Origin of the sequence: Alteromonas naphthalenivorans (assembly GCF_000213655.1) — a bacterium.
Lineage (GTDB): Bacteria > Pseudomonadota > Gammaproteobacteria > Enterobacterales > Alteromonadaceae > Alteromonas > Alteromonas naphthalenivorans.
This window is the reverse complement of record NC_015554.1, coordinates 4,786,738-4,844,408: the sequence shown is the minus strand read 5'-3', so window position 1 is coordinate 4,844,408 and position 57,671 is coordinate 4,786,738. Positions and strand designations below refer to the sequence as shown.

Here is a 57,671-nt window from a genome sequence, read left to right as displayed (position 1 = left end):
GATTAGCCCTAATTGGTAAAGATTTTAAGGGTTTAGCGCTTAAAGGTTTAGTTACGATAGCCTCTACACCTCGATTCATCGCTGGCCCTTGCTGGCCTGGTATTGCAGGTGATTTATTGGCCATGTTCGAAAGTCAGTTAGAGAGTAACTACAATAGAACGCTAGAGCGCTTTTTGGCTATTCAAGCGATGGGAAGCGATACGGCTCGCCAAGATATCAAAGCCATTCGCGGGCATATCAGTGAATACCCAGAACCTGACCAGCACGCACTGAAACAAGGCTTGAGAATTCTTTCTACAGAAGATTTACGCCAAGACATTGGCCGTATAACGGTGCCAACTCTTCGATTATATGGTCGCTTAGATAGTCTAGTGCCTACCAGTGGCATAGATCGTATTTGCGAGTTGCATCCTCAAGCTGATACGGTGGTGTTACCCCACGCAGCACATGCGCCTTTTATTTCTCACCCTCAACAAAGCGCCGATATTTTGTTTAGCTTTGCATCAAGTGTATATCAACAAAAAGCATCGTGACCCGATGCTTTTTTATGTTGTGTTTAGGTGTTGTATAGCGGCTGCAAGTATATACGCGGTATTGTCGAGCCAGTGAAAGACTAGGCGAGAGTGAAGAATATTGCTCGTTTTCACAGCCAGTTAAGTCTTATGAGCGGTACAGACCTTTTCATTTAGTGCAATTTGGTTAATAATTGCACATGAGAGTGTAGAGGTAGTGTATGTCTGGTATATCAGGTGTAAATAGTAACAATATAAATTCCGCGATTTTGTCCGGACAATTTGGTTTGCAGAATGCCAATAATGGTATTACGCAGGCTGCGTCTAATATTGCCCAGCAAACCACGAACGCAGAGCGAGATCCGCAAGCAGTTTTAGCCAATCCTGTCACCCAAAGCTTACAGAATGTACGCAATATACTTCCCTCTTCCCAAGATGATGTCACCACTAATCTGTTGTCATTGAAAATCAACAGTATCAATGCTCAGGCTTCCGCCAAGGTGCTTGATGTGGCAAATGACACCATAGGCACCATAATCGATACGTTAGCGTAGTAGTGTAGGAGTGTAATGTGAACATTGTTACCCCTATCCTCACGGCCATAGCGTACCCTACTGCAAACGTTAATACTGAGTCTGCAAGAAGAGACAATGCATTACGTGAAACTATCCCTCAGTCGGGAGATGCAGAGAAAGGGGCATCGCAAAAAGGCCTAGGTTCGGACAGTGACAAAGCTCGAAATCCGGGACAAACGCCTGCGCCTGTTACCTACGATCGCCCCCAAGTCCAAACTGAACTGCAAAGCGCGTTTGAAAGCGTGTTTGGCGAACAAAAAGACAATGGCTCTGATGAAAGCGCGGGTAAACAAAATGCCCAAGATCAACAGGAATCAAGCCAACAGGAATCAAGCCAACAGGAATCAAGCCAACAGCAAGCCTCACAGCCTGAACAGCAAACAGAAGAACAGCAAGAGATAAGTAACTTAGAGGCACGTGATCAAGAGGTCCGTACTCACGAGCAGGCGCATGCCGCTGCGGGTGGACAATATGCAGGGTCGCCGCAATATGAATATACCACTGGGCCAGATAACAAGCGTTATGTTACCGATGGTGAAGTGTCGATTGATATTTCTGAACTAAATAGCCCTGAAGAAACCCTTCGTAAAATGCAGCAAGTCCGTGCTGCTGCACTTGCTCCAGCTGAGCCTTCGGCGCAAGATTTAGAAGTGGCAGCAGAAGCTACTCAAAAATCGTTTGAAGCTCGCAGCGAAATCGCTGAAGACAACGCTACAACATCATCGGTATCGCCTAGCGCATCAGATATCACGCCCCCTGATATTGATGAAATTACCGATAATGCAGGTGTTGAACGCCCTACAAGGGCACTAGACGAAGCTGTTTTACAAGCGCAAACGGTTGAACAAGATGCTGTAAGCCCAGGACCACCAAGCGCCGCAAGGCAAGAATCACAAAACGCCGCAAGCCAAAAAATACAAAGCGCCGCGAGCCAAAAAATACAAAGTACTAGTGAAGCTTCAAATGAGATTGGTGGTGATTTTGATACGCGCTCATTAGCATTTGGTGACCAAGCCTTACAAGATGAAGCCAATAGCGGCAGTGATCAAGAAAGCCAAGCCAATTCAGCCCGTATTGGCCGCATCCAAAATTTCTACACACAAGCCTATACACCAGTACGTGAAGGTTTTTCCGCTAGCGCCTAGGGTTTGGTGCCTATCACTTAATACTCATAGCGCTTGTTTAGCCCCGTTTACCGCCCACGACCAACAACATGTGTTCTTAATAGCGCCACTTTCATAAATACAAACTTCCAATAGACTGATACAAAAAAGCCAGCATGTATGCTGGCTTTAAAATTATAATCGCGCGAGTAAACAATGGCGTTAGGCGTTATTTCTTTGCTTTAGCGAACGCATCGGCAAAGGCGTTACCCATAGCGCTGTTTTGCTGTTGGCTTTGTCCGCCACCACGCTTGTTGGGCTTATCTGCGCGAGGATTACCACGCTGAGACCCATTAGCTCGTGGATTCCCATTAGACTTTGCGTTAGCAGCGCCATTGCTATTATTGATTTTGCCTGCTTGATTCGACGAGGTTGGGGTATCTTCTAAACGCATAGTAAACGATATACGCTTACGTGGTACGTCTACCTCAAGTACCTTAACTTTTACGATGTCGCCTGCTTTCACTACATCCCGTGGGTCTGAAATGAACTTGTTGGTTAGCGCTGAAATATGCACTAAACCATCTTGGTGTACACCAACATCCACGAATGCGCCAAAGTTAGCAACGTTGCTCACCACGCCTTCTAAAATCATACCTGGAGTAAGATCTTTAATGGTCTCTACCCCTTCTTTAAAGGTGGCAGTTTTAAATTCAGGGCGAGGATCGCGGCCGGGCTTATCAAGCTCGCTCAAAATATCTTTTACCGTGGGTAAGCCGAAAGCATCACTGGTAAATGTATCAGGCGATAAGGTTTTTAGTAGCTCTGTGTTACCGATAAGATCGTTAACCGCTACTGCGGCCGTATCCACAATTTTATCAACCACAGGATAAGCTTCGGGGTGAACCGCAGACGCATCTAGCGGGTTACTTCCATTTACAATACGTAAGAATCCAGCGGCTTGTTCAAAGGCTTTTGGCCCCAAACGTTCGACTTTCATTAGCGCTTTTCTATTGTCGAAGGCACCATTAGTGTCTCTAAATTGCACAATGTTATTTGCCAGCGTCTTGTTTAACCCAGACACATAACTAAGTAGCGCGGGTGAGGCCGTATTTAAATCTACACCCACAGCATTTACACAGTCTTCAATAACGCGGTCGAGAGATTTACCTAACTGGCTTTGGCTCACATCATGCTGATACTGGCCTACACCAATGGCTTTAGGTTCAATTTTTACAAGCTCGGCTAGCGGGTCTTGCAAACGACGAGCTATGGAAACTGCACCACGTATGGAAACGTCCAAATCAGGTAGCTCGTTTGAGGCTAATTCAGAGGCTGAATAAACCGAGGCGCCGGCTTCGCTTACCACAATTTTTTGTGCACCTAGCTCTGGGTTATTTTTAAGCATTTCCCCTACAAGCTTATCGGTTTCACGGGAGCCTGTACCATTACCTATACTAATAAGCTCAACTTTATGTTGCTTACATACGGTGGTGAGGGTACGCAGTGATTTATCCCACTGATTCTGAGGTGCATGGGGAAAAATGGTATTTTTAGCGACAACTTTGCCCGTTTTATCAACGATGGCGACTTTTACTCCCGTACGCAGACCAGGATCAAGACCCATGGTGGTCTTAGCGCCAGCAGGAGCGGCCATTAGCAAATCGTTAAGGTTCTTAGCAAACACCTCAATCGCTTCTTCTTCAGCGCGTTCACGAAGGCTACTGAATAACTCAGTTTCCATGTGTAAGGCGATTTTAATTTTCCACGCCCACTGCACTACTTGCGTTAAGAAATCATCGGCAGGACGTTGACGGTGCATAATATTGTAGTGGCTAGCAATAAGGTGTTCACAGTGAGAAGGCGCACTGGCATCATCTTGCTGCGGGTCGGCATCAAGTTGAATATTCAACATGCCTTCGTTACGACCACGAAACATAGCAAGGGCGCGATGTGAGGGTGCATTTTTGTATTTTTCGCTGTGTTCAAAATAGTCTTTGTACTTAACCGCTTCTTGCGCTTTACCGTTTGCTACTGTGCTTTTAATATGTGCGTTTTCAACAAGGTAGTTACGAATTTTACCAAGCAGTGCCGCATCTTCAGCAAACCGTTCCATTAAAATAAAGCGAGCGCCTTCAAGCGCGGCTTTAGTATCAGCCACGCCTTTTTCGGCATTAACATATTCAGCAGCTAATTCGTCGATAGATTGGTCAGGGTTAGCAAATAAGGTATCTGCTAAGCCTTCAAGGCCTGCTTCAATGGCTATTTGACCTTTGGTGCGTCTACGAGGCTTAAAGGGTAAGTATAAGTCTTCCAATGTGGTCTTACTGTCAGCGCCGGTTATATTGCGCTTCAACTCATCAGACAGTTTTCCTTGTTCATCAATAGATTTTAAGATGACTTGGCGTCTGTCTTCTAGTTCACGAAGGTAAGTAAGACGTTGCTGAAGCGTACGTAACTGAGTGTCGTCTAGCCCTTGAGTGGCTTCTTTACGGTAACGTGCAATAAACGGCACCGTTGAACCTTCATCAAGAAGCTTAACCGCAGCACTGACTTGGGAAGTTTGTACGGCAAGTTCTTCGGAAATTTTGTTAATAATCATAATACGCTCTAGGCAATAGCAAATAAGGATGTAGTGGCTAGCATTAGCCTTTTTACACCGCTTTCATTTTAGTTGGAATAACTGGCGGCAATTATACCACCGCGACGGGTCAGGAGAAGCCTGATTGTATGGTCAGTATTCATGGAAAACGTTTTAACTTTATTACAGTTTATCGGTTGGATCGTACCAGATACGGTTTATCCACCATTCTTTAACGTCTGTTTCAGTTTTTACCGTAATGTCATCATCTTCTTCTTTCCCTACCAAGGCTCGTGCCATAGGAGAGTCGATAGAAATGTAATCTCGACGGCCAAATATTTCATCGTAACCCACAAGGCGAAGTTCTAGTACCTGCCCTTGCTCATTTTCAATTTCTACCCAAGCACCAAAATAAACTTTATTTTCTTGTTCGGGGCTGTAATCCACTACTTTCAGGTTTTCTAAGCACTTACGTATGTAGCGTACTCGCCTGTCGATTTCACGTAATTTTTTCTTATTATATTGGTATTATTACCCCTACCCGAAATGTACTATTTTGCATTTACCAATAGTGTGAAACGGTGGCGTTCTTGAGTTTCTTGAAAATCAAGGGGGTATACTTGAACCTACTTTTTTACTATCAACTCTTTCCGAGAATCTATTAACTGAAATTGAATATCAAATCAGAGTATTAATATGTTGGGCTTGCTTTATAAGAAAGTATCAAGTGTCCTATTCTAAGTCTTTAGCCCCAACTTCTTGTGATCTTGTAAAGAGGGCTAGATATTTTCCTTTTTGAACCTCTCCTTTATCATAATACTCTTTGATTAGTATGTAAGGGTTGTAAATCAAAACATATTGAAACTCGCCCAAAGGACCAGATTCAACTTCAATAAAACCCAACTCAGCAAGTTTTGACATTCTGCCATTCCAGGTCGTAACCGCTCGTTGACTTGCGAACCCTGATTCTGTGGCTAGTTGGATTGAACTTTTGATTTCAATGAATGACTCATCGAACACTCGGCACCATAGGGCTAAATATGTGTTAAATACCGGCTTTCCCTTGTCTGCAAGGTCATCCATTATTTGAGCTAGCAATGGAAACGTTCTTGGCAAGGTAGTGAAGCCATTATTTTTTGTTCTATCCCACAAACGAGATTCGTCAACTTTACCCCACACCTGGTCTCTAAGAGCCATCTTTTGCTTTTTAACTTTAGTGGACCTTGCTGCCTTTTGTTTTATGTTCATTAGCTGTACCTCTAATTCAAATGTTGTTGCTGGCTTGGGCGTTTAGGTTTGGAAGCTAAACTATTGCTACTACAATCGTATCGAGCTTTGGACACTCAACTTGCAGGTTTGCAATCAAGCCAGCGAATTGTAAAAGTTGCTAATGTGGAATAGTTTTGGACACTTTCCGCAATTACCGACATATCAGATTGTGGCTTTGGACACCAACATATGACGGTCTTTTTGCTCGAACAACCTTCTACACCCTCAGTATCATACTAAAAACCTTGTTAATCAATGATTTAAATGTTTGCAAGGGCCATTTCAAGACTTACTCACAGTTCAATTTATAATAGTCAGATGTAATAAATATTACATTTCAACATCTTAATTGCAATTAAATTTCCATTTAAATTGTTGTGAGATTTATTAGTATTTACTTATCAATCACTTAAATGAATTTGTGTGCTCATATGTGCTCAATGTGCTACTGGTGCTTCAGTGTGCTCGATGGTGCTCATGGGGTTGTTAGGGGGGAATCGCATCCTGTGATGGGGAGATTTTTGTTAAGATTTTAAACTTAGCAGGCTTAATTGTGAAACTAACATATTCCTTAGCGCAGTGGAGAAGTCATATAAGCAAGTACGGTAAAACCTTTATCTTGATGTGCATTTAAAATTTTGTGCAGGCATTTCAACTTTTCACTAAAAAAAATTTTTTTCATATAAAAAAGCGAACAATATAGGAATTAATGATTCATTAATTTGATTTAGGTGTTTGCGTAGGGCAGTATCGATCTGAAAACAGGCCAAATTGATATTGCTCTTATGCCATACGTCATCAAAAAGCTAGTCGAATATAGGGCAGATAAATCTGGCAGATCCTTAACTTTGCCTGCACTCTTTACCGAGTCGGGTTTGCTCCTATCCCATCTAAGATTTCTGTTCGCACGATATACTAAATCCCTTAGTTGGCGTGAAAAAAGTGTTCAGGCAATTAAGTTGCTACTTGAATATATCAACGCGAATCAAGAAAGCTTTTCAACATCTACTGAATTACTTCGTTCTTTCTCTTTAAGTTTGTCTGTTGGAACAATTGATACTTTGGGTGATGACCCATCAGGCTTATATTGGAAACCTAAGCGAGTTGAAATAGTTAACGCGCTTTTAGGTCACATAAACGCGTATTGTGATCACTTAGGTTTCCTCAATGGTACTGAGCTACCCACCATAAGTCCCTTTAGAAAAGCAAGTACAGCCGAACAGCGTCTGCTATGGTGCAGCTACTATCGGCGTCAAGCCAACCTTTTTCTAAATCACCTATCTTCTCCACAATCGCAACCAGAAATGTTTTCCGTTAGAGAAATACGATCCAATAACCCCCATATGTTTGCGATTGAATCTTCGAAACGATTTCCAGATGAGCAACTAAACCGATTACTCGAGTCTGGCTTACGACTTAAAAGAAAGGTTCAAGACGGAAGCCGCATTAAGGCTGTTGATGAGCCCGATTACTGCGCTCACCTTATCGTTCTTCTTATGCATTATGGAGGACTTCGATTGTCAGAATGCTTTCATATTTACGTAGAAGATGTGTCAATTGATACCACGGATAACTCGGCAATAGTATCGGTTTTCCATCCAAGCGACGGCCATGCTCCTGAAATGCAATTCAATAACAGAGCTCATTATCTAAATGTAAAATACGGGCTCCAACCTAGAAATCTGTACCCAAAATCTAAAACTATACATTCTGGTTGGAAAACTCCATTGTTAACATCGAAGAATCGCTCCTTTACTGTGCTTTTTTTCCCTCATCAAGCTGCAATCCTCTTTCTTCTAACATTGCAAAAATATTTAGCATCTGGTCAGCGTCCTAGTACCTCTGAACATCCTTACTTGTTTTGTAATCGTCGAGGGGGGCCAGAGACCAGAAAGAACTTTAAGGACAAATATGACCGTGCGTTAGAGCGGATCAGTCTGACTCCTTCAAAAGTATCAGGACTATCTCCACACGCTCACAGACATAGCTACGGATATAGACTAAAAAACGCTGGGCTGACTAATACAACAATTCAAAAAAGTATGCATCACAAAAGCCCGGTGAGCAGCAACACCTATACCCAGCCAAATGAAGACGATGTTCGAAAATTAATGAGGAACATTGCAAATGAGTAGAAGTTCTAAATTTTATAGCTTTGAAGAAGCTAAAGTCGCCGCAAAGAGACTCTGCATCTCCAGCCTGATAGACTATAATCTCAGGTACAAAAGCGATCCACTTCTTCCTAGTAGCCCAGCAACGAGATATAAAGATGAATGGCGAGGGTGGGATAATTATTTGGGAAAGCCCAGTACTTATTTCTACTCGACTTATGCAGAAGCTCAGAAGAGTGCAAAAAATCTAGGTATAAAATCCAAGACAGCGTACGCCTATATACGAAAAGAAGATCCTCTTTTACCATCACGACCAGATACTATTTACCCGAATGAGTGGGGTGGATGGAAGCAATTTTTAGGTGCTAATTGGACCTTATACCCGACTCATGAAGAGGCTCGACAAGCTACTGTTAAACTAGGAATCCAGGGTCGCGTTGATTACATAAACAGGTATAAACAAGATCCTAGATTACCCTCATCTCCAGAGTCAAAATATAAGAATAATTGGCAAGGCTGGGAATACTTCACAGGTGTTGCAAAGCGCAATAAAGAACCACTAGAGCCACCTCAAAAAAAATATATCGCTGGCTCCGAAGCACCATATCCAAACTTAGGTGAAGCCCAGCAAGCGACGCAGCGTTTATCAATAAATACACATATAGAATATCGAGAGCTTTATAAAGTAGACCCCCGACTACCTAGTGCACCAGATGAAAGATATAGAAGTGACTGGATATCATGGTCCCACTTTTTGCGAAATGAGTTACCTTTATATACCTTCAAAGAAGCGCGCAAAGTAATCGCTGAATTGGGTTTAAAACGTGCCAGTGGATACATGCTAGAAAAGGAAAGAAATCCTAGGTTGCCGAGCAATCCTAGAAAATATTTCGCTTCCGAATGGGTATCGTGGAAAGACTTTTTAGGCCAGCAAATGCTCGGCTTAAGTGAAGCAAAAAAAGTGGTGAGAAAGCTGAATATCACTACGTTTACAGAATACCAGCATCGGTATAAAGAGGTAGACAATTTACCGTCATCCCCTTATAAATTTTATAATGAAGAATGGCTTGGGTGGAGCGACTTCGTTGGCTTTCCTGAAAAGCGACTGTACACAGCTTACAAGGATGCTAAGAATGCTGCTGCAAGACTGGGGATCGCCAATAGCATGGAGTATGTGTCGCGATATCAAGAAGATCCGCGGCTACCGCAATGTCCACTTAAGCAATATCCATCAGATTGGCGAGGGTGGAAACAGTTTTTATTGCCCTACATGATAAGCACACTTGATGAACTCAAACGCGCGTGCAAAATCCTCCAAATCCGCAATTCAAAACATTATCGTGAAATCAGGTCAGAATTCCCTTTTTTACCCTCAAAGCCAGATAAAAAGTTTGCTGATGAGTGGGTAAGCTGGTTTCAACTGCTAGACATACCTACGCCATATGATTTTAAAACAGCTAGAGAAATAACTCATAATTACAAGATTACAACGATAAATGCATACAAACAGTTGTGCATTAGGCTAGCCGACCCTCGCCTACCCAGAACGCCCCATGAAGTATACAAAGAACAAGGCTGGATTCATTGGTATGACTACTTCGGGACCCCTGCACCATACAAAGTGAGGTATTTTGATCCTGAACTAACAGGCTGGGGAGAATATATTTGTGAATTCCTAAAGTCTGCCCGCGCAGGTGATACTAAGGAAAAGGATCTATGTGAATTTGTTCGAGAATATATTGTCCCGCAAAAACTCCCTTATTCGCCTCTCGATTTTCTTGTGGTAAAAGATCCTCCAGTAAATGCTTTTGTTGATTTACTTAACACCACATCGGTCACAAGGAAAAAGAAGTGGCTGGCCTCTGTAACGGAGTTCTTAAAATGGATCCTAGAAACTTACTTGACGATAGAAGATCCTGATACCGGAGAAATTAGCCGGGTTGGGAACGCCAGAAATCCATTCCGCTATGTTAATTTCGACAGCGAAATTGCTCCCCCTATCTATCGTGGCGAGACTGATAAACTAGCATTACCCTATGAATATACAAAGCGATCAAGAGATTGGATTTTTCCTCCCGATGCGCACCTTGCGAACACCAGCTATGCGGAACTTGTGCACTTGCATAACTTTGCGGGCGATTGGGAGTATCTTTCTGAAGAAGATGAAATAGACGCCTCAGATGCCGATTGTATTACTAAGGAGGTCAATGGAAAAAAGTATTTATGGAATCCTTGTCATTGGACATATACCTACGCACTCATGCAACTCCCCGCCAGAGGACGACAAATTGTATACTGTGACTCAGGTGAAGCTGATTTTGAAATCGCTCAATTTGAGGATAAAAAGCTACACTGGGTGATCAATGAAGGTCCCCTTAAAGGTCAAACTAATCGTCAGGCAATGGTAAGTCAATCGAGTCGAGGGGAGTTCGGTGTCTATTACACGTCAAATAAGACGCACCTTCACGGTAAAGGCTACTCAATACCATATATTCCTACAGAATTAGCTTACTGGCTAATTAAACTTCGAAATTGGCAGCAGAAATTTAACCCTATCAAAAAAGCCACACTTTGGCTCGATTGTAAACGAACATATTTGAATGATAATCAAAGAAAAAATAAAGGAGCAAACTGCTTTTTGTTCAGAGAGTTTAAAGGTTTCGAACCTGGTCATTTTAGTGGGCGATTAGCAAACCGGTTAGCCGCGGCGCTTTTCTTCTCGGGTAAAGCAGAAGTATCGAATGCCCAATTCAAAGAAACTAGTTACCGCCAATGGGTAGAAGATAGTGTTTGTCCAGAGAGGGAGTTTATTAACATAAGTCACTTTGACTCTCTGTACACTCCACATGCTATGAGGGTTAGCTTGATTAACTCCTATGTAAATGAATTTGGATTGCCTATAGAAGTTGTAATGAAGTTAGCTGGTCACTCCTCTATCATCATGACGGTTGTTTATTTAAAAAGTGACAAATCGGGGTTAAATCTTCATAAAAAAATGAGCAAGGGGGAAAAAATCGCCCTTCAGAATTCGAGTGAAACCATACAACGTCAAATAGAAAATCAACGTATTGAGGAGTGTATAGGGCAGTTAACTGCTAAAGACCCTAATTTTCTAAGCTCCCTAAATAATAACCGACCAAGTAGTAGTTACCTGTTTAAGGATTATGGTATATGCCCTGTCGGTGGAGCCTTTTGTCACGAAGGGGGGAGTTTTTCAGGTCCAAAAAGTAATGTCAGACTACCTGTAACTGCTGGTCACTTGGGTGAGCAAAACTGCATCGCTTGTAGGTTTTTTATAACAGGACCTGCATTCATTGGTGGACTTGCAGCATTAGGCAACGAAGTAAGCTATTGTGTTCATGAACAATCGCAAAAACATTCCTCTCTCTTGGAACTACTTGATAGCAAGGTAGAAAAAATCGATATGCTATCTCATGAAATTTATGAAAATATGAAGAACGGAGAGCCCACTGATAAAGCCGAAGAACAGAAATCTAAACTGCAATCTGATCGACGTAAGTTGAACTCAGAAATCGAAAGTAGAGCGAAAAAACTCGACCTGTTAATGAATGACCTCAATATGATTTACCATCACCTTGAGAATTGTCAAAAGTTGATTAACGCACCTTCTCCAAAGCAAACTACTAAATCTTACCAATTGATTAAATCGGCAGACTTTGAAGTAAAACTCGAAGCTATCGAAGCTTCATTATTTCATCAGTTATGCGAAGTCTGTGAAAACGCAGAAATATACCAGAGCTGCTTACCAAGTACAGCGGTTACCAAGCGCTCACAAATGTTAGATAAAATGATGAAAAACAACAATGTTAGCCCGACTTTTTTTGAGCTTAATGAGGAAGAACAGTTAAAAATCGGAAATCAAATGGTTGAGCTGATGTTGGTTAAACTAAGTTCCTGGGAGAAGCTCGACAGGCTAATGGAGGGCGCCTTATCCTTTGATGATCTCACAATTGAAAATTGCCATCTTCGTAAGGAAATTAGCGATATTTTCTCAGTATCAGTTAAGCAGCTAGGATCAAATGAATAAAAAGAATGCAATACCAAATGAGGTTCTAGCTTGTCTAAAAGAAGGAAAATCTAAGCGTGTAAAGAGCTCCTTAGATGCAATATACAAAGCATGCGAAGATCAAGTGAAAGCTGGTACGTTAGATTTTAGTTACAGTAATATAGCTCTTACCGGAAAGCCATTCGGTGTTCCAGCAGCGCAAAGCATTAGAAACAAAACGGGAGAAGTTTATCGCACGTTGATAGCAGCATTTGCGAAACAGAATGAAGCTGCAAGAAGATCTACAATGAGAGGGCATAATTGTTCATGGATAGACGAGATTGAAGATCCTGTATTGAGATTACAAGTTAAAATGCTCGATGCTGAAAGGAGGAAAGCAGAAGAGCTTGCGAGAGAAGTTGTGCCTGTTAGTCAGGTGATTGAAGTATATGATGGCGTCGCAACATCGTACGCAAACGGAAAGCTCAACCTCCAGGAAAGAGAAGCATTGGAATATCTGATGTCTAATGAATTTTTAAGACGCTTTAATCTTGCAGTTGGGAAAAGTGGTAGTGTTGTAGACTCGGCAACCGGTAAAACATTTTTCCCTGTGGCAACCTTTGATGCGCTGGCCAAAGCAATTGAAAATCTTTGAGCCTAGTTAGCCAGAATTCGTATTGTGGAGATATTAAGTGAAAACTAAGCTAATTACGCGAGCTGGGTACCAGAGACTTGTTCAGGAACACGACCATTTATGGTTTGAAAAACGTCCTGAAATAACAAAAATTGTGACCTGGGCTGCAGGTTTAGGAGATCGTTCAGAAAATGCTGATTACACCTTTAACAAACGATTGCTTCGCCAAATTGATAGGCGCGTGCGGTACTTACGTAAATTACTACCTGAACTTAAAATTGTTGACTACTCGGCTGAGCAAGAAGGCAAGGTATTTTTCGGTGCATGGGTTGAGATAGAAAACTATGAAGGTGAGGTAAAGCGTTTTAGGATTGTTGGTCCAGAAGAAATTTACGATGATCAGAAGAAGTATATTTCGATTGACTCACCAATGGCCAGGGCTTTGCTCGGAAAGCAAATTGACGAAGATTTTGGGGTTACGACACCGGATGGCTTCAAGCTGTGGTACATAAACTCAATAAAATATGAAAAAAAGTGAATCGTGCCCTCTTCGCATTGTATTGACTAGTAAGTCTTCGAAAGCTCCTTTGCAAAAATTATAGCGGCCCTTTTCAATACCTCCCTCTCTTCGGAGACATCTTTAAGCCTCGACTCCAGTTGCTTCAGAATGTATTTATTTTTATTAGCTGCTACAGCAATATTGGCCTCTCGAACCCATCGTCTCACGGTACTATAAGAGGTCCCTGTTTGAACAGCGGCCTCATGCGAGCTTACACCTTCACTAGAAATCAAAGCTAATACCAAGTTTTTCACTTCTAGAGGGTATATCTTAGGCATTTGAAATCTCGTAATAATTTGATAGGTAGACTTCTTGGTGCTGCCACCTATTAGTTACTTAGTATTCCTAAGTATACGTGATATCCTAAAACTTAGACAATCTAAGTACACGAAACAAGTTAAATGAAAAATCTTTGGCATTTAAGAATCCTCTGCCTCAGCGCCTCAGGGAAGCTAGACAAAGAGCTGATATATCTCAAAAAAATTTGGGAATTAGAATTGGTATGGAGCCGAGCTCTGCGAGTGGGCGAATGAACCACTATGAAAAGGGGCGGCACATTCCTGATCTACAAACTCTAAAGCATTTAGCTGAAGAGTTAGATGTCCCCCTCAATTACTTTTTCTGTGAAACAGAAGAAATGGCCAAACTTGTCAAAATTTTTTACCAGATGGATAAGGAACGGCAATCAGAGCTTCTAAGAATCCTTGAACAAAAAGTTTCTCAGCTAGACAAATCAAAGTAACCCACCCTCCCGCCAATAGTTACCTTGGTTTCTGTTAAACAACAGCTAGCGTAATACTTGTTTGGCAGTTGAAGAGTATTGGCGTACGAGCATAGTAGATAACAATTAAGGGTGATGCGCTTATCATCTCCATTCAGGCTATGCTAACATCCTAAATGGGAATAACTCTGTGCCTATTTAACCTCTAAATATTACGTGGATGACTTGTGCAACAGGATAGCTAATTTCATTTAAATAACTAAATTGACGAAATTTTTTTAGTTTTTATATTTAATTAATACTAAATGTAAAATTAACGGTTGGTAAGGCGAAACTAATTATGCAAGCTTTAACAAAAATAGGATTTGGTAATTTCAAAGCTTTTAAAGAATATCAGAGCGCTGATCTTTCTCCTATTTCTTTATTCTTCGGTTATAATAATTCAGGAAAAAGCTCGATACTTAGAGCCATAAAGTTTTTATCTGATAGCTACAAAAATCAAGGGTGCAAACAGTATACACCTTCGAAGTTAGACTATACCAGCCAGTCAATTCGGGGAGCTTCACATCAGGAGTTAGCCCATTCAAAAAAGTCTGGTATCGAATTCTTCCTGGGTTGGGGTAGCGAATATTCGATTAAAATAAAACTAATTCAACGTGGATTAGATCCTGAAACTATTGAAGAAATATCGATAAGATTAGCCAGTGAAGAATATGAATTCTTACCATCTTTAAAAGAAGATGCATCCACTGACACATTCTTACTTAAAGGTTCTGAAGAAATTAAGCTAAAACTTGATGGTTTGTATTTAAAATGTTCCGACATTGACTTCAATATTATAAATAAATTATTAGGCCATTTTTCCGAATCAGTTTTTCACCTAAACTCTACGCGTGCATTTCCACCGAGAGAATTTGAAGTAGGAATCGGCATTCCACTTGCTATTTCACCTGATGGCACTGGAACTGCAGAAACTATATGGAATCTATCGGAAATGAAATCAGAATCATATTTAGATATAAATGATTGGCTCATTTCGATTTGTGGTCGTGAAATTGATACAGAATATCCTCCTATTAGCATAAAAAATGGTAAAAAGACGGTTAGGCTGGAAACTATCCCCTCAATTAAAAATGAAGAAAATACTGATATCAATAGAGTTTCAGTTTTGGACTCAGGAGAAGGAATTGCCCAGGCTCTACCAGTTATCACACTGTGTGCACAAGCCGCAAATAACGAATTGGGTAAATTTCCAATTGTTGTTTTAGAACAACCAGAACTCCATCTTCACCCTGATGCAACAGTTGAATTAGCGGAATTTATTTGTCGCTGTGCTCAAAAAAATAAGAATGCTAGGTTCATAATTGAAACTCACTCAGAAAGTTTCTTACTTGCCATACAAAAGTCTCTCGTTTCAAAAAATCTTTTAAATAAGGATTTATCTTGCAATTGGGTTTACAAGCGAGAACATTCTAGCTCTATTTCGAAAGTAATATTTGACGACGACGGTTACATCGTCGAAAACTGGCCGGATGATGTTTTTGGGGAGATATTCAAGCAGACTAGGGATCTAATTGAAGCGAGGGAGCGTAATGCGGTTGAATCTTCATAAAAGCATTTTCGATGAAAAATACCATGTTGAGCTAAATCAGATATTGGCTGAAGTGCATATTCTCATGCATCGCGATCACCTAATACCATCTAAGCCGATCACCTAATACTATCCATCGCGATCACTCAATACCATCGATGCAGATCACTTTTTGGTCAAAATGGTATTGAGTGATCGGCTTGAATGGTATCGTTCAATTTATACTCATTTTTGTCTATCCAGTAGGTGTTTTTAACCGTTATCCTTTTCATTTTTGATGATGAGAATAACCATGCCAACGGCACCTATTTCAATGCGTAAACTTAAAGAGATTTTAAGACTAAAATACGACTGTAAACTCAGTCATCGAAAGATAGCAAACAGCTTATCTATTTCACCTTCAATTGTTTCTAAATATGCCTGTAAATCAGCAGAGTTAGGTATCACTTGCTGGCCACTTGATGAAAAATGGGATGATCATTCTCTGCAACGAGCATTCTTCAAAACAAAGCCCCGACTAAAAGGCTTTAGTATTCCTGACTGGTTGTTAGTTCAGCAGGAGCTGCGACCCAAAACCATGACGCTATTGCTGCTTTGGCAAGAATACAAAGAGCGACACGAGGAAGGATTTTACAGTTACACCCACTTCTGCCGACAGTACAAGGCATGGCTTAAATGTCAAAAACCGTCCATGCGACAAAACCATAAAGCAGGTGAAAAACTGTTTGTTGATTACTGCGGCCCAACTATGAATATTGTTGATGCTAGTACAGGTGAATACCGTACAGCTCAAGTGTTTGTCGCAGTTATGGGCGCATCTAATTATACGTATGCGGAGGCAACGTATAGCCAAAAGCTAGAAGATTGGGTGATGAGTCATGCTCGTTGTTTTGAGTTTCTTGGTGGTGTGCCAGAGCTGGTAATCCCTGACAACTTAAAAAGTGCGGTAACTAAACCTTGTCGATATGAGCCTGATTTAAATCCAACCTACCAACAATTGGCGACACACTACAATACGGTCATTGTGCCTGCTAGACCTTATAAGCCCAAGGATAAAGCCAAAGCAGAAGTGGGTGTGCAAATTGTCGAACGCTGGATAATGGCACGGCTTCGCAATGAAAGCTTCTTTAGCTTGCGCCAATTAAACCTAAAGATACAAAAACTGCTTGTCGACTTAAACCAGCGGAAAATGAAGAAGCACCCTGGTTCAAGGCTCAGTCAGTTTGAATCCATTGATAAACCTGCTCTCAAACCACTACCCACACAGGCTTACAGTTACACCTTAGTCAAACAAGTAAGCGTGCATATTGATTATCATGTCGAAGTTGAAAAACACTACTACTCAGTACCTCATACCTTGATCAAACAAAAGCTTGAAGCCCATGCCACAGGTCAACTGGTGACACTTTACCATCAGGGTGTTCAAGTAGCCGTTCATCCAAGATCACACCGAGAAGGTGCACACACTACGCTTGATCTACATATGCCAATAGCTCATCAAAAGCAGCAGCAATGGACACCACAACGGTTCGAGCGTTGGGCAGCTAAGTTCGGTGGTTCAACGGAGCAGTTTGTTATGCAATTGATGCAAGCTAAAAAGCATCCAGAACAAAGCTACCGTGCTTGTATGGGGTTATTAAGCCTAGGTAAGAAGTTTACTGACCAACGTCTTGAAGCAGCCTGTCATCGCGCATTAGCCACAGGTGTTACTCGCGTAAAACAAGTAAAAAACAATTTTAGAAAAGGGCTTGGATAAGCAACCCTTGCCACAAGCTCAAGGTGATTTACTACAAGATATTGATCATAAAAATATCCGCGGCAACAACTATTACCATTAATCAAAACTAACAAACCAAAGGAAATCTTATGCAAAATATCAATCAACAAGTCAATAACCAGTTAAGTAACTTAAAGCTAAGCGGTATACGTGATGCACTATTGCAGCAATATGAGCAACCCAATCTATACGTAGAACAAAGTTTCGAAGAGCGGCTAAGTTTATTGCTTGAGCATGAAATAACACAGCGTGACCAGCGTAAAATTGATCGCTTAACTCGTCAAGCAAAGTTCAGAGTTGGCGGCACACTGGCTCAACTAAACTATGGCGCAGCACGACAACTCGATAAAACTCAGATCCGTTCATTAGCACAAGGTGAATGGCTTCGCCTTCATCAAAACATCTTGATCACGGGCGCAACGGGGTGTGGCAAAACTTACCTCGCTTGCGCGCTTGGTCAAAACCACTGCCAACAAGGGAGTAGCGTTTATTATTTTAGGCTTAAAGAGCTATTAGAAAAGATGTTCTTAGCGCAAGCCGATGGTAGTTATCGAAAACTGATCAACAAGCTTAGCTCTGCCAATTTACTGATCCTAGATGATTGGGGATTAGAGCCATTAACAGCTCAACAACGCAGTGATTTACTGGAATTAATTGATGCGAGATATGACACAAAATCGACCTTAATTGCCAGCCAATTACCGATAGAAAATTGGTATGAAATGATCGGAGAATCGACACATGCTGATGCGATCCTAGATCGGCTTGTTCACGGAGCAATAAAGTTGGAATTAAAAGGCGAATCGATGCGAAAAAACTAAATTCCTTGACTGATGGCGATCACTCAAGTTAGATTTTACTAAGGTCTACTGGCAGACAAAAAAGTGATCGGCTTGAATAGTATTGACCGATCGGCTTCATGGTATTACGCACTGAAGGATATAGAAAAAGAATTTCGGTTCATATCGAAGATGTAAAGAGCTTCGAAAACTGGGTTAAGAATAGACCAAAGCTGGAACAGGAAAAGTGGGATTTACTAATCAGAGCGTCGGCTAAACTACATCTTTCGGCTAATCCAACGTGTATATTTCAAATTAATAATGATGTTAAATTCTCGGATTGGGATGCGACACCTCCACAAGCTAGAACTTGCGATGTCGATCTGCTTGTAAATATGCCCACGACCGTAGCTTTAGAGAACTCTAGAAACGATAAAAATTTTTTGCTGTCATTATGTAAACCTAGTCTTAGAGAACGTTTAATTGAACTAGAAGCACAAGAGCGACTAGTTTTTGATGGACCGGGTGGAATAAACGAGTTAATCAATAACATGAACGGTAAATACGTTTCACATCCGGCTAAGAGGTTCAAGTATTGGCTGCTATTTGACGGGGACGCAACTATACCAAATGAAATCGCAGAAACCGCTGAACAATTGATAGCTCTGTGTAAAGCAAACAAATTTAACAACTTTCACTGCTTGAGTAGAAGAGCGATTGAGAATTACCTTCCTATTTCGAAAGATACAGATATAGAGCAGTTATATTCGCTTTTCAACGTTGAAAATACTGAATTTAAAGAGCAGCTAATTTGTTTTAGCAATCTTACAGAAAACCAGAGATATTACTACCACATGAAGGAAGGCTTGAAAAAGAGCAATTGTAAAAATTCAGGGTTATATGATGATTTTGATAGAAATACTAAAAAAACTATAGGCCGAGGATTTAAAGTAAGAATTGATTCTCTCTTCTACTGCGGAAATAACCCTAAAAGTGAAGATTTTGAACCTGTATATAGACTTCATGAAAAAGAAGGCACGCCGGATGAGATGCTCGAGTACCTAAAGCAATTAGACTTTAACACTAGGAAAATGCAATGACTTTTCAAGCAGTCCAAGATCCGAGAGTTTCCTACCTTGAACAAATAATGAAAGATATCCAAGCGGGCGTTATAAAAGTTCCAAGGTTTCAAAGACGAGAAGTTTGGCCTTGGAGTGCTCAAAGGGATTTACTTTGCAGTATATATGAAGGCTTACCAATTGGCGCAATTTTATTGTGGCAAACAAGGTTGCCAAATATAAGATCTAGAGCCACTATAGGGCCTTTTAATGTTCCATAGCAAGATTATAGCCCCAACCATTCCTATATTTTGGACGGGTTACAGAGATTAACTACCATCTACTCAATCGTCTATCATCCAAGAACTGATTTATCAAATTCTGGTTTTGATCAGCTCAATGATTATACTGTTTATTACGATTTGGAAGCCGACGAAATAGAGGATAAGTTTATTTTAGAAACTCAATGTGAGCGTTTGGGAATTAATACTGATAATCAAAGATACTTTCCAATTCGCTTTATCTTCAATTCAAAAGAAGTTATGAGATTTCAAAGGTCAATTGGTGATCAAAATGAAAAATGGATCGATGAAATTGATGAATTGGTGAGTGCGTTCAAAAATTATAAAATACCAATTGTACCTTTGGCTTCTGATGATCAACAGTTAGCTACGAAGAGCTTTGAAAGGGTCAATACAAGAGGGGAGGACATGTCTGAAACTCATATGCTTAACGCGTTAAGTTACACAGACAAATTTGAATTGCTCGAGCGACTCGAAGTAAACTCAGAAAAATATCTTGCTGATGATCCCTTATGGAAAGATGGTTTAGATGATGAATTTATTCTAATGGCTATGAAATTGTCCGTCGGTAAGGGGCCATATTTTAAAAGAACCGACGAGCTTGCTAAATTAATAGATCAAAAGCAGGTTGAGAAAGTGTTCAGAGCTATTAAGGCGATGATTGACTTCAGTATAAGCAATCTGTTTATAGAAAGCCCAAACGCATTCCCTTATAAACTTCAAATGCTTGGCATAACGTATGCGTTTATGTCTAGGCGGAGTTTGAGTGTAGAGCAATTAAAGGCATGGTGTAACCTTACATCATACTATGGTGTATTTGGTTTAACTGGACGTGTTTCTGAAAATGCATTGAATGATTTTATTCATTTCGTTGATTCGGGAAGATACGAGTGGAGTTCAAATCTTCCTACTAAGCTTTTGCCTATCCCTGAAGAAGTAAATTACAGATCTTCGAGAACAAAAGCTCTGTTGTTTGCGATGGCTGAAAAAATGGATGTCCAACCTGACTCGTTTTATCATAAACACGTTGCAAGGAAAAAAGGCCGGTCTGTTATTGTTGCTGATGAGTTTAAAGAATTAAAAAAAAGGTTGGGTTATTTATTTATGACCAATGAGAAAAGCTTTTCTTTGGAAAATTTACCTAATTCTGATTTAGAAAAGCATTTCTTAAACGAAGATCTAACGGCTTTGTTTAAGGAGAAGAAGTTTAATGAATTCGCTCTCAAGCGAGAGGAACTTATATTTGCATGGGAAATATTAAATTTTGTTGAGCCGTCAAAGAGGCTATTGAATATTGAAGTGAAAAGCTAACTGTTTATATGTACAGTTGTTGATGATTGATGTAGACTTAACGATCGATAGCGGGAAGCGGATAAGAATCATGAACTCACCAAATTATTTTTATGAATTTTTTGCAGGAGGAGGCATGGCGAGAGCTGGGCTTGATTCCGGATGGAAATGCCTATTTGCCAATGATTTCGACTACAAAAAGGTTAACACTTATAAAAAGAATTGGGGAAACGAAACCATAGTACAGTCCGATATAAAGACTTTGCAATGCTCAGATCTCAAGGGGGCAGCAGATCTCGTTTGGGCGTCCTTCCCATGCCAAGATTTATCCTTGGCAGGTGGTGGTGCAGGCTTGCGTGGTGAAAGATCTGGTACTTTTTGGCCATTTTGGGACTTAATGAAGTCACTAGTTAAGGAAAAAAGACCACCAAAAATTATTGCTTTGGAGAATGTTTGCGGCGCTTTGACATCTCATGATGGTTCTGATTTTTCAGCTATTTGTTCGGCGTTAAGTGAATCTGATTATAGTTTTGGAGCATTGGTAGTTGATGCAGCCCTATTTCTACCTCATTCCAGGCCTAGGTTATTCATAATTGCTGTCCACAAGGATTGTGAAATTCCAGATAATCTAACGCTTTCTCACAGTCAAAAATCCTTTCATACTAAACAATTAATCAAGGCTCACGACTTACTTTCTGAGCGCGAAAAGTCTAATTGGATTTGGTGGTCTGTGCCACTACCGACTATTAATGTTTCAAAATTCATTGATATTATCGAAGAGGATTCAAAGGTAGATAAATGGGATTCTCCAGAAAAAACAAGTGAGCTTCTGCAAATGATGAGTGATGTAAATCTCCAAAAAGTAGAAGATGCGAAACGTTCTGGTATCAGAAAAGTTGGAACCTTGTATAAGAGAACTCGTAAAGACTCTGAAGGGAATAAGGTACAACGCTCAGAAGTTCGGTTTGATGATATCGCCGGCTGTTTAAGAACTCCTTCAGGAGGATCCAGTAGACAATCAATCTTGATAGTTGAAGGTGAGAATATAAGGTCAAGATTAATTTCTATTAGAGAAACAGCAAGATTGATGGGATTGCCAGATAGCTATGTTTTGCCTGAAAATTACAATGAAGGTTATCATTTAACAGGCGATGGTGTAGCTGTTCCTGTTGTAAGGCATTTAGCGAATGCTTTATTTGAAAAAATACTTAGTTTTAATAAGTTAAATAGAATGGATGCTGCATGAGTGTTATCCCTTGTAAACAAAACAAAGAACTAAAAGATAAGATTGAGGAGTATGCAGATACTTTAAAAACTGAGGCTCATAAGCTGGGGTCACATGGGTTAAGCGAATCTGAGTTCTACAATAGTGGACTGTTTAGGGGAGCGATTGAAAGAGTGAGAGGTCAGTTTTCTGCCACAATGCGAGAAAAAAGGGAACTGGTACAGCACATCTTAAACCATCTTCAAGATAACGATTTTATAGATGAATGGGAGTCCGTAGGCAGCAAAAATCGTCACGATTATACAGTCAAACTAAAAAGTGGCAGACATGCAGTCATCGAGTTGAAAGGGTGCTTGGATGGTAATAATACTAATATTTTCGATAGGCCAAATATTGCGGACGAATTTATAATTTGGAGTGTTTGCACTAATCCTGGTGCGAATCCTCGTAGAAATGCTTGGTCAGGAATTCATACTCGTTTAAGTGCAGAAGTGATAGAACGTCAACAACAGGTAGATGGCTTAGTAATTTGGGACATGTCCTGTGGAACTTTAGGTCGAGACTGCCCTAAGATGAAGTCTGGTAAAGTAACAGAGATAGGACCGTTTAAACTTCCACCCCCATGTATATATTTATTCCCTTCAACTATTCCCAGCGCAAGAAATAACCCAGAGCCACGTGTGCATCAAATTGATGACATAGAAATTCTTCAAGCATTCCATAATTGTTTTTACGGAAAGAACGAAGAGTTAAATAGGGTGACGTTTAAAGTCAAAAATCAGGCTAATGACACAGTTCGACTTACTTCGGTCGAGAGAAATGGAGTTGTTGTTCAAGAATCAAGCTATACGGCAATAAAAAGGTCCTGAAATATTAAAATCTTGATACTGGACTGCATTTGCCGGAACCAAGCTCGTACATAGTATGCCGTTTTAGTACTAGTACTTTTAGTAACAGGCGTATGAACAGTCTGTTATGGTTTTTAGTATGATTCCAATGGTAATAAGTGAAAATCTGCGTTTTCACTCCGATCACCTAAACTAGCAGCCCACGTTACCTTTCGGGTGGTCTCAGGCCGTTCTACCCGCCACAAGTGGTCAAGTTCCTGTTTTAACTTTAAATATCCTTTTCGTGTTATCAGTGGTGTTTTCACAATTATTTAGCTAAATTGAAATCTTATGGCTAGTGTATGTGGGTGAATTAATAGAACGCAATAAACAAATGCGTCGAAATCTCCCATTTAAACCACTTTGTGTAAATATTGAACATAAACCTTTAGGTTGTTGTCGCAGTATAAATAATAACCGGCTAATGAGCGGGAACTCGAATGGAAGATGATGCACGAAAGGTGGAAAAAAAGCTTGTAGACAGGCGCAGAGCTGTAACTAACAGTTCAATGGGCGGCACTATTGCAGGCTTCATGTTGTTTTTAACTGGCGCGTTATTGGTGCTATACGGCTTGCTTGATATTGTCGTACGTATGGACAGCCTAATAACCGCAGGGTATCTCGTGATTGGCTTATTGATGTATAAGGTTGGGCAATATCTGTTAAATCACTTTGCGGTATTTAAAGTGCAGCGTGAACGGCGTCGCGCGCCACCACGTCATACTTAAATAAGTTGTCGATAGGCCGCACAATAAGCGAGTTATCGAATGGCCAACTGTCTAATACACCTTGTGCGTAAGGTGTGCATTTGCTGTATCTGCAGTGATGTCTATGGTGCAGCCTTCACTTCTATCCGTTTTTCCCAGTACTACAGTCAGTTAACGCATTAAAAAAGCCGACACTTAAACAAGTATCGGCTTTTAATAGCAACGGCAAACGCAATTGCGTAGCCGCTACTCGGCGTTAAAGCGCGGCGTGATATTACTCAGCAGCTTCTTCTTCAACGATTTCTAGCAATTCAACGTCGAAAATTAGCGTTGAGTTAGGTGTAATTGAACCGGTAGCACGTTCGCCATAGGCTAAGTCAGAAGGGATATGGAAGCGGTACTTCGCGCCTTCTTTCATAAGTTGCACGCCTTCAGTCCAACCAGGAATAACTTGGTTAAGTGGGAATTGAGCTGGCTCACCACGCTTGTATGAGGAATCGAATTCAGTACCGTCTAGTAATGTGCCACGGTAGTGAACTTTAACGATGTCTTCAGCCGCTGGGCTTGCGCCTTCACCTTCTTCTAACACTTCATACTGAAGGCCAGTCTCGGTGGTGGTTACGCCATCTTTTTTAGCGTTCTCTTCTAAATACGCCGCGCCGGCTTCAATATTGTCTTGTGCGGCCTTTTGCGCCATTTCTTGTTGCTTAGCACGAAGTACTTCTTCGCCTTGCTGAGCAATTTGCTGAATTTCTTGTGGGGTAAATTTCAATGTATCGTTAAGGCCATCTTCAAAGCCTTCTTTCAACGCCGCTTCATCTAGCGGAAAGCCCAGTTGCTCTTGCTGTTGTGCGCGGTTGCTCACGAACAAGCCCATACTTGCACCCATAGCGTACGCTTGTTTTTGTACGTCTGTCATTGATTCTGTCGAAACATCGGCGGTTTCAGCGATGTCAGTGCCGGTAGTAGCGGCCTCATCAGAGGTATTTGGCTGACAGGCAAAAAGGCCTAGGGCAGCAATAGTAGATAAGGCAACAAGCGACTTCTGCATAAAACGTCTCCATAAATTTTTATCATCATGCGTCTATGTTTAAACTGCTGCATCCAGGGCAGTCTGCACGATAGTGAAAGATGCGTGATCCATGCTATGTTAAACCTAGCATTCACAAAGCGAAACCTATTTGATTATGTTTAGGGCTCAAATGTTCCCCAGATTATTGTTACTCACCTTATTAATAAGTGGATCTATAGGATGTAGCTTCCCCGAGACCACACCAATTAAACAATGGCGGCACGTTGAAGAAGGGGCCTATGCAGCTGATATATCGCCGGATGGCACTATTTCCGTTGTATCAGGTATCAACAATGGCATCAATGTATGGCGAATTGGCGAAGACACTCCTTTATATCAATGGAGCCATCAAGGGGAAGGCAATAATTTAGTCGTTTCGTTACATATATCAGCCGACAATACTCATGTAGTCACTGCTGACAGAGAAGCGTTTGCGCTGTGGAGCATTGAAACCGGCGACCCAATTGGCTTTTGGCGTATTGACGAAGCGTCGATTCGAGATGTCGCCATCTCGAATAACGGTAATGGCATCTTGGTGGCTCGTTCGAATGGTAAGGTCATGTTTTTTGAGCCTAAAACGCAGCGCAGGTTAGAGTTTTTAGGGCATCAAGAAAAAGTGAACTCTATTGATATCTCCCCGAATGGCAAGTTTGCGCTCACCGGTGGCAACGACTATATCGCGTATTTGTGGAGCACAGATACAGGGCAAATAATCCATACCTTCACGCACCCTTCCCGGGTAACTAAAGTGGCGTTAGACGACAAGGGCCGTTTTGCCTTTACTGCCGATAGCCAAAGCAAATCACAAGTGTGGAACGTGCAAACTGGCGAGGCCATTAGTGGGCTGAGTTTTATTGCGAGACAAAAGATCTTCACTGATGCTGTATTTTCTGATGATGGTAAGTATTTGCTAACAGGCTCACCATCACGCCAAGTGTATTTGTGGGATTTGAAAAGTGGTAAGGAAGTAGATGCTTGGCAGGTTGCTTCACGAGACACTGTTTCACCGCCAACTGCAGTTGTTTATGGCGTTGGCTTTATGTCCAATGGTAATATTGTGACAGAAAGTAGCAGTGGTCTTGCCGAAGTATGGCAGCGCAGTAAATAGAGTAGATTATGACAGATAAAAATAGCGGTACTGACAGTGTCGCATTTCGGGTAGAACTCGATAGTACGAACAACAGTATTGAAGAGCTCCAAACGAAAATAGCGTTTCAAGAGCATACTATTGAAGCCTTAAACGAAGCGCTGTCTTCGCAGCAGCAACAACTAGATGAGCTTACCTATAAGTTACGCCACGTTATCGACAAGGTTAAGTCAATTGAGCCTTCGAACATGGCCAAAGACTCAGAAGAAACACCGCCTCCCCATTATTAATAACCCGAACCCTAGCTTTTAATAAACCGAACCCTAGCTTTCGAAACATTAGCGAGTCTTGATGTAACGAAAAGGCTTGTTGTATTAGGGCGTAGAGCGCTAGGGCATAGAAAGCTAGCGCGTATCAGGTGACGTGCTTTGACTGTCTGATTCAGTGGTGTTGGTTGAATCAGGCAATGCGGGTTCAGATAAGGTTTCCAACTCTACCGACTCTTCAATGTCGCCGCTGATTGCTTTAATAAAAGCGTTTTTGATAATGGCGCCCAGTGCACTAAATACATCGGTATCTGGGCTACTCAAATCCCCTTCAATCGGAATACGAGTAGCGACTTGACCTTCACTTTGGTTCTCAAATATCTCAGTAATAAAAGCCGATAATAGCTCTACGGTACCTTCAAGAAATCCATCGCCATCTCGTTCAATATCGCCCTTCCATGAAAATACTTCCACATGGTGCAAAATGGGTTTTATGTAACCCTTTACTTTTCCATCATCGGCAGCGACTTCGGCAGCCAGCGTAAGTGAGCCAGCCTCTAGGTCGAATGGCGCGTAGGTATCCAGCAGGTTCTTAAAGTTAATTAGTGCCACATTATCGGCTTGAAGATTGAGATCGAAAGTGGGATTTTGTGTGGCAGGGTTAAGCTTTGCTTTAAGGTTCAGTGTACCCTGCTGGGCAGTTTGTGCGCTCACTGTAGCGTTAGCCACCCGATTGTCAGATAACGCATCGCTATTCACTAGATTCGTGACTTCACCTTGAATATCGTGCAGCGAGATATCAATAACAGGAGAGGTTTCAGGGTTATAAAAACCAATTTTCCCATCTGAAACACTGAGTTTATCGATACTTAATGGGAATAGTTGATTTGCAATGTTGAGCCAATCTTCGTTTTTACCGGCTTGACTGTTATCACTGGTGGCACCATCGACAAAATTAATTTCAGGACGAGTAAGGTTTACAGTACCGCTTGCGGCCCCTTTGATAAGTTGGCTCCAGTTTAATGTAAACTCAACCTTATCGGCGCGAAACAATGGCTTGTCTACTTGGCCGTTAGACTTGTACAACAACACATGCTCTAAACTATAAGCACCGCGCCATAGCATTAAATCTACGTCACCTACTCGGCCGCTGTATTCACCCGGCTGACTGAGTGTTTTATTGATATACCACTGAGCCGCATAAGGCATGCTCATACGAATGATAATGAGCAACCCAAGTACAATGGCGAGCGAAATAAATAAGTAACGATTTGCGGTTTTCATAAATACTCCTTTCAAAGAGTATTTCAAGATTTATGCCGCCCAAAGTCAGCCTAATGTAAATGTGGTGAGGTTGAATAACTCTTTTTTATCAGTGAGTTAATGTGGTGGAAGATGGCGCTTTTTAACACTGCATAATGTAAAGATACGCCGAATGTGGGCGGGATCTTCACAGAATGCGTAATAGTTACTGCTTATGAGTAGTACACTGGCGCTAATGGTAATAGCGTGAACAGTGTAATCAGAAGTGACACAAACGTGATGGATTCAACCGCGAACTAGTGAGGTTTGAAAATGCCAATCACGTTTTCGTTTTCGCGGGTGGCGGCATTCACTTGTTCTTCGGTTTGCGCTTCATTGTAACCACAAGCCACGCACTCTAGCTTTTCTACGTTATTTTCGTAATATAGCGAGATAGTGTCTAACGCTTGGCATTTTGGGCAGGTAGCGCCTGCAACGAAGCGGCGTTTAATCGATTTTTGCATTGCAGCTCTCTTAACGTAATTTACTCAGTATTATACCGTGAAAAGCCATTTCCTGATCAGATTTTGATAGGAATTTGCTATTATACGCGACCTAAATTGTTCCCGCGAAGGTTATGAATGATAAAGCTTACCAACGTATCGCTAATGCGTGGCAGAAAAGTACTGCTAGAAAGTGCATCGGCGCAGGTATTTCCAGGCCATAAAGTCGCCCTTATAGGGAGCAATGGCTGTGGTAAATCGACCCTGTTTTCCTTACTGCGTAACGAAATGTCAGTAGATGCAGGCGACTGTGTAGTACCTGCTGATTGGCGTATAGTGAGTGTTGCACAAGAAACCCCTGCCACCGACAGACGTGCAATAGAGTACGTTATTGATGGTGATAAAAATCTTCGCCGTTTACAAGCACAGCTTCACCAAGCTGAGCAAGATGAAGACGGCGTATTGATTGGTAAAATTCATGGCCAACTAGAGCAAGCTGGCGCTTACGATGTAGAAGCAAGAGCCGCGACTATTCTATCAGGGCTGGGCTTTACCAACGTTCAGCTTACCGCACCGGTTACTGATTTCTCTGGTGGTTGGCGTATGCGTCTTAACTTGGCGCAAGCACTGCTATGCCCCTCTGACCTATTGTTGCTAGATGAGCCCACAAACCACTTAGATTTAGATGCCGTTATTTGGCTAGAAAAGTGGCTGCAGCGCTACGAAGGTACCTTGCTGCTCATTTCTCACGATAAAGCGTTCATTGATAACACGGTAGCGCAAATTATTAGTGTTGAGCAGCAACAGCTAATTACCTATACCGGTAACTATTCTGCCTTTGAAAGGCAGCGTGCCGAACGACTTCGTTTACAAAATATAGAGTTTGAAAAGCAGCAGCAAAAAGTGGCGCATTTAACCTCTTTTATTACCCGCTTTAAGGCCAAAGCGAGTAAAGCCAAGCAAGCGCAAAGCCGCATTAAGCAACTTGAAAAAATGGAAACGCTGTTGCCAGCTCATGCGGCTAGCCCATTCAGTTTTGAGTTCGTACCGCCTGCTGCACTGCCTAACCCCCTGGTGCAAATGGAGCACGTACAGTTAGGTTATGATGACCATATTGTATTGCAGCAAGTGAAGCTTAACTTGGTGCCAGGAAGCCGTATTGGTCTATTGGGGCGAAACGGCCAAGGTAAATCTACTCTTATCAAGTTGTTAGCTGGTGTACATGCCCCGAAACAAGGCGTTTTCGATACTGCTAAAGGCCTCAAGATTGGTTACTTTGCTCAGCATCAATTAGAAACTCTCGATCCTAACGCCACGCCTATTTTGCACTTACAGCGCATAGACGAAAAAGCTACCGAACAGCAATTGCGAGATTATTTAGGCGGTTTTGGCTTTAACGGCGATGAAGCGCTTTCAGCTGTTGCGCCTATGTCTGGTGGCGAAAAAGCGCGGTTAGTGTTAGCGCTTATTGTGTATCAAAAGCCAAACTTGTTATTGCTCGATGAGCCTACCAACCACCTTGATTTAGAAATGCGTCATGCGTTGAATATTGCGCTACAAGGCTTTGAGGGTGCCATGGTGTTGGTATCGCACGATAGATTTTTACTCTCATCGGTATGCGAAGACTTTTACTTAGTAGATAGCGGCGAAGTGGCGGCGTTCACTGGCGACTTAGACGACTACCGCGACTGGATTTTAAAGCAACAAGCCGCCGAAAAAGCCAAAGCGAACAGCGATGCGAAAGCGTTAAATGAAGACGCAAGCGCTGTTAGCGAGCGTAAAATCGATCGTAAAGAAGAAAAGCGCCGAGAAGCAGAGTTTAGAAAGCAAGTCGCACCACTGAAAAAAGCCTTAGAGAAGCACGAAAAGGCCATGGACAAATGTTCAGACGAGTTGAAAACCCTTGAAGCATCGTTATCAGATACAAGTTTGTATAACGATGATAAGAAAGCCGAGCTGATGCAACTGTTAGATAAACAGGCAAAGCTCACTCAGGAGCTTGAAGAAGAAGAGATGCAATGGCTCGATGCACAAGAGCAAATGGAGGCGCAGCGCGCAAGCTATGAAGCACAATAATGCGATTGTAAATGCAGAAGATTTTTGGCAATACGCAGGTAGTCGCTATGGCAAAGGCGACGTAGCGCCACTTGCCATTTTGTTGCAAGACCGCCATGGTGTGAACGTAAACATACTATTGTTGATATGCTGGTGTATTGAACATGGCTTCATTATTAATTTGCCTCAGTTAAACGCGGTGATAAACGCCGTTGAAGCATCAGAGCACGCTCTTAAGCAACATCGACTTGAGCGAAAGCAAGCGAAGCCAGAAGACAAACAAGATGCAAACTACCCGCAGGCCTTAGCGAAATACAATCAGCTAAAAGATGACGAGCTGGAATTAGAAAAAGCGCAACAAGCTATTATTGTAGAAACGGTTAATAGCCTTGGTTTAGCGTCCTTGCCCTCAGGCGCCTCTAGTATGTCAGGTGTGTTCAATGCCTCTATCGCTGCACTTATTAATGGGTATAAGCTACGAGAAAAACAGGAAGCCCGTGAATTAATTAGCCAGTTACTTAAGCAATTGTCGTAGAAAAAAATAAGAAAACATCATGAGCAAAATCGCGTTATCGCATGGAAAGATTATAAAAAGCAGCTTTCGGGTACCAAGTTGGGCAAAGAACCGTCATGTTCAAACTATATGGCCACGCTTCATTCAAAAACGCTTACCGCTAAAATACAGCATGGAACGCCTAACATTGCCAGATGACGATTTTGTGGACGTTGCATGGGGGCCAAAGCCCGCAGAGCCTTCGGGCATTATTGTGATGTTCCATGGCCTTGAAGGCAGCATTCGTTCACATTACGCCAATGATATGATGGCCAATTTATCGGTAAATGGCTGGCAAGTGGTGATGATGCACTATCGTGGCTGTAGCGGTGTTCCGAACCTAAAGCCAAGAGGCTACCATTCTGGCGAGACTGGCGATCCGAGCTTTTTTCTTGATTGGCTAAACCAAAAATTCCCCCAACTCCCTAAAGTTGCTGTGGGCTTTTCGCTTGGTGGTAACATGCTGTTAAAGCTGCTTGGTGAGAACCCCGCGCAAAAATGGCTGAATGCGGCTATTGCTATATCGTCACCGTTGAAGCTGTCTGAGTGTGCCAAATCAATTAACCACGGTTTCTCGCGGGTGTATCAGAAATACCTCTTAAACAGCATAAAAACCACACTACGAAAGAAAATGTCGTTTATCGACTATCGTAAACTTATCCAATTAACGAGTGATGATGTTGATGGCATTACCAGTTTTGCGCAATTTGATGAAAAAGTCACAGCGCCCTTGCATGGTTTCGAAGACGCGAACGACTATTACGAGAAGTGCAGTGCGTACCACTTCTTGAGCGCTATTCATTGCTCTACGCTTGTATTACACAGTATTGATGACCCCTTTATGAACCATTTAGTGGTGCCTAAAGAAGAAGAATTAGCACGCAATGTTACCCTTGAACTCAGTGAGCGTGGTGGCCATGTTGGCTTTATGCAAGGTTCGGTGTTTAGCCCTAAAGTGTGGCTTCATGAAAGGGTAAAAAGGTACGTTAGCGATGTACTGCCCATTAACCCCACCACGCCCTACGTGTAAGTTTCCTATCTTGTTTGCACGTTAGCTGGCTTTATCTCATGCTTAATCGTTAGCGTGAGCTCACTTTTTTCTGGAGGCAGAGATGATAATTCCAATCGACGCGGTTGATACCGAAACCCTACATAGTTTAGTGGAAGCATTTGTGCTGCGAGAAGGCACAGAATACGGCGCTGAAGACGTCACTATGGAAACCAAAGTGACACAGGTATTAGATGCGCTTAAAAGTGGTGAGGCCGTGCTAGTGTATTCAGAGCTTCACGAGAGCGTGGATATCAGACCAAAAGGCGATGTGACATCCCAAAGTGAGTCTGCTGAAGAAGAGTAGGTATACCTGCTGCTTAAAACAGAGCTTGTACGTAAATTGAAGAATAAAAAAAGCCGGGCGAGTGACCCGGCTACCTTTCATCAGGAGAGCATCCCAAAACGAGAAAGGTTTAGAAACTGTAGCGTGCAGTTACCTGCATGACGTCTAAGTCATCCATAAGCTTGTAGTTAGCACCCACAGCCCATTGAGGAGTGACGTAATAGTTTGCGCCTACTTTGAACGTGGCATCGCCATCTTCAACGTCGTAGTAGCCTACTTCGCCTAGAAGCTCAACCTGCTCAGTCACCATAGAACGAACACCAGCATTCACACTGTAGCCCGTCTCATCATCGAAATCGCCATCGATACGCTCAAAGTTGGCGCCGAAATATGCATCGGTAGTGGCGTTAAGTGGCATTCTGTAACCAGCACCTAGGGTTAGCATGTCGAAATCGAAGCTGCCTTCTTCAAAGTTGCTGTATTCACCGTTTAAGTAAATGTTGCTGTTTAATAGATATTTGCTGCTTAGTACGAAACCATCGGGTTCGAACGATTCGTTATCGTCAAAATCCATCTTGCTATAGCCACCTTCTACATAACGCCAGTCTGGAGACTCGGCTAACGTTGCAAAAGAAGCAACAGAGGCTGCGGTAGCGGTAAGTGCTGTAAGTAAAGTGATTGCTTTGCGCATTTGAAAAAACTCCTATTTATCGCAGAAAGAAAAAATACCTGCGCTTCAAATTTTGCGACCCTGTGCATCGTGATGTGCAAACAAGTATCGCGAATTCCATCGTTAAATCTGAAGTTAGTTTTGCAAAGGGTTTGCCAATCACGATGTGAGTTGATGGTTAAATAGACGATTTTTCTTTAACATACAGAAAGATAGCGGTTTTTACCTAAAGCTGCTTTTTATCTCCGAAATAGATTTATTAAATAGCGTTGATTATCTGAACAACAAAATCTGCTAAATGTGTATCTAAAAAACAACACTATATCCTTTCGTCTAATGACTGGTACGTTTTTACACAGTGAAAGATGGCGCTTAAATTCAAAAAGTACCTTTGTAAATGTTTGAAAAGATGACGTTTGATGGTTATTCAACCACTCTTAGATAAGTTGGATCATTCTTTGCAACTGCTCTTAATGAGTTCAAGCGCGGTTAATTCGCTACCCAGTTCTTCTTCCTTTATGGGTAAGCGAGGTTCCTATCAAAAAAGCACCTTTGGGCATTCATCTACGGAGTTAGCTGGTGGCTTTTTTGAACGCGTTTTGGCATAGCCCTACTTCACGGAGATTACGACATGCACCAAGAGTTTAAACAAGGCCGCTTTGATGGCGTGAAGAGCGTCAGCAAAGTAACTAAGCGACGCTCCAGGTCACTTTTCTCTCGCGTTGCGGTTGTGATTACCAGTGCGTTGTCATTATTAGTCACGCCAGTGATTAATGCCGAAGGGGTGAGTAATAGCAACGAACCTCGTGATGCATCCCCTATTCTTCAATCTGTTATCGACACCGCAAAAGCGTCTGCCGAGGAAAGCTATGAGCAAAACGATCATGGTCTCGATGACGGGTTAAAATCAATTGATTATCAAACCTATCGGGCTATCCGCTTTAATCCTGAAAAAAGCCTGTGGAATGGCGAGAACGACTACGAAGTGCAGTTTTTTCATCCTGGCTTTCTTTATGAGCTACCCGTGACAGTTCACACTATCGATGAATCTAATAGCGCTCAGCGTATTCCCTTTTCTAGTGACATGTTCCGCTATGACGACAAAGCTGTGCGGTTAGCAGGACTGACTAACGATAAAACGGGGTTTGCAGGCTTTCGGGTTCATTACCCATTGAAAAATGAAGCCTATAAAGATGAGTTTGCCGTATTTTTAGGGGCCTCTTATTTTCGTCTAGTGGGTAAGAACCAAGTATATGGTATTTCTGCTCGAGGGCTTGCCATTGATACTGCCCTAACGAAAGGGGAAGAATTTCCTCACTTTACTGAATTTTGGCTTATTGAGCCTAAAGAAGGCCAGCCTATTACGATTTATGCTCGACTGGAAAGTCCGTCAGTGGCCGGTGCGTACAAGTTTGTCATTGAGCCGGGCATAGATACACAAGTAGATGTGAAAAGCTGGTTGTTTGCCCGCGAAGATGTAGAAAAGCTAGGTGTCGCCCCTTTTACCAGCATGTTTCTTTATGGCGAAAACAGTGAAAAGCGCTCAGACGACTATCGCCCTGAAGTACATGACAGCGACGGTGTGTTAATGGTGACACATGCAGATGAAGAGATTTGGCGTCCATTGACTAACCCAGCAAAACTACAAATTACTTCGTTAAGTGACAGCGCGCCAAAAGGTTTTGGCATGTTACAGCGAGATGGTGAGTGGGGTAACTACTTAGATGGTGAAGCAAACTATCATATTCGCCCAGGCCTTTGGGTAACGCCCACCGAAGGGTTCGAGAAAGGTCGCTTAGAGGTGGTAGAAATACCGACTAACTCAGAGACGCACGACAATATTGTGGCGTACTGGGTGCCTGAAGCGCCATTACTTAGCGGTGAATCTCGTTATTTTGCGTATACCTTAAAAACAGTAGAACGAAACCCCGTTGTTAGCGAGTTAGCAACCGTTATTCGTACACGCCAAAGTAAACCGTCGTTACCTGGCGAGAAAGTGAAAGATGAAACAAAGCAGGCTCAGCGCCGCTTTATTGTTGATTTCTCTTCTCCTGACTTCTCATCGCCGGAACTGGCAGCACCTGAATTGTCAGCTAATGAAAATACGGCTACAAGCTTCAACCCAGACACTACCAAGCTTATTGTGCAAGGTAGCAATGGTGCAATTTCTCAGCAGCGCCTTTACCCCGTTAATGAAGGTAAAGAATGGCGCGCCACTTTTCTTCTTATGCCCAAAGACAAAAGCACGGTAGATATGCGTGCTTATATCGAGCTAGATGGCAAACGTATCAGTGAGGTTTGGAATTATGTCTATCAACCCAAGTAATGCTTCCATTTCCCCTAAATCCTCAACAAAGCGTGATCGATTCATCACGACAGGAGAGCACATGCGCTTATTTATAATGGCAATGTTAGTGCTTCCGAGTACGGCTTTGGCCGGTTGGAGCCTTTATGAAATTTTTCTTCCTAATGGGTTAACTAAACTTGAGATGGCCCAGCTTGGATTAGGCCTAATGTTGTTCGCTTGGCTGTGTATGGCCTTTTGGACCGGTATTATCGGTTTTGTACTACAACTGTTTAATATTGACCCTTTAAGCTTACGTAAAAAGCAAAGTAAGCCTGATGAAGCCACACAGTTAACTCAGCGCCATGCGGTGGTAATGCCTGTATACAATGAAGATACGCGCCGAATTATGGTGGGTTTTGAAGCGTGTGTCCGTGAGTTAATGAATACGCCACAAGCTGATCATTTCGATTTTTATATGCTAAGTGACACACGGGATCAAAACAAAGCAGATGCCGAGCTTCGCGCGTGGCAACGTATGACCAAGCGTTTAGGCAGCTACGCGTCGCAGGTATTTTATCGTCGCCGGGAAAAGAACCTTCATCGCAAAGTGGGTAACTTAAAAGAATTTTGCGAACGCTGGGGCGCGAACTACGAATCTATGATTGTATTAGATGCCGATAGTATTATGACTGGCGAGCGAATGTTAGATTTAGCCCGCCGTATTGAACAAAACCCAGATACCGCATTAGTACAAACTATCCCTATGCCGGTACGTCAAAATACCTTCTTTGGCCGCTTTGTACAATTTGCTGCGCACCTTTACAGCCCAATGCTGGCAACAGGTTTGTCATTTTGGCAAACCGATAGCGCCAACTATTGGGGTCATAACGCGATTATTCGCATTGCGCCCTTTATGCAGCATTGTGGTTTACCTAAATTAGAAGGCAGCGCCCCGTTTGGTGGTGAAATTTTAAGTCATGACTTTGTTGAAGCTGCGCTACTTCGCCGTGCAGGCTGGCAGGCCTATTTACTGACCGATACCACGGGCAGCTATGAAGAAGTCCCTAGCAACGTTGTCGATTACGCTATTCGTGATCGTCGTTGGGTACAAGGTAACATTCAGCATTTAGGTTTGCTGAACGTGAAAGGCCTGAAAGCGGCTAACCGTCTTCACTTCTTATTTGGTGCGTTTGCCTATATTTCATCACTAATACTGTTTTGTATGCTAGCGCTAGGTACAGCTGATGCACTCATCCGTGCTACGTCTGTTCCAGATTTCTTTACCTCTGAATATCAGTTATTCCCAAGCTGGCAGGTAGCCCGTCAAGATATGATGATGGTCACAATGTGGGGTACAGCTGCGTTGTTATTTTTACCTAAAGTACTAGGGATAGTATTGGCGCTTATCAAACGCAGAGAAGAGTTTGGTGGCACCTTTTCGTTACTGAAAAGTTCTGCATTAGAAATTACAATGGCCATTCTTATTGCACCGTTAATGATGTTTTATCATAGCTTCTTTGTGATCAGTGTTTTTGTTGGTCATTCTGTTAAATGGGAAGCACAAGAACGTGAAGGTAAAAAAGTACCTTGGAGTGTGGCCTTTAAGCATACTCAAATTATGAGTTGTTTAGCCGTAATTTGGGGTGTGACTACATTTTATTACACACCATCGTTATTTATGTGGTTGCTACCTGTGTTAATTGGAATGGTACTGGCTGCGCCGGTTATTCGTATTACTAGCAGTGATAATCTAGGCATACAAATGCGTAAATGGGGCGTGTTTGTTATCGACCAAGAAGTGAATGAATGCACCGCGCTTAAACGTTTGCGGGTGGCTATGAATTACTTCGCATTGTCTCAGTACAAGGCAGAAGAGCCAGCACTCCCTGAAAGTTTGTGGGTAACCATGCCTGAGCAAGTATTAAGTGAAAAGCCGCTGCCTATGCGTCCAGCATTGGTCAATAACGCGTAACGTGTTGTACACGTTAGTGGATTAAAGCGCTGAACATAATCAGCCAGACACAAAAAAGCCGGCAGCTTTACTTCAAAGGTAAAGCCCCGGCTTTTTCTATATAAGGTGTACTTACTGGGTAAAAGTTACGGAGAAAGAAACCGGAACCGTAGTAGTAATACTCTTTAGCCCTGCAATTTTTTGCAATGCTTCAATACCTGCCGTTAGTCCGAAAGACTCAGCTTTAATTAGCGTAGGCGCGGTAGTTGAAACCGTTAAAGTATCTGCGTCTACTTTGCTTGCCATTACAGAGAAGCTAGTAGGAACCGCCATACCATGCAACGTTAAAATGCCATCAACTTTGCCGCTGGCCACTTCGCCGTCGGCTAAATTCAGCATTGACTCAGGTAAGGTTGCATCGAAAGTTGCTTCAGCAAACTCTGTCACATTGAATAGCATGTCTTGCATACGTGTATTACGAATATCGATTGACGTATTTACCGACGCCAAATTAACCGTAACACGCAATTTTCCAGCATTAGATAAACTGCCTTCAAAACTATCGAATTTATGTACTTCGGTAATTTGTGAATTCTTGGTAGAAAGGAAATGCAAAACACTGGTGTCGCCATCTAGGTCCCAGTCAGCAAGTGCAGGAAACGTAAGACCGCATGCAAGCAAGGCAGTTGTTACCTTACGAATACGTGTCGTCACCATAATATTACTCCTTTAAATAATAATAATGTCCACTCGAGACTACTCGAAGATGGCATAGACCAAATAACCTAACGTACTAATTACGATGAGGGTTTACAAAATCATTATACTGGACAACATCTTTCCATGGCACTCTTTGATCGCCCATTACTACAAAATCTGGGTTCTCTAGCGAATGACGCTGGTTATAAGTAAGCGGTTCGAAGTTAGCAGCAGCAATACTGCCTCCGGCTTCAGATACTATGCACTGTGATGCACCTGTATCCCACTCACCCGTTACACCAATTCGCATAAATACATCGGCCTTACCTTCTGCAATAAAGCAAGCTTTCAGCGAACAGCTGCCTAATGGCAGGGTTTGATAAACCCGCTTTGCACACATACGGCCTAATACTTTTTCGCGGCTTTGCCTACGACTAATGGCAATCATCACCACACTGTTTTTAGGATCATCAAGCTTACGGACGGCAATTTTCTCTTCCCCGTCAGGTGACGATTTATAAGCCCCTTTACCCTTCTCGGCAAAATACAGCGATTGCCCAGGGGGCCAGAAAATAACACCAATTTTAGGCTGATTATTTTCAATAAGTGCTATGTTCACCGCAAAGTCACCGCTTCTGGCGATAAACTCTTGGGTGCCGTCGATAGGGTCGATAAGCCAATAACGCGGCCAATCTTTTCGCTCTTCCAAGCTGGCATGCTTATTTTCTTCAGACAGAATAGGAATGTCGGGGGTGGCGTCGCTTAAGCGTTTAACAATAATATCGTTGGCAAGGTAGTCGGCGCTAGTAACTGGAGAATCGTCTTCTTTTTGGTAAGCGTCAAAATCGCCTTTATCATACACTTTAAGCACAGCTTCGCCGGCTTCAACGGCAACGGTTTTTGCGAGCTCTAATAGTTCGCTGTGGGGGTGTTCATCGGGCATAATCTATTGGTCCTTCAACCATTTTTGAGCAAGTAACAGCGCAGCGATACAGCGGGCTTCAACAAAATCTTCACGAGCCAGTAACGCGTCTGCTTCAGCAAGGGGCCAGTGAATCACTTCCAATGGCTCAGGTTCATCACCCTCTAGTTGTTCAGGGTATAAATCTCTTGCTATTACAATGGTCATGTTGGCATTAAAAAAGGTAGGTGCCATGCTAACTTTGTGTAATTCAATCAGCTCATTCGCACCAAAACCTGCTTCTTCTTTCAATTCTCTATCGGCGGCTTCAATGGCGGTTTCACCTGGGTCGATAAGGCCTTTTGGAAAGCCAAGTTGATAGGAGTGAGTACCTGCGGCATATTCACGAATCAATACCATGGTATTTTTATCAATCATGGGAACAATCATGACGGCGCCACGATTGCCACCTGCCATCCGTTCAAACTCTCGCGTTGCGCCATTAGAAAACTCTAAGTCTAGGCGCTCTACGCGAAAAAGCTTACTTTGGGCAACAATTTCCCGATTGTGAATTTGCGGTAACGGCTTGTTCGGGTCAATTTTTCGCATGTCTCTTGCTACAACTTTGTTATCATACCTACTGTAACTAGCTTACTTCATTATAAGGAAAATCGCTTGCCCTTTCTGCCCTGGAATGAAATTGATACGGTGTTGTTAGATATGGACGGCACCCTACTGGATTTGCACTACGACAACCGGTTTTGGCTAGACCATTTGCCAACGCGTTTGGCTGAAATTAAAGGTATTCCGGAACAAGAATGTCGTGACATGATGGCCTCACATTATGAAAAAGTGCACGGTCAAATTCAGTGGTATTGCCTCGACTATTGGGCAGAAACACTGGATATCGATATTATGCCGATAAAGCGAGAGCTAGCGCACCTTATTGAAATTCGCCCCGATACTGTCCCTTTCTTAGAGGCGTTGCATCAGTCTGGTCGCGAGGTGGTGTTAGTGACTAATGCACACCCTGGTAGTTTATCGTTAAAAATAGAGCGTACGCAGTTAGACGCGCATATCGATAACTTAATTTCCACGCATGAGTTTGGTGTTACTAAAGAGTCGCAGTTGCTGTGGCAGAAGCTACACGCGCGCTTAAACTTCAACCCAGCGCGAACCTTGTTTGTAGACGACACAATACGAATATTAGAAGCGGCAAAAGAGTTTGGTATACAGCACCTTCTTGCGGTTGATAATCCTGACAACACTTTACCGAACCGTAATATTACCGAATTTCCTGCTGTTACCGACTATCGTTTAATGTTAGATGATATTTTGGCAAACCCTGTCTCTAGCAACGAAGGAGGTAAACATGCTGAGTAAATTATTTGTAGGATCTAAAAACCCGGTTAAGGTAAATGCAGCGCACATCACGTTATCCATTACCTTAGAGCAAGATTTCGATGTTTACGAAGTTGGCGTGCCTAGTGGGGTATCTGAGCAGCCAATGAGCGAAGAAGAAACGCGGCTAGGCGCGGTAAACCGGGTAAAAGCACTTATTGATATGCACAAAGACGAGACAAACGATTCGTGGTATGTGGCTATTGAAGGTGGCGTTGATGTATTCGAAGATGGTCCTGCTACCTTTGCTTACGTGGCGATTTATAACGGCGGACGCATGTCGATAGGCCGAAGTGCCAACTTGCCGTTACCCGTTAGCGTGTATCAAGCATTACAGCGGGGCGAAGAACTAGGCCCTGTTATGGATAAGTTATTTAATACCACCAATGTGAAACAAAAAGGGGGGGCGATTGGTCTGCTTACTCTTAATCATGCTTCTAGACAAAGTGTTTATGAAGTCGCGCTTACATTAGCCATGGCAAAGTTTCATTTTCCCGATTTATATACCGATTGATATGCAAAATATACGCTGCTAATTGCCCTTAAGATAACATCGTAAATAGCAGTGTTTTACTTAAAAACACTCTGTAAGCTCTACCGAAATGGTGATAAATTTCCGTAATAATTTCTTATCGAGCTTTTTTCGAATATCGCTCATAATGTCTAATCTTTAGTCTATCTTGTTGATCTTTCGTTGGAAATATTAGGTTGGCTGATCTGGCTCTGTAGTTGCACTACTATCCATCACAAACGGATTAAGGAGTGTGACAATGAGCGAGACAATCAACACGTATAACCCTGCAACGGGTGAGAAGCTAGATCATTATCATTTAATGTCAGCGGATGATGCAGAGCAAGCGGTAACCCGCTCGCAAGAAGCCTACTTAAACTGGCGCAGAACTTCTTTTGATGCCCGTGCCCAATTATTCAATAACCTTGCTGATTTGATGGAAGAGCGTATTGACGACTTATCTAACCTGATGACCCGAGAAATGGGTAAGGTAGCTGAGCAAGGTAGGCAAGAAGTGCAGCTATGTGCAAATATCTGTCGTTATACGGCAGAACATGGCGCTGAAATTCTTGAAGATGAACATCGTATTTTTGAAGGTGGTCGTGCCATCATCAGTTACCAGCCTATTGGCGTGATCTTAGGTATTCAGCCTTGGAATTTCCCCCTTTATCAGGTTATTCGCTACAGTGTTTCAAACATTATGGCGGGTAATACCACGGTACTTAAGCATGCTAAAAACGTATTTGGTATGGCCGTGGCTATCCAACAAATGTATGAAGATGCTGGTTTCCCTAAAAACGTTTATCAGTCGCTATTGATTGATGGCGGTACAGCGAGTGACTTAATTAAACATAAGCATGTTCGCGGCGTAACCTTCACAGGTAGTGACGAAGTGGGCAAGCAGGTTGCTAAAGAAGCAGCAAGTTTGTCGAAAAAGACAGTGATGGAGCTAGGCAGTAACGATGCGTTCATCGTGCTAGCAGATGCTGACATCGACCAAGCGGTTGAAACCTGTATTAAAGGCCGTGTTATCAACAATGGTGAAACCTGTGTAGCAGCCAAGCGCTTTGTTATCGTCGATAGTATTTATGATGAGTTTAGAGATAAGTTTGTTGCCCAGTGCAAGAAACTTAAAGTGGGCGACCCTGCGGACGAAAATACCGATCTTGGTCCTATGGCACGTGAAGATTTACGTGATGAATTACATGACCAAGTTAAAGCGTCACTTGAAGCGGGTGCAACGCTATCGCTTGGCGGTGAAGTACCAGATAGCAGTGGTTATTTTTACCCTATCACTGTATTAGAAAATGTTTCACCAGACATGCCGGCGTACGACGATGAATTATTTGGCCCAGTGGCTTCGCTAATTCGCGTTCGTGACGACAAGGAAGCCATGACAGTAGCAAATGATTCACGCTACGGTCTTGGTGGTGGTATCTTTAGTACTGATACCGACAACGCTATCGCCCTTGCCAAAAACGAGTTCGATACGGGTATGGTAAACATTAACGGTTATTCGTTAGCTCAGCCTAACTTGCCATTTGGCGGTGTTAAAGATAGTGGTTACGGTCGTGAGCACGGTGGCTATGGTATGCGTGAATTCGTTAATATCAAAACCATCATGATCGCAGAGCAGCAAAACAGCTAAGCGTACCAATGCGGTTAGCCCACAGTGTTGGGCTAATCTGCAACAAGGCGCTGAATAGGAGTACGTAGTATGTTAGTCACATCCATGAAATCTAGTTCAGCCCGTGTTGCGAAGCCGCACTGTTCTAATGTAGGTACAAAACTAAGTATTGGGCTGGGGTTACTTACCTCAGCCTTTTTTGTTTGTGCAGCGCCTTCGGCCAACCCGACAGCCAATCCAATAGCCAATCCAATAGCAAGACCTGGTGATTCCGTTCAGAAGTCGTTGCCGCAGCATGCATCAACGGATACAAGCGCCACTACCGTATGTGAAGGAGTTTCATTACAAGTGCTTGGCTCTGGCGGTCCAGAACTCGATGATGGGCGTGCTTCTGCATCCTACCTTCTTTGGAAAGACGAAAAGGCTAACGTGTTGGTAGATGCTGGGAGTGGAAGTAGTGTTCAATTTGGCGCGTCGGGTGCTGATTTTACCGATGTAGACACCATCTTATTATCTCATTTGCATACTGATCATGCCGCCGACCTACCCAGTTTTATCAAGGGAAGTTATTTTACACGTCGAGATACAGATTTAACCGTGTATGGCCCTGCCGGTAACGACCTTATGCCGAGTACTCACGCGTATCTCGATGCGCTGATAGGTAAAGAAGGGGCATTTAAATACCTGTCTTCTTATACCCAAGAAGGTGAAGATGATTATAAGGTGTCTGCACACACTGTTGCAGATACCACTTTTTCCACATCCATTAGTGATGACATCAGCATAGCGGCTATATCTGTTCACCATGGCCCAATCCCGGCGTTGGCGTGGAAAGTTACTATTGATAAATGTGTTGCTGTATTTTCAGGCGACACCAACAATGCTGATGGAACATTAGCCAACTTTGCTAAGCATGCCGATGTGCTCGTGTTGCATAATGCTATTGAAGATATTGAAAAGGGAGCGGGTAGCGCTGCCACCAATTTGCATATGACGCCTAAGCAGATTATTGAAATTGCTAAAGAGTCCGAAGCAAAGCGTATTGTGCTTTCTCATATAATGAAGCGTAGCGAAGCAGGGCTAGATGGGCTTACTGAGGCTATTGCGGTTATTGCCCCCGGACGGGTGTTTGCCGCGCAAGACCTAATGAATATTCCATTGGTTAGCGACCTTACTCGTGAAGAAGGCCGCTAACTTATATAGCATTGCGCCTATTGTAATTTAATGGCGATATAACCATTCGCATCGGGTTGTCCGAAGAATTTAGACGCCTGATGTACTTCTTGAGGAAGGCTATCATCTGGCTTAAATTTCCCGTCTACCTTTACTTTTTTCATGTCTGGGCTAACTACAGCATCAATAGAAAGGCCAAGTAGATTTGGCTCGCTGACCACAATACCAATGTCATCACCCACACAGCGAAGTTTGGCAGAATAAGTGCCAAAGTCGATTGGGCCTTGTGTACCTGCAACGGCGGCATTCAACCAATCACCTGTACCTTGTAGCGCCACACACTGAGGGCCAAAAGTAAGTTCGTCGAGCTTCACTTTAAATCGCCCGCTGGCGTTAACTGGCAGAGGCAAGTTCACTTGCGCCAACACGCGGTCTACGGGGAGATAAACTGAAAAGTTTGTGGTTTCTACTTTGTTTGTATTAAACAAACTGGTTTTAAATGGCCCTTCAAAAGCAATGTCGTTTACATCGCGAATGTTACCCGCTTTTACATGCGCGCTTACCTTTCCAATCAGCAACGCAAGGGGGCTAAGCTCCCAATTAACGTTATTAATAGGGAGTCCGTTCACCACGATGGTTTGCGCCTTACCCGTCCATAATGTGCCACTGACACCGCTAATCGATACATTTTTTGGCAAGTCTACTCTGCCAATCACCTGAATAGCAGGCATGTAAGCAATTGCAAAAATTAGAAAGGCAACAATGCCACCCACTAGCCAACCAAACTTAGACTTCATGCTTTTCCTAACTGTAAACGGCGAACTTTGATGTAACCTGGATCATCAGCTTCAGCAATATCGGCCTGAATGATGACAATGCCCATGCCTTCAAGGGTTTTTAACCATTCCAGCACATCATTAAAAGGGGCTTGGTCTATCCAAACTTGTAACTCATCATCTTGCGGTTGCATACGCGAAATGGCAATGCTGTGACTTGACGTAGTGCGGTTAACGGCTTGAGGTAGTGAACCTCGAAAAGGCGTAGCGCGGTTGCTGCTTTTTCTGAGTTGTTGGGCGCGAACGGCACTGTCTTTTACCCATACCAGCAAGCTTTGTTGGTTATCTAGCAATTGCTTTTGCTGATGCAAAGCTGCATTAAGGGGCGACCAAATCAAAAAATAAAATAAACCAATAACCACTACCACAGCAGAGATCATCACCAGTATTTGCTCACGCTCGGTAAGCGCTTTAAATTTGCTGACTAGTGCGTTCACAACACACTCCTAATTGATACCGTGCCAATCACATTGTCATCACGGTTATTGATAGCCCCTTGCTCTACGGTAAATCCAGCACCTTCCGCCTGTCGGCGAAATTGCTCTAATGCCTCAAAGCTTTTACCTTGCGCTTGAATACGAATTTCGGTGCGGGTGGCATCAAACCGTAAAGTTTGTGGTTTTACTTGTGTGCTAGCAAAGGCTTCTGAAAGCTGATCTAGCATCACTAACATAGAGGCATCGCCGCCACTTTTTGATAATTTATCAAGCTCATATTGCAGCTTAAGCTTCACGTTACGATAAACGCCAATATTGGGGAACCCAGATTTTACCGCTTGATCTATTTCACTGGAGAGCGCCGCGTTATCAGATTTCAGCTGGTACAGGGTAACGGTTTTATCAACCAGACTGGTACATAACACCAGTACCGCTAATACAGCCGCGACACGCCATTGTGCCCACGCATTGTTACGAGTACGCTTTACTTTATACTCGCCCTGAAGCAAGTTGAAACTGCTCGACAACGCCTCTTTGGCTAGCACATGCATAGGTAGCTCAAGAGGGGCGTCATTTACCGTAATATTCGGCACACCACTTAAATCAATACCCGCATAGTTGGTAATGACAACCGGGGCTTCTTGTTGGCTGGTAAAATGGCCTAGGGTGGGTAACAACCACGCTTGCTCGCCCTGTATACCTTGAAAGGTATCTTGGCGTACCAACATTTGCTCGCCTAGAGTAAGGACAGACCAACCGTTTTCAGTTACCGGTACGGCGAGTACATCCGGAATTAAATGGTTACAGAACAAGCCTGCATCAGCTAACCATTGCTGCCACATTTGAAGTTTTGCATGACTTACCACGGCAACGGCTTGGCTATCGCCTACTTTAGGACCTATAGCAAAAAACTGTTCGCTAATATCAGTGGCTAATTCATCTTCAAGCATGAAGGGCAAAGCAGAAAGTACCTTTCTACCCGCTCTTGGCGGTAAAGCTACCCATTTAAGTAATATTTCGCTGCTAGGTGCCAATGCGATTACCGCACGCTGCCCAGCACGCTCCGCTAAGGTAGAAAGGGCGTCAGCATTGGGAAGTTCACCAGAAGCGATAATTTCTTCTTCGGCTGTAGACCATACTAGCCAGCTAATTGGGTCGGCCTCGGTGGCACCTAACCTAATCAGGAGTTGTTCCATTATTTTACGCCTCCAAACTCGCGCTTTATTATTTTTACGCCCGCGTCACTACTTGCGTTAAATACGGTAGAAAGTTGAAACGTTGCTTTATTGTAACGGGTCTTAGTGTGCAAAATAAAATACTCAGTGGTTACCGTAAACCATTCTTTTCGGCTATCAGATAAACTTAATGCTTCAACACTCGGCTCGGCCAGAAATTCGCTTACGTCTTCCCAGCCATCTTGTGGGCGGTTACCCAGCAAGCTAGTGGCTTGTTGTAAATCTAACCCCGTTAAGCCGGCTAATAGCGCTGCATGTTCTTCATCAATGGTATTCACATTAATGGCTAGGGTGTCGTTGTCGGGAATTACGCAAACCAGAGGAAGAATTTCATTCAACCAAACCGCAGAGACACCGTTAATAATACGCAATTCGCTTGTCGATGCCAGTAGTCCGTTTGCTGCTAAGTAAGGAAACTCCCTCGACTCATACTCGCTATCTTCTGCGCCATAAGGGCGCATGTTGTCATCTTCATCTACCCAGTCGGCCAAGCTGTCTCGCACGGTATCAGCGGTAAAGCTGTTTAGATCGTCAATTTCAAGGGCCAAAAGCATAGTGTGAAAGGCATCCATCGCTTCGGTAGCGCCATCACCACTATTCACGTTTGCGCTAGCGCTGCCTTGTAGAATAGCGTTTAGGTTAAAGCATGCTTGAAGGTCGGTAAGGTTCGCTTGTAAACCGCCATTGTCTAACGGGTACATAAATTCCTGTGCCCAAGGCTGGTCTAGCGAAATTTTATCACCGGTTTCTTCCATCAAGGTTTGAAGCGACTTTCTTGCAAAGGCCTCGGCTCCCAAGGCATACCAGTACGCTTGATTACTGTCTTTAATATTCATGGTGCGCTGAACTTGCAACTGCAAGCGGGTACCCATTTCAGTGGCCAATACAGATACCAGCGCTACAATCATCAGCACAATCATAAGCGCCATGCCTTGTTGGCGAGAAGGCTGCGAACGGGGTGTTTTTGTAGGCGCTTTGATAGCCGTTTTAATAAGAATGCCCATTACGCCGAACCTCCTGTTAAGGCAAACTCACGACGTACTAAACCAAAATCTTTACTCACAAACTCAATCGCCACCGCAGTGGGTAACGCTTCACCTTGGTAACTTTCACTCCAACTTAGATCGTCGCTGTCATCAGTACTACTTTCAGCGCTAATGAATTCAACGGTAAAGCTTTCTATATTTTCAAGCAGGGTACGGGTCTTAGGTTCATAGCCAATAACATTATCGACGTAGTTGCTATAAAGGCGTTCTAGTCGGTCTTCATCAAGGCGATATGCCACATATTGTAGGGTGCTTCGGGGCAACATGAGTTGAGGGTTGTGCCAACCGCCGCGCACAAAGCCAATACCATCGCCGTCACTATCATCTACCTCGCCGCCAGCCATTACTACGGTTTGGGTTTCCCCTTCAGCGCGAACTGGCCGTGGCACCGCTTGTTGAATATCACGCTCTATGATGACCATGGCACGTTGTAGTTGTTGTAACTTCTCAAAGCGCTCGCTAGATAAGTCGTTGCTATCAATTACCGTGGTTAGCAGGCCTGTAGATGCCAAACCAATGAGCGTAAAAATAGCCATGGCAATCAGAATTTCAATGAGAGTAAATCCGCGCTGCTTCATTAAATGCCTGCGCCGGTGGGCTTAGCCACAAAGGTGGTTACCGAAGTGACGCTTCCAGAATAGTCAGAATCTAGACCTACGCTGATACTTACCGAGCGAAGTTCATCGTCGTTGGTTTTAGTTACTTTTTGCTGCCAATACCAAGTACGGTCAGCCATTTCCATGCTGCCTTTTAAATTGTTCTTAGGTGGCCAAGTATCATCAAGCTGTAACTGGTTAAGCCGGTTACTGGCAACATAGCTGGCAAAGGTTACCGCTTCAATTTGCCCTACGTTATTTAAGTGATCCCCTGCGGCCTTTAGAATAGCCGTACCGGTTAAGGCAAAAATAAGCAGTGCCACCATGACTTCAAGCAGTGTCATGCCTTTTTGATTGTTGGGCGAATGCGAAAACGGGCTTTTCACTGATCTGGGCTCTCAAAGGGGCCAGCCAATTCTAGTGGCGGAAACTCTTCATTGTTTAGCGCAAAATAAACGGGTTCGTCGTTAAAGTCGCCTTCATAGGCAAAACTAAGGCTGAAGGGGGTAATATCGCCGCTAGACATGATTAATATTTGCGGCGGTGGCAGTTTCTTTTCTTCTTCGCTGCCTATTTCAACACCATCTTCAGACACGCTTAAGGTTTCGTCGAATATGCCTCGGTCAAAAAGTTGGTCTTCTTTGGTCCAAGGCAAGTCGTCTAAATTTAGCGTAAATGAGAAGTCTTCAGGTAATGTGTGAGGTTCATAATATTTCTCTCCCTCAATACGTTGCCACTCATCATTTTCATCTAAAAAAACAAAGTAGTATTCGTTGTCTTTTTGCTCTATACGAATGCCAAGTTGCTGCTGGTTTAGCACAGCATAATCGCTTGCCATATCGACCAGTACTTGTAGTCGTTGGGCTTGGCTTTTTAGCAAGTCTGCTTTACTGGCGCCAAAGGCATTGAACATCACGTAGCCAGCCGCTAAGCCCATAAGCAACAGTACCAGCATCACTTCTAATAGCGTGAAGCCAGTGTGCTTGTTGTGAGGATGAAAGCGGCCAAGCATAAAATAACTTAGTTTAAGTATTCGTTAATGTTCCAGTTACCAATATCGTCATCGGTACCTGGTTCACCGTCTGGGCCATTTGAAAAAATGTCTACTACGCCTAATTCTCCTGGGCTAATTAACGCATAAGGATTGCCCCAAGGATCTTCTGGCAAACGCTTAATGAAACCGCCTTCTGGGTAGTTTCTTGGAATGGGATCAAGGGTTGGTGCGGTTACTAACGCTTCTAGCCCTTGCTCAGTCGTTGGGAACTTATTGTTTCGAAGCTTATACATTTCAAGCGCGCTTTCCATTTGCTGGATATCAACGGCGGCTTTTTTAAGTTGTGCCACTTCTTGGTTACCCAAAATTTGCGGCGCTACCATCGATGCCATAATGCCGATGATAAGTAGCACCACCATTACTTCAATCAAACTAAATCCAGAACTACGTTTTAAGGTTTTCATCAGATATTCACCATATTGTTTAAGGCCAAAATAGGCTGCAAAATTGCCATTACGATAAACAGCACTATGCCAGCCATCGACACGATAAGTAGAGGTTCAAATACTTTTAGTGAGACACCAACAAGGGCTTCAAATTCCCTATCTTGGTTATCGGCGGCGCGACCAAGCATTTGCTGTAATTCGCCAGACTTTTCACCCGATGCAATCATGTGCATCATCATTGGCGGGAAAATTTTTGTATTGTCGAGCGCAGCGCGCAAGCTGCTCCCTTCTTTTACATTAATGGCAGCATCGGCTACCTGATTCTTTATATGCTGGTTTTCAAGTACATCGCCAGAAATGCGCATAGATTCAAGTAAAGGCACGGCGCTGGCACTTAATATACTTAAGGTACGTGCAAAGCGAGCGGTATTAAGCCCGCGGGACACTTTGCCAATAAGCGGAAGTTTCAAAATAACTTTGTGAAACCTTAGCTTCATCTTTTTCTGCTGAAGCACACGCTGAATAATTACCGCCAGAATAGCCACTACTACCAGCAAGATAAGGCCGTAATTTTGTAGCCAAGTACTCACCGAAATAAGTACTTGGGTAATACCTGGAAGGTCTTGCCCCATATGGTCGAATTGACCCACTATTTTAGGCACAACCACCGTCAGCAATAACATCACAATGCCGAAAGCGAAAAACAGCATGAGCGATGGGTAAATAAGTGCTTGGGTAATTTGACTGCGAGTTTGCTGGCGTCGTTCGGTGTAGTCGGCAAGGCGATTAAGTACCGTATCTAAGTGACCGGATTTTTCACCTGCCGCCACCATGGCGCGGTATAAGTCGTCAAATACACTAGGAAATTCAGACAAGGCATCGGCTAAACCATGACCTTCAACCACTTTGCTTCGAACAGCCATCATCATGTTCTTTTGACGGGGCTTTTCACACTGCTCGGCAACCGCCAGTAAGGCTTCTTCTACCGGTAAGGCAGATTCTACCAAGGTGGCCATTTGACGGGTTAACAGGGCCAGATCTGAGGCTGAAATTCTCGGTTTAAAAAACGAGAAACCACCACTTTTACCGTCACTTTTTCCGCGCTCGGTAACTTGTTCTACTTCTAAAGGAATGAGCCCTTTTTCACGCAATTGCTGGCGCACTTGGCGAGCATTATCGCCTTCCAGTACACCATTTGCGTTACGGCCACGGTTATTTACCGCTTTATAAGCGAAGGCGGCCATACTAATCCTCCTTGGTTACACGCAGGACTTCTTCTAAAGAGGTAACACCTGCAAGTACCTTACGACACCCGTCATCCCGAATACTGGGGGTAGAGTGCCTGATATATTTTTCAATGGCCTGTTCACCCACGCCTTCATGCATCATTTCGCGCACTTTCTCATTCACCAGCAATAACTCGTGAATACCCGTACGACCTCGGTAACCGGTTTGGTTACAGGCAGCGCAGCCGTGAGGTTGGTAAATGGTAAAGTTGCTATCGGCATCAATATTAAGGGCTTCACACTCTTGCGGATCCGGTGTGTGAGGGGTTTTACACTCTTTACACAGTGTGCGCACTAAGCGCTGCGATAATACCGCCAGTAAACTTGAAGAAAGCAAAAAGGGTTCAATACCCATATCTTCTAAACGGGTGATAGCGCCAGCAGCGGTATTGGTGTGAAGGGTCGATAATACTAGGTGGCCGGTTAAACTGGCCTGTACCGCAATTTGTGCCGTTTCCACATCTCGAATCTCCCCGACCATCACTACGTCGGGATCTTGTCGTAATATGGCTCGAAGGCCGCGGGCGAAGGTCATATCTACACGGGGATTAACCTGTGTTTGACCAATACCGGGTAAGTCGAATTCAATAGGATCTTCTACGGTTAAGATATTGCGGTCGCGTGAATTAATCTCACTTAAACCAGCATACAAGGTGGTACTTTTACCAGAGCCTGTGGGGCCGGTAACCAAAATAATACCGTGAGGCTTTCTAATTAATGAAGAAAAATGGTCGCGGTTTTGCTGGGTCATGCCTAAGTCTTTTAGGTTTAACCGTGCGTTGTTTTTATCTAATAAACGCAGCACCACACGCTCACCATGGCTAGACGGCATAGTAGACACACGTACATCTACTGCGCGGCCTGCAATGCGTAGGGTAATACGGCCATCTTGCGGTACCCGTTTTTCAGCAATATCAAGTTTCGCCATTACCTTAATACGAGAAACCAGCATGGAAGAGAGCTTACGATTGGGGCGTAAAATCTCTCGTAATACACCATCTACACGAAACCGAACCACTAACTGGTTTTCAAAGGTTTCAATGTGAATATCCGACGCGCCTTCTTTAATCGCTTCACCTAACATGGCATTAATCAGCTTGATGATAGGGGCGTCGTCTTCGTTATCTAATAAATCTTCGGTATCAGGTAAATCTTCCGCAAGGGCAAACAAATCGCTCTCGTTACCTAAGTCTTCCATTAACTGCTTTGCTGCAGAACTATCACGCTGGAATGCGCTGGTTAGAAAGCTTTCGAACTCATCAGCAGCAATAGTTTTAGGTACAAAAGGTTCGCCGTAAAAGCGGCGTACTTCGGCAAACACTTCAAAAGGGGTGTTTTCCGTAAAATACAGCACAGCAGGAGTGACATTGGTTTCAAGCAATACCTGGTTACGCTTAGCAAAGCTGAACGAAAGCTGGCGAGGGCCAGCCACGGCTTCTGGTAAGCCTTCTTCATCAACCATTGCTTCGAGCGCTTCTTCCTGTGCCTCTACCGCAAGGGTGAGTTGCTCGTCTTGACCTGCCATATTACTCGTTACCTTCATCAAGGTTGTCTTTCTCAGTCAGGTATTCTTCAAATGAAGGCGGCAAGGAAAGTTCATCATCCCAATTAGGCATACTAGGGCTTTCAGCGTTTGGCATTAGTGAAATACCATCTTGCTGGCGTTTAAGCTGTAAGGCACGAATGTAGTTGTACTTACGATGGCTAATAGAGTTCATGGTTGCGCCATCACGAACGATAGTTGGCTTTAAAAACACCATTAGGTTACGTTTACGTTTGCTGGTAGACGTCGACTTAAACAAGTTACCAATAATAGGAATATCGCCTAATAAAGGCACTTTAGATACGCTTTCTTGAACGTCTTCGTCTATCAAGCCGCCTAATACAATCGTGCCGCCATCATCTACAATAACCGTAGTTTTAATTTCACGTTTATTAATAGAGATATCTACCGAGGTGGCACCACTGACGCTAGATACTTCTTGTTCAATTAATAACTGAACTGCATCGCCTTCATTTATTTGAGGCGTGACTTTAAGCTTAATGCCTACTTCTTGGCGATCGACCGTTTGGAACGGGTTCGAGTTATTCGAGCCTGTAGAAGTACCAGTAATAATCGGTACTTCTTGCCCTACAATGAAATAAGCTTCTTCGTTGTCCATGGTCGTAAGGTGCGGTGTGGCCAATACGTTAGAGTTAGTGTCGGTACTAACTGCTTGCACAACCGCGCCCCAGCCGTTATCAATAATACCCGCAATTAAGCCATTCGCGCTGCCTAACAAGCTAGCAAGAGAAGTATAATCACCTTCATCGGTAGTGGTGACTCTAACAACAGCACCTTCATCAGTTACATAGGCTTCGGTATCGGTATCGTCTTCCGCTTCTTTAAGCGCTACCGCCAACGATCCTACTGGGATGACACCATTGCTAAACTGAGTACCACCGCCATTTTCAGACACCCACTGTACACCTAAGGTAGTGCCGTCACCTTCGAATACTTCTACAATAATGGCTTCAACCTGTACCTGTGCGCGGCGAATATCAAGCTGACGGACCACTTCTTCTAGTGAGCGCATCATGTCAGGTTCCGCAGTGATTACTAACGCATTAGAATCTTCATGGGCATCAATGCTGACGTCACGGTTAGATGAACCACGGCTGTTGGTGCTGCCACTTTTCTCTTCTGCTTGAATACTGGCAGAAACCCCTTGTAGTACTTTTACTAGATCGTCGGCTTTGGCATAGTTAAGAAACATTACGCGAGTATTACCGCTGGTTTCTAACTCCTGATCCATACGCTCAATAAGATTAATTAAACGTTGGCGGGCTTTAATGTCGCCGCTTACAATCACAGAGTTAGTACGGTCGTCGGCTACCACTCGAGGGTCTGACTTAGCACCGGTATTAGCTTTACCTTGTGATTTGTTAATGCTGTCGATAATACGCACCATTTCAGAGGCTGAGGCGAAACGTAGCTTCACAATCTCAACTTCTTCATCACCTGCACGGTCAACACGCTCAATAATTTCAACTAAGCGGTTCACCACAGCCGCGCGGCCAGTAATCATCATTACGTTTGAAGGGTCGTGGCTTACTACATTACCACCGCCAGCTTGGTCGTTAAGTTGACGTAGAATAGGCGCTAATTCTCTTACCGGTACGTTATAAACAGGCACGACGCGGGTGATCATTTCATCACCGTCTTTCGCTGAACCTTCTACTACAGGAATGTTTGATGTTTTAGCATCTTTAGAGCGTACTACTTTTAAAATACCGCTCGGCATTTCAACCACAGCAAAGTCGTAAACCTGAAGCACGTTTAAAAAGAATTGATAATACTGATCTTCAGTCAGCATATCGTAGCTTCGAACACTGATTTTACCGCGAACATTGGGGTCGACAATAATGGTCCGCTCTAAGTTTTTGCCCACAATATTAATGAACTCACTAATATCAGTGTCTTTAAAATTAGGCATATATTCAGCGGCGGTTACCGAGAAACAAAGAAGGGCCGTGCACAGGGCTGTGCTCAGGCGAGATAACAATTTTTGGCTAGTGCGCCTTTTCATTCTGTCTTCCTTTAATTCTTATTCTGCTGATGGCTCAGGTAAATCGAGATAGAGCGTAGTAAAACTGCCATCACGAATGATTGTAAGTTCAATATTCTGAGCATTGCGAAGTTCAGATAGTGCTTCTTGGGATTGCTGCATGTCTGTCAGATCCAATCCGTTAATTTGTGCAATAACATCGCCGGCTTGAAGCCCTGCTGACTTAAATAATGCGGGTTCTTTACCTGGGCTAACTTGATAGCCGATTAGCTGTCCTTCTTCCGTTTTTGGAGAAATAGAGATGAAGTCGGTAAAGCTTGCTGGGCGATCTCGCAGTGAAGCGGTTGCTTCAATGGCTTCTTCACTTAACTGTCTTGAATCGGGCTCGTCTCGCTCATCTGGAACAGGCTGTGGACGACGTTTAGCTTGTTGTTGGCGACGTTTGTTCGCTTCGTCGTAATCAATGCCATCTAACATCAAGGTTTCGTTTCTAACCCCATTTTTAATAATAACTCGGTCTCGGAAAACTTGCTTCAGGGTGGCGTTAGTGCCTTCAATCTTTTCACCCAGACCATACACCGCTTGACTATTGCGATTTTCGATAACCGCAGTGCTAGAACCTTCATCCGAACTTGCCACCACACCGGTAAGGGTAAGGTTAAGACGCGTTTCAGGCGCATCAGTAACAGGGGCTTCTTCTACCTTTGCAGGCGCAGCTGCTGCATTACCAAATAAATTTAATTGTTGTATTTTGCGTATGTTGACCCCACTTTGCCCTGAAGCCGTAGAAGGTATAGGCGCAAAACTCACTGCGGGAGTCGCAGATAATTGAGGTTCAGGTATAATTCGCCATATTAGCTTGGCGGCAAAGGCTATTAAATATAGGCTCAGCAGCACCACAATTAACGTGTGAAGTTGTTTTTGGTTCTGGTTTACAAAAACAACCAGAGACTGTGGATTGAGTTTATCGAATGTCATGTCGCCACTTGATGGTACTGCTTATTATAAAAGTGAAAATTTGGTTAACCGCGCTTTGTCCGACCCATCATAGCCTAGTCGAGGTGGGGCTCACAACACTAAAGCCGCACCGTTACGAAATTATTACAAAGGTCTTATGGAAACGAACAATACATCACAAAATGTGAGGCTAGACAAGTGGCTATGGGCAGCAAGGTTTTTCAAAACCCGCGCCATTGCCAGAGACATGGTTCAGTCAGGAAAAGTTCACTACAACGGACAGCGCACTAAGCCCGGCAAGAATGTAGAGCTTGGTGCAGTGATAAAAGTTCCCTCAGGTTGGGATAACCGTGACGTTATTGTTCGAGGACTCAGTGATAAACGACTTAGTGCAGCACTTGCTCAAGACTTATATGAAGAAACTGAGACAAGTGTAACAAAACGTGAAGAAAACCAAGTTGCACGAAAATTGAACGCTTTTCATAGTCCTAAGCCGGAACATCGGCCAGATAAAAAACAGCGCAGACAAATTATTAAATTTAAGCAGCAGTAAAAAGTATGCTGCCTAACAGGACAAGTTTATGAGTGATTTTGACAAATTACATCGATTTTTATTTACCCAAGCAAATGTTCGTGGCGAATTGGTTCGCTTAGATGAAAGCTTAAAGCACATTGTTCATAGCTATGAATACCCCGTACAAATTCAGCGACTGTTGGGGCAGTTGGCAGCGGCCACATCTTTACTGACGGCTACCCTTAAGTTTAAAGGCGAAATTGCCCTGCAAATTCAAAGTAAAGGGCCAGTGAGTTACGCGGTAATAAATGCCACTCATGAACAAACGTTTCGTGGTGTTGCCCGCTGGGATGAAAGCCTTGAAACGCTTCCAGAAGCGTTTGATGAGTTACTTACAGAAGCGGTATTGGTGATGACCATTACCCCTGATGAAGGCGAGCGTTATCAAGGTATTGTGGCACTAGACAAACCAACATTAGCTGAGTGTTTAGAAGAATACTTCGCCCAGTCAGAACAGTTAGCCACTCGCGTGCACCTAATGACAGACTTGCAAGATGAGAACAACGCCAGAGCGGCGGGTATGCTGCTTCAAGTATTGCCAACAGACGCTAGCGCGACTGACATAACCCAAGCAACAGGGTTTGATCATATTGCTACGTTAACCGAAACCTTAACGGAAAAAGAAATGTTCTCGTTGTCGGTAGAAGACATTCTTTATCGTTTGTACCACCAAGAAGAAGTGGAAGTGTACCCAGCGAAAGCGGTTAGCTTTGCGTGTACATGTTCCAAGGAACGCAGTGCAGAAGCGCTTCGTAACATCGATAAAGCTGAGCTTTTATCCATAGTAAAAGAAGATGGCGACATTAAGATGAATTGTCAGTATTGCCATGCAGAATATCGTTTCGATAGTATCGATATTGAGGCGATTCACAGTGGTAATGCACCCTCACCTGATACTAATCAATAAGGGGGTACTCCTTACCCTTAAGTCGCCCCTAAAATAAGAAAACCTCTTAATTCATTTCCCTTTACAGCACTTGTTGTAAGGGGAAGTTGATAAAAAACCACGTATCCCGTTTTGTATCCCTCCTTAAAATAAAAAATGTAATTTTATTACGTTTTTTTCGAAAGTTGATCCAGATTAATAATCAGTATTCTTTATAGAAATAACGCTATGCCTTTATTTACTTTAGACTCAATTAAATGATACTTTTTGAAAGTGCTATTGAAAGATTACATTAAGGGTTACGGTTATGAGTGTAGCAGCGTCTTTAAAAACGGATTTAAAAATCTCTCCATTGGTTGATTTGCCTAGCGCCGAATTAATCGAACGCGCAATTAAGCGGGGCGAGGGTGTGTTAGACACTAACGGGGCTTTGGTCGTTGAAACCGGTGAAAGAACGGGTCGCTCACCAAATGATAGGTTTATCGTAAAAGAGCCTTCCACTGAGAATGAAATCGATTGGGGCAAGGTTAATAAGCCATTTGATGCTACTAAATTCGATGCCTTATGGAACAAAGTAGAGGCCTACCTAACTACTCAAGAGCATTTTCTATCTCACCTTCAAGTGGGCTCAGATCCTGCGCATGCACTTCCTTTAGAAGTAAGAACGCAAACTGCGTGGCAGCACGTTTTTGCGCGTAATCTTTTTATCGTGCCAGACAAATGGAACGTCAATAACGAAAGCCCGTGGCAAGTATTAAATGTTCCTGGGTTTGTGTGTGACCCAGAGCGTGACGGCACCAACAGTGATGGCGTGGTAGTCATTAATTTTGCTAAAAAACGTGTGCTTATTGCCGGCATGAGATACGCCGGTGAAATGAAAAAAGCCATGTTCTCGGTTCAGAATTTCTTACTTCCTGCGAAAGACATATTACCCATGCATTGCTCCGCCAACGTAGGCGAGCAAGGCGATGTAACTTTGTTCTTTGGTTTATCGGGTACAGGTAAAACCACGTTATCTGCCGATCCTAAACGCTTTTTAATTGGCGATGATGAACACGGTTGGGGCGAAGGCAGCGTGTTTAATATTGAGGGCGGCTGCTATGCAAAATGTATCGACCTTTCGCAAAAGAACGAACCGGTTATTTGGGACGCCATCAAGTTTGGCACTATTTTAGAAAACGTTGTGTTAGACGATACTCGCACCCCAGATTACAAAGATACGTCGCTAACCCAAAATTCACGGGCGGCTTATCCGTTAAGCCACATTGAAAAGCGGGTTGAAGCAAACCGTGGCGGCGAGCCTCGCTCTGTCGTATTTTTAACCTGTGATGTAAGTGGTGTGTTACCGCCTGTATCAGTACTAAGTGAAGAAGCGGCAGCCTATCATTTCTTAAGTGGCTACACCGCGAAAGTGGGCTCGACAGAAATTGGTTCAACCTCAGATATTGAATCAACATTTTCTACCTGTTTTGGCGCACCCTTCTTCCCACGCCCAGCAGGCGTGTATGCCGAATTACTGATTAAGCGTGTAAAAGCGTTTAATGCCAAAGTGTACTTGGTGAATACCGGTTGGACTGGCGGGCCTTATGGTACAGGTCAGCGTTTCGACATTCCTACTACTCGCGCTATTATCGATGCCATTGTATCGGGTGATTTAGCCGATGTTGAAACCCAACATATTGAAGGCTTAAACCTTGATGTGCCTGTTGCAGTATCAGGCGTTAACGATAATTTATTAGTGCCTAAGCAAACCTGGAATGATGCAGAAAAATACGAAGAATATGCGCAGAATCTAGTCAATAGCTTTAAGC

51 protein-coding genes and 4 pseudogenes (2 of these 55 only partly in view) are annotated in these 57,671 nt (G+C 43.2%); 31 read left to right on the top strand and 24 right to left on the bottom strand.

Annotation, left to right across the window (positions count from 1 at the left end):
* From bioH to AMBT_RS21175, 3 genes are all read left to right on the top strand, one after another.
* Window positions 1-533 carry the 3' portion of a pimeloyl-ACP methyl ester esterase BioH gene (gene bioH / locus AMBT_RS21185; RefSeq protein WP_013786716.1) on the top strand. Its footprint begins 289 nt before the window's first position, so 533 of the gene's 822 nt are visible here — the last part of the coding sequence; its start codon lies off the left edge, out of view; the stop codon is at window positions 531-533.
* A gap of 200 nt (window positions 534-733) precedes the next feature.
* Window positions 734-1,066, top strand: a complete 333-nt coding sequence (locus AMBT_RS21180; protein WP_013786715.1) for a hypothetical protein — start codon at window positions 734-736, stop codon at window positions 1,064-1,066.
* A gap of 17 nt (window positions 1,067-1,083) precedes the next feature.
* Window positions 1,084-2,232, top strand: coding sequence for a putative metalloprotease CJM1_0395 family protein (locus AMBT_RS21175; protein WP_013786714.1), 1,149 nt, complete (start codon window positions 1,084-1,086; stop codon window positions 2,230-2,232).
* Window positions 2,233-2,419: 187 nt separating this feature from the next.
* Here the strand turns inward: AMBT_RS21175 and AMBT_RS21170 are convergent, their stop codons facing one another.
* The 3 genes and pseudogenes from AMBT_RS21170 to AMBT_RS21160 form a co-directional block, all read right to left on the bottom strand.
* Window positions 2,420-4,792, bottom strand: coding sequence for a Tex family protein (locus AMBT_RS21170; protein WP_013786713.1), 2,373 nt, complete (start codon window positions 4,790-4,792; stop codon window positions 2,420-2,422).
* 162 nt (window positions 4,793-4,954) lie between these two features.
* Window positions 4,955-5,299, bottom strand: a pseudogene (locus AMBT_RS21165) (GreA/GreB family elongation factor); the annotation flags it as partial.
* A gap of 204 nt (window positions 5,300-5,503) precedes the next feature.
* Window positions 5,504-6,019 carry a hypothetical protein gene (locus tag AMBT_RS21160; protein ID WP_013786711.1) on the bottom strand — a complete coding sequence of 172 codons (516 nt, stop codon included), beginning with the start codon at window positions 6,017-6,019 and terminating at the stop codon, window positions 5,504-5,506.
* An 806-nt stretch (window positions 6,020-6,825) separates the two neighbouring features.
* Between AMBT_RS21160 and gmtY the strand changes: the two genes are divergently transcribed.
* The 4 genes from gmtY to greB are packed head-to-tail and all read left to right on the top strand — an operon-like array spanning window position 6,826 to window position 13,329.
* Window positions 6,826-8,175, top strand: coding sequence for a gamma-mobile-trio recombinase GmtY (gene gmtY, locus AMBT_RS21155; RefSeq protein ID WP_013786710.1), 1,350 nt, complete (start codon window positions 6,826-6,828; stop codon window positions 8,173-8,175).
* Complete coding sequence (gene gmtZ / locus AMBT_RS21150; protein ID WP_013786709.1) at window positions 8,168-12,199, top strand: gamma-mobile-trio integrase GmtZ; 4,032 nt, start codon at window positions 8,168-8,170, stop codon at window positions 12,197-12,199. The genes gmtY and gmtZ overlap by 8 nt, the downstream gene beginning before the upstream one ends.
* Window positions 12,192-12,812 (top strand): gamma-mobile-trio protein GmtX, encoded by a 621-nt coding sequence (gene gmtX, locus AMBT_RS21145; protein WP_013786708.1) that lies wholly within the window; start codon window positions 12,192-12,194, stop codon window positions 12,810-12,812. Before gmtZ ends, gmtX begins: the two co-directional genes overlap by 8 nt.
* Before the next feature lie 37 nt (window positions 12,813-12,849).
* Window positions 12,850-13,329, top strand: coding sequence for a transcription elongation factor GreB (gene greB / locus AMBT_RS21140; protein WP_013786707.1), 480 nt, complete (start codon window positions 12,850-12,852; stop codon window positions 13,327-13,329).
* A 26-nt stretch (window positions 13,330-13,355) separates the two neighbouring features.
* Here greB and AMBT_RS23220 read toward each other — a convergent pair whose 3' ends face one another.
* Window positions 13,356-13,628 carry a transposase gene (locus AMBT_RS23220; protein ID WP_013786706.1) on the bottom strand — a complete coding sequence of 91 codons (273 nt, stop codon included), beginning with the start codon at window positions 13,626-13,628 and terminating at the stop codon, window positions 13,356-13,358.
* Window positions 13,629-13,762: 134 nt separating this feature from the next.
* On the opposite strand from AMBT_RS23220, the gene AMBT_RS21130 reads away from it, so the two are divergent.
* The 8 genes and pseudogenes from AMBT_RS21130 to AMBT_RS21090 all read left to right on the top strand — a co-directional run bounded on the left by AMBT_RS21130 (window position 13,763) and on the right by AMBT_RS21090 (window position 22,962).
* On the top strand, window positions 13,763-14,092 hold the full coding sequence (locus tag AMBT_RS21130) for a helix-turn-helix domain-containing protein (RefSeq protein ID WP_013786705.1): 330 nt from the start codon (window positions 13,763-13,765) through the stop codon (window positions 14,090-14,092).
* A 319-nt stretch (window positions 14,093-14,411) separates the two neighbouring features.
* Entirely contained in the window at window positions 14,412-15,683 is a 1,272-nt protein-coding gene (locus AMBT_RS21125; protein ID WP_013786704.1) for an AAA family ATPase, read from the top strand.
* Between the two features lie 271 nt (window positions 15,684-15,954).
* Window positions 15,955-17,500: pseudogene (gene istA, locus AMBT_RS21120) on the top strand (IS21 family transposase).
* A 37-nt stretch (window positions 17,501-17,537) separates the two neighbouring features.
* A complete protein-coding gene (gene istB / locus AMBT_RS21115) occupies window positions 17,538-18,260 on the top strand; it encodes an IS21-like element ISShfr5 family helper ATPase IstB (RefSeq protein ID WP_269464946.1) in 723 nt (240 codons plus the stop codon).
* Window positions 18,261-18,358: 98 nt separating this feature from the next.
* On the top strand, window positions 18,359-19,318 hold the full coding sequence (locus AMBT_RS21110) for a hypothetical protein (RefSeq protein ID WP_013786701.1): 960 nt from the start codon (window positions 18,359-18,361) through the stop codon (window positions 19,316-19,318).
* A pseudogene (locus AMBT_RS21100) lies at window positions 19,315-20,889 on the top strand (DUF262 domain-containing protein). Before AMBT_RS21110 ends, AMBT_RS21100 begins: the two are co-directional and overlap by 4 nt.
* A 70-nt stretch (window positions 20,890-20,959) precedes the next feature.
* Window positions 20,960-22,114, top strand: coding sequence for a DNA cytosine methyltransferase (locus AMBT_RS21095; RefSeq protein WP_041453206.1), 1,155 nt, complete (start codon window positions 20,960-20,962; stop codon window positions 22,112-22,114).
* Window positions 22,111-22,962, top strand: coding sequence for a hypothetical protein (locus tag AMBT_RS21090; protein ID WP_013786699.1), 852 nt, complete (start codon window positions 22,111-22,113; stop codon window positions 22,960-22,962). The genes AMBT_RS21095 and AMBT_RS21090 overlap by 4 nt, the downstream gene beginning before the upstream one ends.
* 140 nt (window positions 22,963-23,102) lie before the next feature.
* Here the strand turns inward: AMBT_RS21090 and AMBT_RS22290 are convergent.
* Window positions 23,103-23,246 (bottom strand): annotated as a pseudogene (locus AMBT_RS22290) (transcription elongation factor GreAB); the annotation flags it as partial.
* 174 nt (window positions 23,247-23,420) lie between these two features.
* Between AMBT_RS22290 and AMBT_RS21085 the strand changes: the two are divergent.
* A complete protein-coding gene (locus AMBT_RS21085; RefSeq protein ID WP_013786697.1) occupies window positions 23,421-23,708 on the top strand; it encodes a hypothetical protein in 288 nt (95 codons plus the stop codon).
* A gap of 253 nt (window positions 23,709-23,961) precedes the next feature.
* Here AMBT_RS21085 and fkpA read toward each other — a convergent pair whose 3' ends face one another.
* A complete protein-coding gene (gene fkpA / locus AMBT_RS21080; RefSeq protein ID WP_013786696.1) occupies window positions 23,962-24,738 on the bottom strand; it encodes an FKBP-type peptidyl-prolyl cis-trans isomerase in 777 nt (258 codons plus the stop codon).
* Window positions 24,739-24,889: 151 nt separating this feature from the next.
* On the opposite strand from fkpA, the gene AMBT_RS21075 reads away from it, so the two are divergent.
* Together AMBT_RS21075 and AMBT_RS21070 are read left to right on the top strand one after the other, a co-directional pair.
* A complete protein-coding gene (locus AMBT_RS21075; protein ID WP_041452641.1) occupies window positions 24,890-25,867 on the top strand; it encodes a WD40 repeat domain-containing protein in 978 nt (325 codons plus the stop codon).
* 8 nt (window positions 25,868-25,875) lie between these two features.
* Window positions 25,876-26,136 (top strand): SlyX family protein, encoded by a 261-nt coding sequence (locus tag AMBT_RS21070; RefSeq protein ID WP_013786694.1) that lies wholly within the window; start codon window positions 25,876-25,878, stop codon window positions 26,134-26,136.
* 114 nt (window positions 26,137-26,250) lie between these two features.
* Here the strand turns inward: AMBT_RS21070 and AMBT_RS21065 are convergent, their stop codons facing one another.
* Entirely contained in the window at window positions 26,251-27,396 is a 1,146-nt protein-coding gene (locus AMBT_RS21065) for a DUF748 domain-containing protein (protein ID WP_013786693.1), read from the bottom strand.
* A 275-nt stretch (window positions 27,397-27,671) separates the two neighbouring features.
* Complete coding sequence (locus AMBT_RS21060; protein WP_013786692.1) at window positions 27,672-27,878, bottom strand: YheV family putative zinc ribbon protein; 207 nt, start codon at window positions 27,876-27,878, stop codon at window positions 27,672-27,674.
* A gap of 117 nt (window positions 27,879-27,995) precedes the next feature.
* Here AMBT_RS21060 and AMBT_RS21055 point away from each other — a divergent pair, with 117 nt between their 5' ends.
* From AMBT_RS21055 to AMBT_RS21040, 4 genes are all read left to right on the top strand, one after another.
* Window positions 27,996-29,933 (top strand): ATP-binding cassette domain-containing protein, encoded by a 1,938-nt coding sequence (locus AMBT_RS21055; protein WP_013786691.1) that lies wholly within the window; start codon window positions 27,996-27,998, stop codon window positions 29,931-29,933.
* On the top strand, window positions 29,920-30,447 hold the full coding sequence (locus AMBT_RS21050; RefSeq protein WP_013786690.1) for a TIGR02444 family protein: 528 nt from the start codon (window positions 29,920-29,922) through the stop codon (window positions 30,445-30,447). Before AMBT_RS21055 ends, AMBT_RS21050 begins: the two co-directional genes overlap by 14 nt.
* 19 nt (window positions 30,448-30,466) lie before the next feature.
* Window positions 30,467-31,495, top strand: a complete 1,029-nt coding sequence (locus AMBT_RS21045; RefSeq protein ID WP_013786689.1) for a hydrolase — start codon at window positions 30,467-30,469, stop codon at window positions 31,493-31,495.
* Window positions 31,496-31,577: 82 nt separating this feature from the next.
* Window positions 31,578-31,820, top strand: coding sequence for a YheU family protein (locus AMBT_RS21040; RefSeq protein WP_013786688.1), 243 nt, complete (start codon window positions 31,578-31,580; stop codon window positions 31,818-31,820).
* A 109-nt stretch (window positions 31,821-31,929) separates the two neighbouring features.
* Here AMBT_RS21040 and AMBT_RS21035 read toward each other — a convergent pair whose 3' ends face one another.
* Window positions 31,930-32,490, bottom strand: a complete 561-nt coding sequence (locus AMBT_RS21035) for an outer membrane beta-barrel protein (RefSeq protein ID WP_013786687.1) — start codon at window positions 32,488-32,490, stop codon at window positions 31,930-31,932.
* A 610-nt stretch (window positions 32,491-33,100) separates the two neighbouring features.
* On the opposite strand from AMBT_RS21035, the gene AMBT_RS21025 reads away from it, so the two are divergent.
* Both AMBT_RS21025 and mdoH read left to right on the top strand, forming a co-directional pair.
* Window positions 33,101-34,795: an OpgD/OpgG family glucan biosynthesis protein gene (locus tag AMBT_RS21025; RefSeq protein WP_013786685.1), complete on the top strand. Its 1,695-nt coding sequence runs from the start codon at window positions 33,101-33,103 to the stop codon at window positions 34,793-34,795.
* A 61-nt stretch (window positions 34,796-34,856) separates the two neighbouring features.
* Window positions 34,857-36,728 (top strand): glucans biosynthesis glucosyltransferase MdoH, encoded by a 1,872-nt coding sequence (mdoH, locus tag AMBT_RS21020; RefSeq protein ID WP_013786684.1) that lies wholly within the window; start codon window positions 34,857-34,859, stop codon window positions 36,726-36,728.
* A 111-nt stretch (window positions 36,729-36,839) separates the two neighbouring features.
* On the opposite strand, the gene AMBT_RS21015 is transcribed toward mdoH, so the two are convergent.
* From AMBT_RS21015 to nudE, 3 genes are all read right to left on the bottom strand, one after another.
* Window positions 36,840-37,424, bottom strand: coding sequence for a YceI family protein (locus AMBT_RS21015; protein ID WP_013786683.1), 585 nt, complete (start codon window positions 37,422-37,424; stop codon window positions 36,840-36,842).
* A 76-nt stretch (window positions 37,425-37,500) separates the two neighbouring features.
* The gene (gene cysQ, locus AMBT_RS21010; RefSeq protein ID WP_013786682.1) at window positions 37,501-38,349 is read right to left on the bottom strand and encodes a 3'(2'),5'-bisphosphate nucleotidase CysQ; all 849 of its coding nucleotides are present in this window, start codon (window positions 38,347-38,349) and stop codon (window positions 37,501-37,503) included.
* A gap of 3 nt (window positions 38,350-38,352) precedes the next feature.
* Window positions 38,353-38,916 (bottom strand): ADP compounds hydrolase NudE, encoded by a 564-nt coding sequence (gene nudE, locus AMBT_RS21005; protein WP_013786681.1) that lies wholly within the window; start codon window positions 38,914-38,916, stop codon window positions 38,353-38,355.
* Window positions 38,917-38,982: 66 nt separating this feature from the next.
* Between nudE and yrfG the strand changes: the two genes are divergently transcribed.
* The 4 genes from yrfG (at window position 38,983) to AMBT_RS20985 (ending at window position 43,040) form a co-directional block, all read left to right on the top strand.
* The gene (gene yrfG / locus AMBT_RS21000) at window positions 38,983-39,690 is read left to right on the top strand and encodes a GMP/IMP nucleotidase (RefSeq protein WP_013786680.1); all 708 of its coding nucleotides are present in this window, start codon (window positions 38,983-38,985) and stop codon (window positions 39,688-39,690) included.
* A complete protein-coding gene (yjjX, locus tag AMBT_RS20995; protein ID WP_013786679.1) occupies window positions 39,680-40,222 on the top strand; it encodes an inosine/xanthosine triphosphatase in 543 nt (180 codons plus the stop codon). Before yrfG ends, yjjX begins: the two co-directional genes overlap by 11 nt.
* A gap of 256 nt (window positions 40,223-40,478) precedes the next feature.
* Window positions 40,479-41,867, top strand: coding sequence for an NAD-dependent succinate-semialdehyde dehydrogenase (locus AMBT_RS20990; RefSeq protein ID WP_013786678.1), 1,389 nt, complete (start codon window positions 40,479-40,481; stop codon window positions 41,865-41,867).
* A gap of 69 nt (window positions 41,868-41,936) precedes the next feature.
* On the top strand, window positions 41,937-43,040 hold the full coding sequence (locus tag AMBT_RS20985; RefSeq protein WP_013786677.1) for an MBL fold metallo-hydrolase: 1,104 nt from the start codon (window positions 41,937-41,939) through the stop codon (window positions 43,038-43,040).
* A gap of 17 nt (window positions 43,041-43,057) precedes the next feature.
* On the opposite strand, the gene AMBT_RS20980 is transcribed toward AMBT_RS20985, so the two are convergent.
* From AMBT_RS20980 to gspC, 12 genes are read right to left on the bottom strand one after another with little or no spacing between them, the layout of a single operon-like run.
* Window positions 43,058-43,816 carry a type II secretion system protein N gene (locus tag AMBT_RS20980; RefSeq protein ID WP_013786676.1) on the bottom strand — a complete coding sequence of 253 codons (759 nt, stop codon included), beginning with the start codon at window positions 43,814-43,816 and terminating at the stop codon, window positions 43,058-43,060.
* Window positions 43,813-44,292, bottom strand: a complete 480-nt coding sequence (gene gspM, locus AMBT_RS20975; RefSeq protein ID WP_013786675.1) for a type II secretion system protein M — start codon at window positions 44,290-44,292, stop codon at window positions 43,813-43,815. The genes AMBT_RS20980 and gspM overlap by 4 nt, the downstream gene beginning before the upstream one ends.
* Window positions 44,289-45,488 (bottom strand): type II secretion system protein GspL, encoded by a 1,200-nt coding sequence (gene gspL / locus AMBT_RS20970; RefSeq protein ID WP_013786674.1) that lies wholly within the window; start codon window positions 45,486-45,488, stop codon window positions 44,289-44,291. Before gspL ends, gspM begins: the two co-directional genes overlap by 4 nt.
* Complete coding sequence (gene gspK / locus AMBT_RS20965; RefSeq protein WP_013786673.1) at window positions 45,488-46,531, bottom strand: type II secretion system minor pseudopilin GspK; 1,044 nt, start codon at window positions 46,529-46,531, stop codon at window positions 45,488-45,490. Before gspK ends, gspL begins: the two co-directional genes overlap by 1 nt.
* Window positions 46,531-47,151 (bottom strand): type II secretion system minor pseudopilin GspJ, encoded by a 621-nt coding sequence (gene gspJ / locus AMBT_RS20960; protein WP_013786672.1) that lies wholly within the window; start codon window positions 47,149-47,151, stop codon window positions 46,531-46,533. Before gspJ ends, gspK begins: the two co-directional genes overlap by 1 nt.
* The gene (gspI, locus tag AMBT_RS20955; protein ID WP_049791856.1) at window positions 47,151-47,513 is read right to left on the bottom strand and encodes a type II secretion system minor pseudopilin GspI; all 363 of its coding nucleotides are present in this window, start codon (window positions 47,511-47,513) and stop codon (window positions 47,151-47,153) included. Before gspI ends, gspJ begins: the two co-directional genes overlap by 1 nt.
* 38 nt (window positions 47,514-47,551) lie before the next feature.
* Window positions 47,552-48,181 (bottom strand): type II secretion system minor pseudopilin GspH, encoded by a 630-nt coding sequence (gene gspH, locus AMBT_RS20950; RefSeq protein WP_013786670.1) that lies wholly within the window; start codon window positions 48,179-48,181, stop codon window positions 47,552-47,554.
* Window positions 48,182-48,189: 8 nt separating this feature from the next.
* Window positions 48,190-48,627, bottom strand: coding sequence for a type II secretion system major pseudopilin GspG (gspG, locus tag AMBT_RS20945; RefSeq protein WP_013786669.1), 438 nt, complete (start codon window positions 48,625-48,627; stop codon window positions 48,190-48,192).
* Window positions 48,627-49,853, bottom strand: a complete 1,227-nt coding sequence (gene gspF, locus AMBT_RS20940; protein ID WP_013786668.1) for a type II secretion system inner membrane protein GspF — start codon at window positions 49,851-49,853, stop codon at window positions 48,627-48,629. The genes gspG and gspF overlap by 1 nt, the downstream gene beginning before the upstream one ends.
* A gap of 1 nt (window position 49,854) precedes the next feature.
* Entirely contained in the window at window positions 49,855-51,420 is a 1,566-nt protein-coding gene (gene gspE / locus AMBT_RS20935; protein WP_013786667.1) for a type II secretion system ATPase GspE, read from the bottom strand.
* A 1-nt stretch (window position 51,421) separates the two neighbouring features.
* A complete protein-coding gene (gene gspD, locus AMBT_RS20930) occupies window positions 51,422-53,464 on the bottom strand; it encodes a type II secretion system secretin GspD (protein ID WP_013786666.1) in 2,043 nt (680 codons plus the stop codon).
* 18 nt (window positions 53,465-53,482) lie between these two features.
* Window positions 53,483-54,421, bottom strand: a complete 939-nt coding sequence (gene gspC / locus AMBT_RS20925) for a type II secretion system protein GspC (RefSeq protein WP_013786665.1) — start codon at window positions 54,419-54,421, stop codon at window positions 53,483-53,485.
* Between the two features lie 136 nt (window positions 54,422-54,557).
* Here gspC and hslR point away from each other — a divergent pair, with 136 nt between their 5' ends.
* The 3 genes from hslR to AMBT_RS20910 all read left to right on the top strand — a co-directional run.
* On the top strand, window positions 54,558-54,953 hold the full coding sequence (hslR, locus tag AMBT_RS20920; RefSeq protein WP_013786664.1) for a ribosome-associated heat shock protein Hsp15: 396 nt from the start codon (window positions 54,558-54,560) through the stop codon (window positions 54,951-54,953).
* Between the two features lie 28 nt (window positions 54,954-54,981).
* Entirely contained in the window at window positions 54,982-55,881 is a 900-nt protein-coding gene (hslO, locus tag AMBT_RS20915) for an Hsp33 family molecular chaperone HslO (protein ID WP_013786663.1), read from the top strand.
* Between the two features lie 286 nt (window positions 55,882-56,167).
* On the top strand, window positions 56,168-57,671 hold the 5' portion of the coding sequence (locus AMBT_RS20910) for a phosphoenolpyruvate carboxykinase (protein WP_013786662.1). It continues 59 nt past the right edge of the window; 1,504 of the gene's 1,563 nt are visible here — the first part of the coding sequence; its start codon is at window positions 56,168-56,170; its stop codon lies off the right edge, out of view.

Bases quoted from the DNA above. Each gene is read 5' to 3' on its own strand.
- hslO (WP_013786663.1), top strand. From the start codon at position 54,982: ATGAGTGATTTTGACAAATTACATCGATTTTTATTTACCCAAGCAAAT.
- AMBT_RS21110 (WP_013786701.1), top strand. From the start codon at position 18,359: ATGGTATTACGCACTGAAGGATATAGAAAAAGAATTTCGGTTCATATC.
- AMBT_RS21040 (WP_013786688.1), top strand. From the start codon at position 31,578: ATGATAATTCCAATCGACGCGGTTGATACCGAAACCCTACATAGTTTA.
- gmtY (WP_013786710.1), top strand. From the start codon at position 6,826: ATGCCATACGTCATCAAAAAGCTAGTCGAATATAGGGCAGATAAATCT.
- gspC (WP_013786665.1), bottom strand. From the start codon at position 54,421: ATGACATTCGATAAACTCAATCCACAGTCTCTGGTTGTTTTTGTAAAC.
- gmtZ (WP_013786709.1), top strand. From the start codon at position 8,168: ATGAGTAGAAGTTCTAAATTTTATAGCTTTGAAGAAGCTAAAGTCGCC.
- gspG (WP_013786669.1), bottom strand. From the start codon at position 48,627: ATGAAAACCTTAAAACGTAGTTCTGGATTTAGTTTGATTGAAGTAATG.
- AMBT_RS21060 (WP_013786692.1), bottom strand. From the start codon at position 27,878: ATGCAAAAATCGATTAAACGCCGCTTCGTTGCAGGCGCTACCTGCCCA.
- AMBT_RS21125 (WP_013786704.1), top strand. From the start codon at position 14,412: ATGCAAGCTTTAACAAAAATAGGATTTGGTAATTTCAAAGCTTTTAAA.
- gspK (WP_013786673.1), bottom strand. From the start codon at position 46,531: ATGGGCATTCTTATTAAAACGGCTATCAAAGCGCCTACAAAAACACCC.
- yjjX (WP_013786679.1), top strand. From the start codon at position 39,680: ATGCTGAGTAAATTATTTGTAGGATCTAAAAACCCGGTTAAGGTAAAT.
- gspJ (WP_013786672.1), bottom strand. From the start codon at position 47,151: ATGAAGCAGCGCGGATTTACTCTCATTGAAATTCTGATTGCCATGGCT.
- AMBT_RS21085 (WP_013786697.1), top strand. From the start codon at position 23,421: ATGGAAGATGATGCACGAAAGGTGGAAAAAAAGCTTGTAGACAGGCGC.
- gmtX (WP_013786708.1), top strand. From the start codon at position 12,192: ATGAATAAAAAGAATGCAATACCAAATGAGGTTCTAGCTTGTCTAAAA.
- AMBT_RS21095 (WP_041453206.1), top strand. From the start codon at position 20,960: ATGAACTCACCAAATTATTTTTATGAATTTTTTGCAGGAGGAGGCATG.
- AMBT_RS21050 (WP_013786690.1), top strand. From the start codon at position 29,920: ATGAAGCACAATAATGCGATTGTAAATGCAGAAGATTTTTGGCAATAC.
- AMBT_RS20980 (WP_013786676.1), bottom strand. From the start codon at position 43,816: ATGAAGTCTAAGTTTGGTTGGCTAGTGGGTGGCATTGTTGCCTTTCTA.
- AMBT_RS21025 (WP_013786685.1), top strand. From the start codon at position 33,101: ATGCACCAAGAGTTTAAACAAGGCCGCTTTGATGGCGTGAAGAGCGTC.
- AMBT_RS21065 (WP_013786693.1), bottom strand. From the start codon at position 27,396: ATGAAAACCGCAAATCGTTACTTATTTATTTCGCTCGCCATTGTACTT.
- AMBT_RS21015 (WP_013786683.1), bottom strand. From the start codon at position 37,424: ATGGTGACGACACGTATTCGTAAGGTAACAACTGCCTTGCTTGCATGC.
- gspH (WP_013786670.1), bottom strand. From the start codon at position 48,181: ATGCTTGGCCGCTTTCATCCTCACAACAAGCACACTGGCTTCACGCTA.
- fkpA (WP_013786696.1), bottom strand. From the start codon at position 24,738: ATGCAGAAGTCGCTTGTTGCCTTATCTACTATTGCTGCCCTAGGCCTT.
- nudE (WP_013786681.1), bottom strand. From the start codon at position 38,916: ATGCGAAAAATTGACCCGAACAAGCCGTTACCGCAAATTCACAATCGG.
- AMBT_RS21090 (WP_013786699.1), top strand. From the start codon at position 22,111: ATGAGTGTTATCCCTTGTAAACAAAACAAAGAACTAAAAGATAAGATT.
- gspD (WP_013786666.1), bottom strand. From the start codon at position 53,464: ATGAAAAGGCGCACTAGCCAAAAATTGTTATCTCGCCTGAGCACAGCC.
- AMBT_RS21070 (WP_013786694.1), top strand. From the start codon at position 25,876: ATGACAGATAAAAATAGCGGTACTGACAGTGTCGCATTTCGGGTAGAA.
- gspE (WP_013786667.1), bottom strand. From the start codon at position 51,420: ATGGCAGGTCAAGACGAGCAACTCACCCTTGCGGTAGAGGCACAGGAA.
- gspF (WP_013786668.1), bottom strand. From the start codon at position 49,853: ATGGCCGCCTTCGCTTATAAAGCGGTAAATAACCGTGGCCGTAACGCA.
- AMBT_RS23220 (WP_013786706.1), bottom strand. From the start codon at position 13,628: ATGCCTAAGATATACCCTCTAGAAGTGAAAAACTTGGTATTAGCTTTG.
- AMBT_RS21075 (WP_041452641.1), top strand. From the start codon at position 24,890: ATGTTCCCCAGATTATTGTTACTCACCTTATTAATAAGTGGATCTATA.
- AMBT_RS21055 (WP_013786691.1), top strand. From the start codon at position 27,996: ATGATAAAGCTTACCAACGTATCGCTAATGCGTGGCAGAAAAGTACTG.
- AMBT_RS20985 (WP_013786677.1), top strand. From the start codon at position 41,937: ATGTTAGTCACATCCATGAAATCTAGTTCAGCCCGTGTTGCGAAGCCG.
- mdoH (WP_013786684.1), top strand. From the start codon at position 34,857: ATGCGCTTATTTATAATGGCAATGTTAGTGCTTCCGAGTACGGCTTTG.
- gspI (WP_049791856.1), bottom strand. From the start codon at position 47,513: ATGACACTGCTTGAAGTCATGGTGGCACTGCTTATTTTTGCCTTAACC.
- AMBT_RS21170 (WP_013786713.1), bottom strand. From the start codon at position 4,792: ATGATTATTAACAAAATTTCCGAAGAACTTGCCGTACAAACTTCCCAA.
- AMBT_RS21180 (WP_013786715.1), top strand. From the start codon at position 734: ATGTCTGGTATATCAGGTGTAAATAGTAACAATATAAATTCCGCGATT.
- gspL (WP_013786674.1), bottom strand. From the start codon at position 45,488: ATGGAACAACTCCTGATTAGGTTAGGTGCCACCGAGGCCGACCCAATT.
- cysQ (WP_013786682.1), bottom strand. From the start codon at position 38,349: ATGCCCGATGAACACCCCCACAGCGAACTATTAGAGCTCGCAAAAACC.
- AMBT_RS21160 (WP_013786711.1), bottom strand. From the start codon at position 6,019: ATGAACATAAAACAAAAGGCAGCAAGGTCCACTAAAGTTAAAAAGCAA.
- AMBT_RS21045 (WP_013786689.1), top strand. From the start codon at position 30,467: ATGAGCAAAATCGCGTTATCGCATGGAAAGATTATAAAAAGCAGCTTT.
- AMBT_RS20990 (WP_013786678.1), top strand. From the start codon at position 40,479: ATGAGCGAGACAATCAACACGTATAACCCTGCAACGGGTGAGAAGCTA.
- AMBT_RS21035 (WP_013786687.1), bottom strand. From the start codon at position 32,490: ATGCGCAAAGCAATCACTTTACTTACAGCACTTACCGCTACCGCAGCC.
- hslR (WP_013786664.1), top strand. From the start codon at position 54,558: ATGGAAACGAACAATACATCACAAAATGTGAGGCTAGACAAGTGGCTA.